Here is a 50558-nt window from a genome sequence, read left to right on the forward strand (position 1 = left end):
GCCGCGCGCGACTTGCTGAACGATCTCGGCGTTCTCGGTCTCGCGCACGGCCAGGTCGACGAGTGGGAACTCACGGGTGTACTCGCCCAGCTCTCGCGCCAGGAACGGAACGATGATCGATCGGGCCGAGACGATCGTCAGGTCCCCCTGCACGCCTTCGGTCAACGACGCTATCTCTGATCGCATCTCCTCGAGGCTGCCGAAGATCGAGCGCACATATCTTTCGAGGACCGCACCGGCGGGGCTGGGGACAACGCCCTTGGGGCCACGATCGAGAAGTTTGATCCCGGCAATGTCCTCCAAAACTTGGATGCGCTTGGTCGCCGTGGATGCGGCGATGTTTTCCCTGATCGCGGCCAGTCCGATCTGCTGCTCTTCGATCGCGGAAAGAAACAGTCGCAACGTGAACAGATCGACCTGTCGAATCAGATGAAGTCTGTTGAACATAGCCATGCCGCCCTCACGATCTCCGAAACGCGCAGTCGGCCACGCCAATCGAGCCGTGTCTGCGCGACCGAGACCGCGAGAGACAAGTACCGGAACAGGGTTGACGTGGCCTAGCTCACTCCCTAGTGTTCCAGATCATATCATCGTAGTTACGAATCCGATGTTCATATATATGAACATGACAGTCTTCGTCCGAAGCAAGAGAAGAGGCTCGACCCGTGACACAGCCACCGGCATCGCCCCACAGCTCCCCTAATCCGCCCCGACGGAAGCCGAAGAACGTCGGTCCCGCCGTAGTGGTCGGCACAGCGCTCGAGCTGTTCGACTTCTACCTCTACGCATCGATGGCCGCACTGGTGTTCGGCCCGCTCTTCTTTCCCTCGGAGAACTCCACGGTCAGCACTCTCGCCGCGTTCTCCACGTTCGCGGTCGGATTCCTCGCCCGCCCGCTCGGCGGAATCGTGTTCGGCATCCTCGGCGACAAGATCGGGCGCAAGGCGGTGCTGTCGTTCAACCTCCTACTGATGGGCCTGGCCAGTGGCTGTATCGGCCTGATCCCGTCGTACGAGACGATCGGGATTGCCGCACCCGTGCTGCTGGTTCTGTTCCGCATCGTCCAGGGACTCGGTGCCGGCGCAGAATTCGGCAGCGCCATCGCGATGTCCTACGAGCACGCCGACGAGAAGTCCCGCGGACGGCAGGGCGCGTGGCCCGCCATGGGAGTGAGCGTCGGCCTTCTGGCGTCGTCCCTGGCAGTGGCTGCCGTGACGAGCCTCGACAAAGCTGACCTCTACAGCTGGGGCTGGCGGATCCCATTCCTGGCCAGCTTCGTCCTCGTTGCTCTGGGCTACTGGATGCGGCGGAACCTGCCCGAGACCCCCGACTTCGAAAAGGTCGCCGCCCAGGCTCAAACCCGCAAGAAGGCGCAGCCGTTCCGGAACCTGCTGAAGAACCACTGGCGTGGTTTGACCGTCGTCGCCGTGTCCACCATCGGCGTCAACGGCATCAGCTACATCTTCAAGACGTTCTCGCTGTCCTATCTCTCCGAATTCCGCGACGTCGCCGCCAACGTCGGCGCGTTCGGCATCAGCCTGGCCAGTGCCGTCGCGCTCGTGACCATCCCCATAGCCGGACGGCTCTGCGACAGCGCCGGGACACGCCGCATCATGCTGACCGGCGCCGGGTGTGTGGCAGGGCTGGCCTTCCCCTTCTTCTGGCTCCTGAACACCGACAGACCGGTCTACATCTGGCTCGCACTCATCCTCACCGTCGGCATCGTCCAGCCCACCTTGCTCGCGGCTTCCGGGTCCTTCCTCGCCCGGCAGTTCCCACCCGAAGTCCGCGCCTCGGGCCTCGGCGCCGGGCGGGAAGTCAGCGGTGCCCTCGCGGGTGGCCTCGCTCCGCTCGCGGCACTGACCATGGTCACCCTCTCCCCGACCCACTCCACCTGGGGCGTCTCCCTGATCTTCATCGTCGGCGCGATACTCATCGCGGGCGCTGCACTCGGCGACCAGTGCCGCACCATCAGCATCAGCAATCACACCAGTGCTACCGAAAGCGCTCCGGCCGCGCGGTGACTCGGTTGGGGCACTGCCCGGCGTGGCAGTGCCCCAGCCACCTGTAGTCTGAGTCGATCGGTGATCGAGAAGAGGGAGAGCCACGTGCCGCCGGTCCCTGGTGAGGCGAAAGAGCATCGCACGGTCTCCCGTGTCATGACGATCCTCGAGCTCGTTTCCCGGAGTGCGAACGGGCTGTCGCTCGCCCAGCTCGCCGCGGCGCTGGACGCCCCCCGTTCGTCGGTGCACTACATCGTGAAGGGCTTGGTCGCCACCGGATACCTCACCGAGAACGGCGCCTACACTCTCGGCCCCGCCGTCGGCACACTCCTCTCGGCGCACACGCCTCAGGTGGACCGGGTAGCGCGGGAGAGCATGGAGTCCTTGCACAGTCGCTTCGACGAAACGGTCACGCTCTGCGTGCGAATCGGGGAATCCGTCGTGAACATCGACATCATCGAGTCGACGCAGCCGATTCGGTTCTCGCCCGCACTCCACGTCCGGCGCCCGCTCTTCCCATCGACCGCCGGCAAATGCTTCCTGGCCTACACGGATCAGCGGTTCCGCGACACCTATCTCGACACCCACATCGAGGAGCCCGAGAAGCGCCGACTGGCACACGAGGAACTCGAGCGCATCACACGTGACGGAATCGCGTTCGCGAGCAAAGAGGTGACCCCCGACCTCGGCGGCGTGGCTGCCCCGGTCTTCCACGGCGAGAAGCACGTTGCGGTCCTGACCGTCGCCGGGCCGCGAACACGGATCGACCTCCGCCTCGAGGAGATCGCCGACGCCGCGATCACCGAGGCACGCCACGTCGCAGAGCGCCTGACGGCACAGTAGCGGCGGAAGCTTAGGTCGCAGCACCCGATTTCGGCTGCCCCCGCGCGTCGTCACCGTGTCCGAACATCCGGAGGTCGACGGCGCGCCGTGCGTTACCGACCGCGGAGACGGTGACCGAACCGACCACACCCAGTCGGTCGAACACCAGCCCCGTGCCGACGGAGATGCCGTGCTGCTCTGAGCGGTCCAGTGCAGCCAGTCCAAGCTCTAGACCCTCCGGCAGACGCGCAAGCGCAAGAGTCACATCGGCGTTGATGTACTCGAGTCCCGCACTGCCCAAATTGCTTACGACATTCGCGGCATCCGCGACGCTAGCGGCCATCTGGAACGCAGTCAGTGCTTCGCCCTCGACCACCGGGATCGCAAACTGCCAGATCTGCTTGCGATCACCGTTCTGCGGTGCGTCCGCGGGCGGTGTCCAGCCCGCGCCGGCGCTGTAGTACAGCCTTTCGGCGCTGCCCGCGGACCGCCGGCAGTCGTCGTGGGGCGGCTGCGGACTATTACCCGAAGCCCACACAATCCCCTCCGGTGTCGTGGTGGGACTCAGATACAGCGCACTGGCCCGCGCGACCGCTTCCCCGTCCTGGGTCATCACCGCGTCGACGAGGCACAGGCGGTGTCCTTCGCGAACAACGGTCGTGGACGTGACGGACGGTTTCATCCCCGCGGGGCGGAAGAGGTCGAGCGTCCACCGGACCGGTTGGAGGTCCTGACGCCCGAGCGCCTCTACAGCCCTCTCGGCCGCACGCGCGAGAGCCCCGCTGACGGCCATGCCTCGCATGTGCTCACTGCCCCAACCGCTTCCGTCGGGAGCGTGGGGCAGAAGTTCCTCGGAGCGCACATCACGACCCGGGGCCAGACTGAAGAACGCGGACGTCATCTACGGATCTCCCTCGTCAAAGTTCGAATCGGACGATTCGAGTGGGTGCCTACTTCAGTGTGCACTCCAACTGCCGGCCGTCGACGGCCGCGGCTTCGACGCGAGTATCGACTCGAGTTCGCCACTGATCGCGGCATAGTCGATCATCCGAGTGCGATGCATTGCGAATTCGCTACTCATCCGGCCTGTCTCACAATCGCTTCAGGCTATCCATTCCGCAGACTCCGCGTCAATTTCACATTCTCGAATCGCTCATTTCCCAGAAATGAAGTCGTCTGATTCCCATTCTGCGAACAGAGAATTTCCTTCCAGGAAAGCACGCGGGGTGGTTGACGCTGCAGTACTCCCAGTGACGAGGTGCCGCTCTCCAGCGGCTTCGCTTCGGCCAGGGTCGCTCGTGCCACTCCGATACGGTCCTGCACCAGGATAATTCGCAAGGCTCGAATCATCACTTCATATCTTTTCAATTGGAAGCGGGTGTGACGAGAAATACGATCAAACGGCATCGCGCGATGCGCAACATCGACCGGCAGTAGCTGAAAAGCTCTCTCTGAACATCCGATTCAAGCACACCCAGGAGAACAATATGGCACCCTCTGTGCCGAACACACGCAGTGGCCTGTTCGTGGTCGCCCTGTGCTTCATGACCATCGTTGCGGACGGTTTCGACCTGATCGTCTACGGCGCGACCGTTCCCAGCCTGCTCGACGAGCCCGGATGGGAGATGTCGCACGGCAGTGCGGGTTTGATCGGCAGCTGGACGCTGGCCGGCCTGATGGTCGGTTTCCTCCTCGCGGGTCCGCTCACCGATCGAATCGGCCGCCGCAACGTCATGATGGTCGGCGTCCTCTCGTTCTCGGCCGGCTCGGCTGCGTGCGCGTTGGCGCAGTCTCCCGAGTTCTTCGGCTTCGCCAGATTTCTCACCGGGATCGGTCTCGGCGGGGTGGTGCCCTCGGCAGTCGCGCTGACCATCGAATTCGCGCCGAAGGGGCGCCGGCAACTCTACAACGGACTCATGCTGACGGGGTACTCCGTCGGAGGCATCATCTCCGCCCTCGCGGCGATCGCCCTTCTTCCCGAACACAGCTGGCGCCTGATGTACACCATCGCAGCCCTCTATGTGGTGGTGCTGCCCGTGATGTACCTCAGGCTTCCTGAATCGGTCAACTACCTCGTGGTCCAAGGCAGGACGTCGGAGGCGAGGGCGCTGGCGGACCAGTATCGCCTCGACTTCGACGCCATGGCGGCCGAGCATGCGGAACAGGCCGCCGCGGCGCGTGAGGAAACGCAGGGTCGGCGCGGCTACCTCCTGTTGCTCTCGCATCGCTTCCGGATGTCGGCAATCCTGTTCGTGCTCACAGGTTTCTGCGCACAGCTGATCGTCTACGGCCTCAATACCTGGCTGCCGCAGCTCATGCGGGAAGCCGGCTACCCGCTCGGTTCGTCGTTGCAGTTCCTACTCGTACTGCAGGTCGGTGCCATCATCGGCGCGGTCGGCGGTTCCTTGCTTGCTGATCGCTTCGGCTCCAAACGAGTGGTCATCCCGTTCTTCCTCGTGGGGGCACTCTCGCTCCTCGTGCTCAGCCAGAAGCTGGATATCGTATTCCTGATGGTCGCGGTCGCCGGCGCCGGACTCGGCACGATCGGGACTTCCACGCTGACGTACGGATATGTCGCAGAACATTTTCCGGCGTCGTGCCGAGGATCCGCCGTCGGTGCGGTCATGGGACTGGCCCGCTTCGGGGCGATTCTCGGCCCCTTGCTCGGCGGATGGATCCTCGGCTCGAACATCGGACACGAATGGAACTTCTACGCGTTCGCGCTCCCGGCACTGATCGCAGCAGTCTTCGTCGCTCTCGTTCCGAAGATCATGACGCCCGCAGGCCCGACACCGCCGTTCGCCGGGGCGGCGTCACCATCGCCTGCCCCTGCCGCGACCGGAGAAGACACACCCAATTGAGACGCATCGTGGGCACGAACCACTGGGAATCGTGAGGTCCCTGTGTGCTTCGTGCCCACCTCGTCTATCGTTCGTGCGCTCGGATCAGCCCACCGTCGGGTTCGCCCGCGCGTCCAGAACCTCCGCGCGCAGGGCTGCGGTGTGCTCGCCGAGAGCGGGGACGGTGCCGGCGCGGATGGCCCAGTCGAGCGCCATGGCGGGCGGTTTGAGCGCCGGTACCGGGCCCACGGGCGACCCGACGTCACGCCAGCGGCCACGTTCGGTGAGCTGTGGGTGAGTCGCGAGTTCGCTCACCGTGTTGAGGCGGGCGTTGCCGATCCCCACCCGGTCGGCCAGCGACTGGATGTCGGTGAGCGTGCGTTGCCGGCACCAGTCACCGAGCAGTTCGTCGAGCTCGGCCCGACGCGTGACCCGGTCGGCATTGCGGGCGTAACGCGGGTCGTCGGCGAGGTCAGGGCGGTCCAGCAAGTCGGTGGCAAGTCTGCGCCACTCGCGGTCGCTGGTGGTACCGAGGACCACTGTCTGCCCGTCCGCCGTGCCGAACGCCCCGTACGGGGCGATCATCGGCGATCCCATGCCGACCGGCTCCGGTTCGGTGCCGGCGTGGACGACCTGGTTGAGCGCGAAACCCATCATCTCGGCCACGACATCGAACATCGCAATGGGGATGACGGCGCCCCGTCCGGTGGATTTGCGGTCGTACAGTGCGGCGAGCACCGCCGAATATGCGTACAGGGCGGTGCCGACGTCGGCGCTCGGAATCCCGGACTTCACCGGCCGTCCCGGCCAGCCGGTGATCGAGCAGGACCCGCCCTCGGCCTGCACGAGCAGGTCGTACGCGCGCTTGTCGTCGAGGACACCTCCGGTGCCGTATCCGGAGATGTCGACCACGATGAGACGGGGGTAGGTGTCGGCGAGGGTGGCGGGTGCCAGCCCCAGCCGGCCCAGCGCACCGGGTGCGAGGTTGCTGACCAGGACGTCGGCGCGATCGAGGAGTCCGGTGAACACCTCGAGATCGGTGGGGTCGGTGAGGTCGAGCGCGGCCGATTCCTTGCCGTGGTTCAGCCAGACGAAGTGAGCGGCCATCCCGCGAACCACGCCGTCGTAGTGGCGGGTGCTGTCGCCTCCGTTGGGGTTTTCGATCTTGATCACCCGGGCACCGAGATCGGCGAGATGGCGGGTGCACAGCGGAGCGGAGATGGCCTGTTCGAGACTCACCACGGTCACACCCGCGAGTGGCGCGCTCATGCGAACCTCGGCGCGCGCTTCTCGCGGTGGGCGGCGACGCCCTCGACGACTTCCGGTCCGCCGAATCCGTAGAACTCGAGCCCGAGGGATGCGTCGAAGATCGGCATCGCCTGCCGGTACCAGTTGTTCAGGGCGTGCTTGGTCCACTGCAGCGCGCTCGGTGCGCCGGTGGCCAGGGTGGTGGCGATTTCCAGGGCGCGACTCTGCACCTGGTCGTCGTCGACACAGAGGGAGACGAGGCCGATACGCTCCGCTTCCTCACCGGTGAGGACTTCGTTCATCAGCAGGTGGTACTTGGCTTTCGCCATTCCGCACAGCATCGGCCAGCAGATGGCCGCGTGGTCGCCGGCGGCGACCCCGAGGCGGACGTGGCCGTCGACGATCTTCGCGCGCCGACCGGCAACGGACACATCCGCGAGGAGCGCGGCGACCAGTCCCGCTCCCACCGCGGGACCGTTGACGGCGGAGACCATCGGCTTCGAGCATTCGATGAGGTTGCGCACGAGGTCGCGGGCCTCCCGGAGGATGCGGGTGCGCACCTGCCAGTCCTCCACCATCGACTCCACCAGGTCGAAGCTTCCCCCTGCGGAGAAGGCGCGGTCGCCGGCGCCGCGGATGAGTACGGCGCGGACGGAGTCGTCGCGGTCGATCGCCGTCCACACGTCCGCCAGGTCGCGGTGCATGTCCGGGCCGACGGCGTGCAGGTCCGGCCCGTCGAGCACGATGCGCAGGACGTGGTCGGACGGGCGGTCGATTGCCAGGGTCGGAAACTCTTCGTAGGTCCTCATGAGTTCACTCGTTCGATCAGGGCCACCTTCACGTGGTCGGGGCGCTTCAGGGTTCCGTCGGGGACGAGGTCGACGACCGTTTTCACGTTGAGCGCCGAGCGGACTCGCTGCTCGATGGTGGTGCGCAGTTCGGACTGCTGCTCGGCGGTCAGGCCGTTGGCGTGCTCGACGACCAGGGGAAGTGGACGCTGGGTGGAGTGGCCCTCGAAGTCTGCGCGGATGCGCATCTCCCCGGTGGTGGCGGGCGTCAGCTCGGACACGAGCTGCTTGACCGCGGACGGGAAGAGATTGATCCCGCGGACGATGAGCATGTCGTCGGTTCGGCCGATGCAGCGAACCTTGTACCCGGTGCGGCCGCACGCGCAGTCGGTCCCTGTGACCACCACGTGGTCGCGGGTGCGGAAGCGAAGCAGCGGTGAGGCCTGGCGCCGGAGTGCCGTGTAGACGAGTTCTCCCTGCGCGCCGTCGACCGGTTCGATCAGCTCGTCCGTGTCGGGGTCGATCAGCTCGGCCACCATCAAGTCTGGCGAGAGGAAGTGCATGCCGTCGCCGGCCTCGCACTCACCCCAGTAGATGCACGCGATATCGGTGCCGCCCAGCATCTCCCGCGAGGTGGCACCCCACAGGGCCTCGAGCTTGTTCCGCACCGCGGGCAGTCCCCCGCCGGGCTCACCGCCGACGCTGATGGCGCGCACCCCGAGTTCGTGAGCGGGCAGGCCCACGATCGACGGTGCCTGTTCGGCGAGGTGAGCCAGGAAGTTCGGCGTTCCGATCAGGGCACTCGGCCGCTGATCGGCCTGCACCCGCAGGAGCCGGTCGGCGCCGGCCTCGGCACCGATCGGGATGTCGACGATGCCCATGTACTGGGCCATCTGCACCACCGGGATGCCGCCGACGAATCCCTTGCTCATTCCGAACCCGTGCAACAGCCGGTCGCCCGGGCGGAAGCCGTTGGCGTACAGCGCCCGCGCCCCCAGCTCGCACCACACATCGATGTCACTCCGAGTCAACCCGACGTAGGACGGGCTGCCGGTGGTGCCCGACGACGCCTGGATCTGCACGATGTCGGCCTGATCGGCCGCGACATGGTTTCCGAGCGGCGGCGCCGCGGTCAGGCTGTCCCGCAATTCCTGCTTCTCCGTGAACGGCAGACCCGCCAGGTCCTCTACCGTCCTGACCTTCGTGACGCCGACTCCGTGCTCGGCGAACTTCGTGCGGTAGAACGCGCTGTGGGCGGACAGGTAGGCGAGTTGCTCCTGTAGTCGCTCGTTCTGGACCGCTCGCGCGTCCTTGGGTGAAATAGCCTCGACCGCACTCCAGTAGTGCGCCGAGAAAGGAGCTGATGCCATGAGGGCTTCCTTGTCGTCCGGTATGAATGAGCGCCACATCGAAATTCCACACATTTGGCTTCGACCACCTAGAGCGTGACGATATGTCAGGAAAGGACTGAGCTGTCGCTTAAAGCATATTCGCTCACACCGAGAGTGACGCTAATCCGGAGTATAGCTTGTAATTCGTCGATGTCCATGCGTCGATGATGGGAGAATCGACAATCTCCGGAAGAGCACTTCGAGAGCAATTCGGCCTGGTCGAATTGCCGATTCGAAGGTTTTCAATTGGAACCTCCCGGAACGGGCGATAATATTGAAATCAATGAATTCTGCGCCGAACTGGTAGATACCGCGTGGGCGCTGCAAATGAGGTTGCCCGCTCGCTACGTGTTGAGACGACAACTCCGTTCGTTCCCCGGGAGGATTTGATGATCCGCGAGATCACCACTGTCAGTACGGGTTATTCCTTCCTGGAGGGACCGAGATGGTACCGCCTTCGACATCGCCACCGACGGTTCCCTGACGAACCGGAACACGTGGGCGAAGTTCGGGGAACCCACGAGTGAGCGGGACATCGCCACAGTCACCGCCATGATGAATGTGGCCGCCGACGGGTGCACCCTCGACGCGGAGGGAGCATTGTGGTTCGCCGACTTCGGTGGTGGACGGGTGGTGCGGGTACAGAACGGTCGAATCGTCGACGAGATCCAGACGTCCACAGGTGTCTTCGCCTGCGCTCTCGGTGGAAGTGACGGGCGGACTTTGTTCCTGTGCACCGCGCCGGACTTCGATCCCCAGGTCCGCGAAGTCGAGCATGCGGCCGAGCTGCTGGCGGTCCGCGTCGACGTCCCGCCTTCCGGAGGTCATTACGTTGGTGGTCAACGGATTCGACTGAAATTCCGGTCGCCGCTCTGCCATGTGTGATCGGTGGCGCGAGTGCAACACGCACCGGGCGCCGGTATACGTCCCGTGATTCACGGTCGACGTTTCGTTCAACAATTCAAGGTGTGCAATGAACAGTCTCGAAGACAAGGTCGCTATCGTCACCGGTGGCACCGGGGGTATCGGCAAAGGAGTCGCTCTGCGGCTTGCCGGGCGCGGAGCAACCGTGGTCCTCAACGGCAGGGACGAACGCAAGGCCGAGGCAGTACTGGCCGAGATTCGACGGCTGGGCGGAACCGGAGGTTTCATCGCCGGGGACGTGCGCTCGAAGTCCGACATGGACGAGGTCGCCGCGGAAGCCGCCCGCCGCTTCGGTGGTGTCGACATCGTGGTCCCCAACGCCGGAGGCAACGACGACGAAGCCCGCTCCCCCGCAGTTCGCGGCCCCTTCTCCGACATCGACCTCGATCGGGTGACGGCCTTCATCGGGCAGGCGGTGGCAGCGAAACTCCTTGTCGTGCAGGCCGCTGTTCCCTATATGCGGGAGCGCGGCGGCGGAAGCGTCGTCTTCGTGACATCCGAGGGCGGCCGGGTGCCGACGCCAGGACAGACCGCAATCGCCACCTTCTCCGGCGGAGTGATCATGGCGAGCAAGGTGCTGTCCAAGGAGTTGGCGAGACATCGGATCAGGGTGAATTGTGTGTGCGTGACCGTGGTGCGGGATTCGCCGTCGTGGGAAGCGGCGTTCCAGCGTGAAGGCGGGGTGTCCGACCATCACCGGAAACAGTACGAGAAGATCGTCGAGCGCAGTCCGCTGGGAGTCGCGGCTCCTCAGGACATCGGCGACGTGGTGACCTTCCTGGCATCCGACGATGCGCACTACCTCACCGGAACTGTTGTCAGCCCCACCGGCGGCTTGACCATTCACTGATACGAACCCGACGACAGCAGGCGGGGCGGAGCGGCGACGCGCTCCGCCCCGCCTGCTGTTGCGGGAACACTCGGATGATCAGGCGTCGTGGACGATGACGCCGCGCAGGTTTCGGCCGGCTTTCATGTCGTCGAATCCCGTGGTGATGTCGTCGAGGGAATAGCGGGTGGTGACGAGCTCGTCGAGCCGAAGCTGCCCGTGCTGGTACATCTCGAGCTGTGCCGGGATGTCGGCAGTGGGACAGCTGGCGCCGAACAGGGAACCCTGCAGACGCTTCTGGTACAGGACCAGCTCGTGCAGGTTGATGTCACCGTCACGCACGTGGGTGTCGCCGAGACCGACCACGACGCAGGTCCCGGCCTTGCGGACGGACTGCAGGCCCTGCCCCACGTGACGTCCGCTGGTGACGCCGACGGTGACAATGGTGGCGTCCGCGCCCTGACCGTTGGTCATCGACCGGGCGACCTCGGTGGCCTCCTCGATATCCGATACGGCGTGGGTGGCCCCGAGCTTCAACGCCGATTCGCGTTTGAAGGCGACCGGATCGACGGCGATGACCGCGCCTGCCCCGGCGTGTGCGGCACCCTGGACGGCGTTGATGCCGATCCCTCCGATGCCCATCACGATGACAACGTGCCCCGGCCTGATCTGTGCGGAGTTGACCGCCGCACCCCACCCGGTCCCCACGCTGCACCCGGTCAGACACGCGATGTCCAGCGGGATCGAGGGATCGATCTTGATCGCCGATGCCGTGGAGACGGTCACGTATTCGCAGAACGTACCGAGGCCGGCGAGCTGCCCGACCGGTGTGCCGTCGAGCGAAAGGCGGAACGAGGTGGGGTCGTCGAAGCGGGCGCCGGTGGCGAGAAAGCGGCCGAGGTCGCACAGATTTTGATGACCGGTGGCGCACCATCGGCAGCGACCGCAGACCGGCAGGAAGGAGAAGACCACGTGGTCGCCTTCGGCGAAGCCTGTGGTGCCCGGTCCGACTGCTTCGACGATGCCGGAACCTTCGTGGCCGCCTGCGATCGGCAGGATCCCGGGTTGCTGGTCTCCGGTCGCGAAGTGGTCGTCCGAGTGGCACAGGCCGCTGGCCACCATCTTGACGCGGATCTCACCGGGCCGGGGGTCGTCGACCTCCAACTCCACGACCTCGTACTCACCTGGCGACTGCCGAAGAACCCCTCCCCGCGTCAGCACGGTCGCATCTCCCCACAACCGTGGGTAACCGTGCGATATCTGCATTTCCTCATGACTGTTGCACTCCTCGGTGACGAAGCTTGGCTGGTGGACGGCAGCATTCGGGCGATCCGGGAACAGCGTCCAGTTTCGGAGCGCCGAACGCGGGGCACCGTAGCTGCACGTGGGGGGTCATCGCAGCGGTGACAATGTGCCGAAGACGACTCCGGTTATATTGCCTGTCTCCGGTCGAGGCCGTCAATAGCAAGAATGGATGCAGAAAATCGGCATCGATGCGATTCGGGCCGTTCGAATCGCCGCTTCGCGATTCTTCAATTGGCAGTGCCAATAGGGCCGGATACGCTCGGAAGTATTCGATTGGAGCCAGAAAGTCATGGAAAATTCCAGAGGCCCCCTCGCGGGCATCAAGATCGTCGAACTGGGTGGAGTCGGACCGGTTCCGTTCTGCTGCATGCTCCTATCCGACCTGGGGGCGGACATCATCCGGATCGACCGGCCGCCCGGCTACGACGGCGGCGCGCCGGTGGATCCACGCTTCAATCTTCTCAATCGCGGGCGTCGCAGTGCAGCAATGGATCTGAAGAACGAGGCGGCAGTCGGGGCGGTCTTCGACCTCGTGCGGCGGGCCGACGTGCTCGTGGAGGGATTTCGGCCCGGTGTGGCGGAGAAGTTGGGGATCGGCCCGGACGACTGTCTCGCAGTGAATCCCGCGCTGGTGTACGGGCGGATGACGGGGTGGGGTCAGGACGGACCGCTGGCGCAGGCCGCGGGGCACGACGCCAATTACATCTCGCTGACCGGCGTCCTCCATGCCATCGGCGCCAAGGATGGGCCACCGACGTTACCGCTGAATCTTGCCGGTGACTTCGGTGGCGGTTCGCTGTATCTGGCATTGGGAGTGGTCTCGGCGCTTCTCGAGAGTCGGCTGTCCGGTCGTGGCCAAGTGATCGATGCGGCGATGGTGGACGGGTCGGCGTCGTTGATGGCCCTGTTCTACGGCCTTCACGCCGCCGGGTACTGGCACGACGAGCGTGGAACCAATCGGCTCGATTCGGGCGCACCCTGGTACAACGTGTACGAGACCTCGGATGGACGTTGGTTGAGCGTGGCGTGCAACGAGTATCGGTTCTGGCGCAACACACTTCGCCTTCTCGGATTGAACGAGACCGAGATGCCGGATCAGCACGACCGGGCCCGCTGGCCGGAGATGCAGGAACGGCTCGCTGCGGTGTTCCGGACCCGCACCCGCGACGAATGGTGCGCCCTCGCCGAGGGCGAGGACGCGTGCTGGGCGCCGGTGCTGTCGTTGACCGAAGCGCCGCGGCACGAGCACCTCGTTGCGCGTGGCACGTTCACGGAGGTCGCCGGTGTAGTGCAGCCGGCTCCGGCGCCGCGGTTCAGCCGGACTCCGGGCGCGATCCAGGGCCCCCCGGCTGCGCCCGGACAGCACACCGACGACGTTCTCGGCGACTGGGGTTTCACCGCCGAGCAACTCGCTGCGCTCCGCGCGGCGGGGGCAATCACCTGATCTGTTGCGCTGCCGCGAACACGATTCGTATTCGTCGAATCGCGGATTCGAAAGGAATCACTAGGTTCGGCAGTCACGCAGTTCTAACATTTATTCAAGCGGTGCAACCGAAAACGCGGGCACCATTCCTTCCGATCTGGAGAGAATTATGAACTCGAATTTCCTCGACGAATCCCAGGCCGCGTGGCTCGACGTCGTCAACGACTTCATGGACAACGAAATCACCGTCGAGTACGTCCGGAATTGCGACGAGAATCGCCTGTACCCGTACGAGGCGTACGAGAAGATCGCCAAGCAGGGCTGGCTCGGCATCCTGTTCCCCGAGGAGGAGGGCGGTTCGGGCGGCGACATCTTCGACTACTCGCTGATGGCCGAGGGGCTCGGTAAGTTCGGTTTCGACTTCGCGTGTTCGGTGCTGGTGCCGACGTTCACGGCGATGAACATCATCAAGTACGGAACGCCCGAGCAGAAGCGGCAGTACGTCAAGCCGTTCATCGACGGGCAGATCCGCTTCTCGGTGTCGATCTCCGAGCCCGATGCCGGTTCGGACGCCGCCAACACCAAGACCCGCGCCCGCCGTGACGACAACGGAGACTGGATCGTCAGCGGACAGAAGCTGTGGTGCAGTGGCGCCGCCGCGAAGGACACCGTCATCGCGATGCTGGTGCGGACCGACACCAGCGACAAGCACAAGGGTTTGTCCGTGCTGCTGATTCCGAATGACACTCCGGGCCTGGACATCCGCAAGCTGCCGACTCTGTCGCGGCACGCGACCGGCACCACCGAGATCTTCCTCGACGAGGTGCGGGTGCCCGGTGACGCGCTGCTCGGCGCCGAGGGCGAGGGTTGGAAGGTCATCACCGAGCACCTCGAACTGGAGCGCTGCGCGGTCGCTGCGGCCTATATGGGCAACGCGCAGGAAGCGGTCAACAACGCCAACCGCTATGCGCACCAGCGCATCCAGTTCGGCAAGCCGATCTACGAGTTCCAGGTGCTCAAGCACATGCTGGCCGAGAATCAGACCCGTGTCGACGCCGCGCGGCTGCTCTGCTACCGCGCCGCCCAGTTGAAGGCGCAGGATCGTCCCGCCGCCCGTGAGACCTCGATGGCCAAGCTGTACGCGTCGGAGACCCTCAAGCAGTGTGCGCTCGACGGTATGCAGATTCTCGGTGGGTACGCCAACCTCCCCGAGGCCGACATGGAGCGCTACCTGCGCGAGAGCATCCAGTGCACGATCGGCGGCGGAACGTCGCAGATTCAGCGCACGATCATCGCCAAGTCGATGCGCCTGACCAACGCCTGAATCTGCCCCGATCACCATCACGTCCCAAGGAAGCAGCGATGACAACGACGAATCCCGCCACCATCAACAACCGCATCGACATGCCGCTCGACGAGATCGAGGTCGGCACGGTCTTTCGCAGCGGTGGTCGCACCATCACCGAGACCGACGTGGTCAACTACTGCGCGCTGACCGGCAACTGGATCGAGATCCACTCGAACATCCACTACGCGTCGCAGACCCGTTTCGGTGAGCGCCTGGTCCAGGGGTCGCTGACCTACTCCATCATGACCGGCCTGATCACCTTCGGTCCGCCGATCCAGGCGAACTACGGGATCAACAACCTCCGGTATCTCACTCCGGTGCACATCAACGACACCATCTACGTCACCGCCGAGGTCCTCGCCAAGAAGGACAAGGACGACAAGTACGGCGTCATCACCCTGCTGATGAAGGCGCTCAACCAGGACGGCGACGTGTGCCAGAAGAGCGAATGGAGCCTGCTGATGCTGCGCAAGCGCGAGGATCTCGAGGCCCTGGTCGGCGCGTCGCTGCCCACCGAGCGCGCGAAGGACTGAGTATGTCGTCGAAACCCGTCGCAGCGATCGTCGGCATGGGCGATGCGTATGCATCGCGTGAGAACCGAAAAGATCCGCTGCAACTCGCAGCGGAATCCACCGTCGCAGCACTTGCCGATGCCGGCATCCACAAGAACCAGGTGGATGCGATCTTCACCGGACGCTCCCCGTGGGCGGACAAGCGCTCGCAGTGGAACAACATCTTCGCCTCACACATGCAGATGCACGTGACGTTCTCGAGTGAGCTCACGATGCACGGTGCAGGGCTCACTTCGACGATCGCCGTCGCGTCGCAGATGATCGCCGCAGGCAAGGCCGAGTACGTGCTGTGCCTGCAGAGCGATGCGACGGAGTTGTTCGTCGACGCCGTGGCGATGGGCGCGGAGGCGGACGCGGATCCTCAGTTCGAGGCCCCCTACGGACCGACGATCCCGGCCCTCTACGCTCAGGCCGCTCACCGTTACTTCCACGAGTTCGGGATCACCGAAGAGGATCTCGCGGACGTCGCCGTCGCGAACCAGCGCTGGGGCGCACACCATCCGCATGCAGCGAAGGCGAAGTTCGGTGAGATCGACCGCGAGAAGGTGCTGTCGTCCCCGTACGTCGCGACGCCGCTGCGGCGGTGGATGTGCTCTACCTGGGGCGGCGGCACCGGGGGCGCCCTGATCGTCACCTCGCCCGACAACGTTCGAGAAGGCCAGGATCCGATCTACGTCCTCGGCTACGGTTCGGCATCGACGCACGAATATCTGACCGACCGCATGAACATGCGCAGTTGCAAGTTTCCGGACATGGGTGCGTTCCCCAACCTGACGCACACGGCGACGGTCGAGGCCGCACGGCAGGCGTACCTGATGTCGGGGCTCGGCCCGTCCGACATCGACATGGCACAGATCTCGATGAACTTCGCGCACATGGGCCCGATCATCATGGAGGACCTCGGCTTCGCCGAGAAGGGCCGCGGAATCGACCTCTACCGGGGTGGGCACACCGGAATCGACGGCGACCTGCCCACCGACACGAACGGTGGCTGGCTGTCGTTCGGTCAGCCCGGCATCTCCTGCAACATGGACAGCCTGGTCGAGGCAGTCCGGCAACTGCGCGGGAACCCGCTCGGGCTCGCGCCCGCACGCCGGCCGGATACCGCGCTGGTCCAGGGTGCCGGCGGAATGCTCGCAGCCGGCAGCGTCATGGTCCTGTCCTCCGCTGCATGAACCACGAAATGGAGCACAGCATGACCGACACGCACGTATCGAACGACTGGCCGCAGCCGTATCGACTCCTCGACGCCGAGCCGTACTGGGAGGCGCTCACCGACGAGCGACTGACATTCCAGCGTTGCGGAGACTGCGAGGAGGCGGTCTGGCCGGCGCACTCGTCCTGCCCGTACTGCGGATCCGCGGCATTGTCGTGGACACAGTCGACCGGGAGCGGGACGATTTACTCGTACAGCACGATCATGCGCGGACCGACACCCGTCTGGTCCACGATCGTGCCGTACACGGTCGGCTTCGTGCAGATGGACGACGGCTACACCCTGTTCGCACAGATCGACGGCGAACCGGACGCGATCGCGATCGGAAAACCGGTCACGATGCGCTTTGTACAGCGCGGGGAGCAGAAACTCCCCGTATTCACCATGACGGACCACCAGTAGGAGCAGTGACATGACCGGACCGTTGGAGGGTGTGCGCATCCTGGACCTGACATCGAACTTCATGGGCCCGTACGGGTCGCTCCTGCTCGCCGACATGGGCGCAGACGTCTGGAAGATCGAGTCACGCGATGGCGACACGACGCGCGGTGTCGGGCCGTATCGCAACCGCGGGATGAGCGCGATCTTTCTGCACCTCAACCGCAACAAGCGCAGCCTCGTCCTCGATCTCAAGACGGACGGGGGTGCCGCCGCACTCAAGCGCATGATCCGTTCCGCGGACGTGCTGCTGTACAGCCTGCGGCCGAAGGCCATGGCCAGGCTGGGGCTGAGCTACGAGGAGGCGCGCGCGATCAATCCACGGATCATCTACTGCGGCGCTTACGGTTTCGGTCAGAACGGCCCCTACGCCGACCGGCCGGCATACGACGACCTGATCCAGGCGGCGGTCGGTATGCCGGTACTCCAGAGCCGCAAGTCGGGTCCACCGGCGTACGTGGCCACCGCCATCGCGGACCGCGTCGTCGGCATGGCCGCGAGCACGGCCGTGTCGATGGCACTGTTCCGGCGCGAGAAGACCGGCGTCGGACAGGAAGTCCAGGTGCCGATGTTCGAGACGTTCACGCACTTCGTCATGGGTGATCACCTGTACGGGCACACCTTCGATCCGCCGATCGACGATTGGGGGTACGGGCGGATGATGAACCCGGACCGCCGCCCGTATCGGACGCTCGACGGCGGCTACCTCGGGGTGAACGTCTACATCGACAAGCACTGGCAGCGTTTCTTCGAAATCTCCGGACACCCGGAGATGGTCGAGGACCCGCGTTTCGCCGACATCAACGGACGGACCCAGAACATCGGAATCCTGTACGACTTCCTGGGGCAGGTGTTCGAGACGAAGACGACCGCGGAGTGGATGAAGCTTCTGACCGACGCGGATATTCCGGTCATCGAGATGAACACCCCAGAATCGTTGCTGGATGATCCGCACATGCGAGAGGTCGGCTTCTTCGTCGACCAGGACCACCCCTCCGAGGGACCGCTCAAGACGATGGCGATTCCGCAGCAGTGGAGTGAGAGCGCGCCGGACCTGCGGTACCCGGCGCCGCGTCTCGGCGAACATTCCGTGGAGTTGCTCACCGAGGCGGGTTTCGACCGAGATGAAATCGATGAGCTGTTGAGTTCCGGCGCCACGTACTCACCCGAAGTGCGCGCCGCACACACGGTCAACTGACCAAGAGGAGTAAGACGATGCTGCGTGATCTGCCGTTATCGGGAGTTGTCGTGGTCGAGCTGGGCGACAGTGCCTCGGCACCGTTCAGTGGGAAGATCCTCGCGGAACTCGGCGCCGAGGTGTGGAAGGTGGAGCGCCCGTCGGGCGACTCCGCCCGTGGCTGGGGACCCAGCACCTGGAAGGGCAGCGGCGCCGCCTTCCATGCGCTCAATCGCGGCAAGCGCTGCATCAGCATCGACATCAAGGATCGAGACCAGCTGAAGACGCTGCACACGCTGATCGCCGAACGCGCCGACGTCTTCATCCACAACCTCCGGCCGGGTTCCAGCGCGAAATACGGTCTGGACGCCGACAGCCTCCGGGTGACGAAGCCGGAGTTGATCTATTGCGAGATCGGCGCGTTCGGACACGTCGGCCCGCTGAACACGCTCCCCGGATACGACCCGCTGATGCAGGCGTTCTCCGGAATCATGAGCATCACGGGTGAGGAGGGACAGCCCCCGGTACGGGCAGGGGTGTCCATCATCGACTTCGGGTCCGCGATGTGGGCGGTGATCGGCATCCTGTCGGCGCTGCACCGCCGTCAGGTGAAGCACTCCGGTGCGACGGTCAACGCGTCGCTCCTCGAGACTGCCATGGCCTGGATGTCGATCGGCGTGGCGAACTACAACGCCGACGGCGAACCCGGTGGCCGCCACGGGTCGGGTGTCGCTTTCATCGTCCCGCACCGCGCGTACTCGACCAGCGACGGCGATCTGATCGTCAGTTGCGCCAACGATGCGCTGTTCGCGCGCCTCTGTGCGGCACTCGGACATCCGGAGTGGTCGACCGACGACCGCTTCGCCACCAACGCGGGACGGTTGCAGAACCGGGCCGAGATCGACCGGCTGATCGGTGAGCAACTGGGGAAGGAAACACGCGCCCACTGGCAGGAACTGCTGCAGGGTGCCGGCATCCCGTCGGCACCGATCCAGACCACCGCCGAAGTCCTCGCCCACGAGCACACCCACGCGCTGGGAATCATCGGCTCGCCGTCCGAGGACGAGATCGGTCTGGTCGGTCTGCCCCTGTCGTTCGACGGCCGCCGTCCGCCGCCCCTGCATGCGGCCCGCGACATCGGGGCGGACAACGACCAACTTCCCGAAGTGCTGAAGATCAGACCCTGAGAGAGGTGCCCGGCTGGTATTCCGATAGCTCGATGAGATTTCCGTCCGGATCGCGGATGTACACACTCGTCATCAGCCCTCGAGCGCCGTGGCGCTGGACAGGACCTACTTCCACCGGCACACCTCTGCCGGACAGCTCGCCGACAACCACGTCGATGGACTCTTCGACGATCAAGCAGACGTCGGCACTGCCTGGTTGCGCGTGCCGAGCGTTCGGTTCGACCTCGTTCCCGTGCTGGTGCAAATTGATCTTGCTGCGACCGAACAGCAATGCCCGGCGATCGTCGCCGTAGCGATGTTCGGACATCCCCAGAATCGTCGTATAGAACTCGACGGTGGTGTCGATGTCGGCAACAGTCAGCACGAAATGATCGACGTGCGCGATATGCATGTGAATCGTCCGTTTCCGTCTCGAGCAATCCATCGCTCAGTTCACCTGCGCCCGAGCACCCTCGGTGCCCGCACTGAGCATTTTCTGCAGAATTGTTCCGAAAGTCAAAGATGCGGAAGCTAACCCGAGGTAAGCCTCACCCTATGGATCGTAACTTTCACTCCCCCTTGCGTTTCTGTGTGCTTAAGCCCACTCTTGACACTTACGCCGCATTGCCGAATATTCACCTGTGGCTGAACTCTTCTCGTGCAGGCGAGAATCATTGTTCAGAAGGAGATAATTCCCAAAGGCCTAACGCACGCCGCGAAGCCAGGAAAGCACTGTGAACCATGAATCTCGCATCACACGTCGATCGTGACGATTGGCGACCACAGGCGCGTTGCCGTGGCATGGACATCGCCGTCTTCTATATGGATGGCGAAGACAATCGCACATGTTCACGCCGTCAGGAGCAGCAAGCGAAGGCGATCTGCCGCCAATGCCCGGTGATCAGCGAATGCCGAACAAGCGCGATTCATTTCGGAGAGCAACACGGAATCTGGGGTGGCCTGAACCCGAACGAGCTTCGCGCCGCGCGCAAGTGGAGTCGATGGCAAAGATAGCCGATCAATTGTCGCGGCCATGGGGGTGCTGGTGGCCCCTCCCACGTCGGCTTCGAGATACGTAAGATCAGGCCAGAGGGCACACTCGATCGGCTCGCCGAATTGAATTCGTCGGATCACTCGGCCCTCATCCGACATCGGCAGACGTCGCATTACCCGTGCCGACGTTCAGGTCGGGGCATCCATCATTTCTTGCCGCCATCACAATGCGGTGGGACCAGGAGGACACAAGAATGGTCACGAACCACGAATCCCATTACGTCGGCGGCGAGTACCGGGCCGCCCACTCCACCGAGACAATCTCCGTCGTCAATCCGTCGACGGAGGAAGTCTTTGCCTCCATCGTCGACGGTGACTCCTCCGATATCGACGCGGCCGTACAGGTCGCCGACACCGCCGGTGTCACGTGGGCCGCCACCCCTCCGTCCGAACGAGCCGCTTCCCTGCGCCGGCTGGCCGACACTTACGAAGGCCGTATCGATGAGATCGCTGCGCTGGTGACGCGGCAGAACGGCACTCCGATCAGCGTGTCCCGGGCGATGCAGCAGCAAGTTCCGCGGTACTACCGGTATTTCGCCTCGCTCGCCGACACCCTCGTCGAAGAGGAACCACTGGAAACGTCCATCGGTGACGCGCTCCTGCAGCGGCGGCCGGTCGGCGTGGTGGGGGCGATCACCCCGTGGAACGGCCCCCAGCCCCTGCTCGCGTGGAAGATCGGACCGGCACTCGCGGCAGGATGCACCGCCGTGATCAAGCCGGCACCAGAAACTTCGCTCGATGCTTTTCTCTTCGCGGAAATCGCCACCGAAGCGGGTATCCCCGCCGGCGTCGTCAACGTCGTCACGGGAGGCCGCGAGACCGGCACCGCCCTCGTCGAGCATCCGCTGGTCCGCAAGATCGCCTTCACCGGCTCCACCGTCGCCGGCAAGGCCATCGCCGAGACCTGCGGTAGGGACCTCAAGCGGGTAACGCTCGAACTGGGCGGCAAGTCGGCCGCCATCCTGCTCGAGGACGTCGATCTCGACGCCTTCAAGCCGTTCGTGGCAACCGCGTGCTCACCGAACACCGGCCAGATTTGCCGGTCCCTGACCCGGGTGCTCGCACCCCGATCGCGGTACGACGAAGTAGTCGACGCTGTCAGTGCCGCGATGAGCGAGATCCCGATCGGCGATCCCACCGATCCCGCCAACCTGTTCGGCCCCCTGGTGTCCGAACGGCAGCGGGATCGCGTCGAGTCGTACCTGGAGCTGGGACAACGCGAAGGAGCGAAGGTCGTCGTCGGCGGGGGCCGATCCACGGCGAACGACCGGGGTTTCTACATCGAGCCGACCGTCTTCCGTGACGTCACCAACGACATGCGCATCGCCCGTGAAGAGATCTTCGGCCCGGTCCTCGTCGTCATCGCCTACGAGAACGAGGACGAGGCCATCGCCATCGCCAACGACTCCGAGTACGGCCTCGGCGGCGGGGTCTTCTCTCCGGACCGCGAGCACGCCACCGCCGTCGCCCGACGCATCGTGACCGGCACGATCGGAGTCAACAGCGCGTCGTTCCCGACGGAGGCTCCATTCGGCGGCGTCAAGAACAGCGGCATGGGTAGAGAACTCGGGCCCAGCAGCCTCGAACCGTACCTGGAGCTCAAAACGATCTTCCGTAGTGCCTGACAGCTGCCCCTCCAGATCAGCGCGCACGCACTGGCCCCAGGATCCCACCGAGATCTTTCACCGGCCGGATCCCGGAGAAGAGGGCACGCCCGCGAAGGTCGAATAGTGCGAAAACACCTCATGACAGGCTCGGAGCGGCCGGCACACGCCACCGACAGGCGGCATGTGATGCACCGCGAGGCACTCGGCCGCGCTGCGCTGCGGGGGCTGAAGCCCGGACCGCCCCTCCAGGATCCTGCCCGTCTGCTGCGCGTGGCAGTCGGCATGATCGTCGCGGCGATCGGCGGCTACTTACTGCACGACTTCGGAGAGCAGGTCCTGATCTGTGTCGGTGCGTTCCTCGGGGGCATCGCATCCTTGATGCCACACAACCGCTCCGGTCTGGGAGCAGCCGTCCTCACCGGAACAGCCGAGATCTTCGCCGCGGCCACCGGGATCCTCTTACACGGACTGTGGTGGCTCATCCTCCCCATTCCCTTCATCGGCTTGTTGACCGCCGGGATCCTGCGTGGAGTGGCGCTGAGCATCAGCATGCGGCTCCTCGTCGTCACGATCATCTTCGTCGACTTCGCCGAGATCACCCCCTCCCTGCCAGTCGGTTGCTCCACTCTCGCGCCGCGAGGATGGTTCTCTCATCTCCCGAACTAAAACGGTTGTACGAGATGGCCGACGCTTTCGAGCGGTAGTCGGACGGCGCTAATTTCTCCCGCTCTCGCACGGCCTAATCGTGTGCCCGCTCCACGACCCAGGCCGCGACCTGGGTCCGGGAGGTGAAGCCCAGTTTGGCCAGGATGTGCTCCACATGTCCTTGTGCGGTGCGGGGTGAGATCACCAGTCGGTCGGCGATGGCCTGATTGGTCAGGCCTTCGGCGATCAGGTCGGCGACTTGGCGTTCCCGCTTGGTCAGTCGCGTCGACGCGGCGGTGGCGGGTGTGGAGGTGTCGGCCTGTTGCTCGTGGAGGGCGTAGGCGATCGCCGCGTCGAAGCCGAGTTGTTCGCCCTTGCGGTGGGCCGCGCCGAATGCTTTGTCCCCGAGCTCCTGCCGGGCCTTCTGTGCATATTCTTCTTGGTAGAGAATCAGATTGGTATGTATGACCGCCGTACTGCTGATCGACCGCGCCAGCCCGTCCGCGGCTCCCATCAGAACTGCGGCCCGGAGTGCCTCGCGACGTTCGAAGCTGATCCAGGCGAGCGCTTCGAGGCAGGCTGCAGCGACGCGGGGGCTGCGCACCTGCTTGGTCAGTTTCAGTGATTGTTCGATAAGCTGCACCGAACGACTTGCATCACCCTGCTTCCACACAGCAATTCCCAAGGCCCACAGCGAATGCGATCGGTACATCGTCTCACCGTGCGCTTCCGTGATCGCGAGCGCACGTTCGTGGCACTCGATCGCCTGGTCCGTCCGGCCGGACAGTCCATAGGCCAGACCTAACGGGTACAGGATGGCTACTTGGAGCAGTTGATCTCCGCGTTCGGTGAACTCGGCGAGCGCGATGTCCAGTTGCGAGCACGCTCGCGCGAGATCACCGCTGTAGAGGGCCAGCATGCCGTCGGCGCAGTCGACGTAGGCGCGCAGGAGGGGATCCCTCGTGTCGGCGGTGAGAGTCCGCGCCTCCTCGACGAGCGCTGTCGCGGCCTGAAGGTCGCCTTGAGCGAAAGCCATTACGCTGTGGCTGTAGAGCGCCTTGATCGAATCCAGGGTGGGCGGGCCGCTCTGGCGGACGAGCAGTTGTTCGTACCACCGTCGCCCCTCGCTGTAGAGGCCCTGGGAGCTCCAGAACAGGAACAGTGCCACGGCGATGCGTAGGCCGGCGGCGGGGTCGTCGTCGACGCTGAACTCGAGGGCCTCTCGCAGATTCGCGTGTTCCCGTTTCAGCCGGGCGATCCAGTCGAGTTGGCGGGCGCTGATCCACTCGGCCTCCGCATCGAGCGCCAATGCCTCGTACCAGTCCCGGTGCCGTCGACGCAACGCCACAGCCTCACCGGTCTGCTCGAGCTTCTCGTAGCCGTATTCGCGGAGGGTTTCGAGCATCCGGAACCGCACCACCGACCCGTGCTCCTCCCGGATCAGGATCGACTTCTCCACCAACGAGGTCAGCGTGTCCAACAGTTCGTCCGGGTCGAGGCCCTCGCCACAGACCTGCTCGGCGGCATCCGGCGGTGCACAACTCGAAACTCCAGTCGATGCACAACCGCAGGGTCTGTTGCCGCGTCGGCGCACCCCGGCTGCCCCGGGTCAGCAGGGTATAGCGGTCGGTCAGCCGCCCCAGGATCTGCTCCGGCGACATCGCCCGCAACCGCGCCGCCGCCAACTCGATCGGCAACGGCAACCCGTCGAGACGACGGCATATCCCCGCCACCGCCACCGCATTGTCGTCGGTGACCGCGAAACCCGGAACCGCGGCAGCGGCGCGTTCGACGAACAACGTCACCGCATCGTATTTCGGCAAACCCCGCAGCGAGGGCTTCCGGTCGGGATCCGGGACGGCCAGCGGGGGGACCCGCAGCACTGCCTCCCCGCCGATGCCGAGGGGTTCACGGCTGGTGGCCAGCATCCGCAACCGCGGACTCACCCGCAGCAGGTGGGCGGCGAGCTCGGCGACGGCATCCACCACCTGCTCACAATTGTCGAGAACCAACAGCATTTCCTGTACCGCCAGGTGCTCGAGAAGGACCTCACGCAACGGCCGTGCCGAATGGTCCCGCACCCCGACGGCGGAGGCCACTGCATCGACCAGCGACGACCCGTCGCGCAGTTCACCCAACTCGACCAGGCGAACACTGTCGGCGTACTCGCGCTGCACAGCAGACGCGACCCGCATCGCCAGCCGCGTCTTGCCGACACCCCCGATCCCGGTCAACGTCACCAGCCGCGACCCGGCCAGCAGATTCTTCGCCTCGGTCAACTCGTGCCGACGGCCGACGAAACTCGTCAGCTCCAAGGGAAGACTTCCCGTCGCGCCCCCTGTGGAGGGCGCCGGCGATCCTCGCCCGCCGCGCGACGTCGGATGCTCCCCGTCCCCCTGCGCATCGGCCTCCGCACGAAGTGCCATCTCGTCGACCGGGAAGCCGTGGTCGCGTTGCAGACCTCGCAGCTGTTCCCCGAAGTCGGCGGCAGTGGCCGGACGCGCACCGGACTCGCGGGACATCGCCCGGGCGATCACCGCGGACACATCCTCCGGGATCCCGTGCTCACGCAGATCCGGCACCGCCTGCGTGGTGATCCGCAGAAACTGCGCGACCACCTGCTCACCGCTGCGACGCTCGAACGCGGCATGACCGGTCAACGCACTGAACAACGTGGCACCGAGACCGTAGACATCGGCCGCCGGACTCGGCGGATCACCCCCGAGCACCTCCGGCGCGGTATATGCCGGCGACCCGGTCACCGCACCGGTGGCCGTCTCGAAACCACCGGAGATGTGCGCGATACCGAAATCGGCCAACTCCGGCTCGCCGTAATCGGTGAGCAGGATGTTCGCNNACCGGCCATCTTCACCCCCACCCGAAGCACCTGATCCAAGGCGAGCGGACCGTCCTCGCGGACCCGGGCCTCCAGCGAATCCTGCGGGTGATACGGCATCACGATGTAGGGACGGCCGCCGTCGGTGGCACCGACCTGCAGAATGTTGACGATGTTCGGGTGCCCGGTCAGCCGCCCCATCGCCCGCTGTTCCCGGAAGAATCGGGCCTTGTTCTCGTCGTCGAGTTCGACGGTGAGCACCTTCACCGCGACCGTGCGATCCAGGTCCGCCTGGGTGCAGCGGTAGACGACGCCGAAACCGCCGCGGCCGATCTCCTGAACATCAGCGAAACCAGCTCCACCGAGTTCGGCGGCTGGGGGCGGCGGCGGGTACCGCTGAGTGTCGAGCGGATCACCTTCACCCATCGGACGGTCTACTCACCCCGTCGGCTCATCGATCCCGCGCCCTGGCTCCGACGGCACGACCAGCGCGGATACAACCGTGGACTCACCTCTCGATGGCGTCCTTCTGAGGATATCGCTGACGGTGATCGGTGCGGGCGATCCTGGCCGCTGCCGGTGTGAGCCTCCCCATTTAGTCAATCAAATTGATCAATTTGGTTGTACGCTTTGCTCATGATCACCGAACAGGCCACCGCGCAGGTCCTGCGGGAAGCACTGCGCCCGATCTGGCGACAGCTCACCGCAGGCAGGTCGATCTCGGTCGGCAAGATCGGCGTGCTCGCCTACCTGTCGAAGCACGGACAAACGTCTGCCTCGACACTCGCGGCTGCCGAGAAGATCAGCCCACAGGCAATCGCCAATGCGGTGCGCGAACTCGAGAGTCTCGGCCTGGTTGTGCGCACACCCGACGAGCAGGATCGACGCCGAATCTGGATCGAACTCACCGATGCCGGTCGGGAGAGGCTGGCGCAGGAGCGGTCGCAAGGCCTGGACTGGCTGGAACACGCCATCGCGGAACGGTTGACGGACGAGGAGAAGAAGACTCTCGACTCCGTCGTCCCGATTCTGCGCAAGTTGGTGGACGATGCCCCAGTCGACTGATTCCACCACGCGTCCCCGATTACTGCCGGCCCTGGCGTATGCCGCCCTGACGACCGCGATCGTCAGTTCACTCGGCATGCTCCTGGTGCCCACGATCTCCCACGACATGCACGTCGAGGTGAGCACCGGCCAATGGATGCTCACTGTCAACCTCCTGGTCGGCGCGGTCGCAACACCGATCATGGGCCGGCTGAGCGACGGCCCCCACAAGAAGCGCCTGCTCCTGTTCTCCCTGACCACGATCCTCGTCGGTTCGATCGTCGCGGCCGCCGCTCCCAACTTCACCGTCTTCCTGATCGGACGCGCGTTGCAGGGACTCACCTACGGAATCGTTCCGGTGACGATCGCTCTGGCCCGCCGCTATCTCCCCGAGAACCAGGCCCGGCTCGGCATCTCCAGCCTGTCGGTGACGGTGACGACAGGCCTGGGACTCGGATACCCCCTGACCGGCATCCTCGCCGATCTGCTCGGGTTCCGTTTCGCCTTCTGGTTCGCGGCGCTGTTCCTGATCACCACCATCCTCGTCGTGTGGCGTGTCGTTCCCGCAGGCCCCGACGAGCAGGCACCACGCAACACCCTTGACGTACCGGGCGCCCTGCTGGTGGGTACCGGACTCGCGTCCCTCCTCGTCGCCGTCAGCGAAGGCTCCCGGTGGGGCTGGGGCTCGCCGTGGACCCTCGGATTCTTCGCCGGGGCGACGACACTGCTGACGGCGTGGTCCATCGTCGAACTGCGCACCCCCTACCCGCTGATCAACCTGCGGGTACTGCGCAACGGTGACGTGCTGGTCGCGAACAGCACCGCGATCGGCCTCGGCGCCGCGATGTACATCGGACTCTCGATCGGCAGCCTCATCGCCCAGGCGCCCGCCTCGACCGGATACGGGATCGCGCTGCCCCTGTTCTGGGCCGGATTCGTGATGCTTCCCCTGTCGGTGGCGAGTTTCGGCGCGAATCGACTCGTCCGCGCGGTCTCGCACCGGATCCGCATGAGGACTCTGCTGCTCGTCGGTGCAGGCCTCGTGACGGCCTCGAGCATGCTCCTCTGGGTCGCCCACAACGCGCTGTGGGAAATCCTGATCGGGATGTTGGGATTCGGGGCCGGGATGGGCATGACGTACGCGGCGATGCCGGCCCTGATCGCCCGCAGCGTCGCCGACACCGAACTCGGCAGCGCAGTGAGCTTCAACCAGGTACTGCGTACCGTCGGCGGCTCGTTCGGCAGCGCCCTCGCAGGTGCGGTGCTCGCCGCCAACCTGGCACCGGACCTACTTCCCACCGAAAACGGAATCAGGCTCGCTCTCGCCGTGGGTGCCATCGGGTGCGCGGTCGTCTTCGTCGCGCTCCTCGTCAATCACGTGATGTCGCGTCCGCCGACCCCGGTGTCGGAGCCGGCGGACGCGCGTATCAGTCGGCTATAGGGCGTGTTTCCCGATCCCTATCGGATGCACCTGGCGATTGGGCGCCAGGAGCGCCGAAATGGGGATCGGGAGACACGCCCTACGCACCCTCGACGATGGCGGCCATTCCCTGCCCGCCACCGATGCACATCGTGAGAAGCGCCTTGCCGCCGCCGCGTCGCCGCAATTCATGCAGCGCGGTGGTCGTCATTCGGGCGCCGGTCGCGCCGATGGGATGTCCGAGCGAGATCCCGGACCCGTTGACGTTCAGGCGGTCCCGGTCCTCGAATCCCCATTCCTTCAGGACGCCGAGCACCTGGCACGCGAATGCCTCGTTCAGCTCGATCAGCGTGAAGTCGTCGAAGCTCGCACCCGTCCTGCTGAACAGCTTGGACGTGGCCGCGACCGGTCCGAGCCCCATCAGCGCCGGCTCACACCCGGCGGCGGACCACCCGGTGAGGAACCCCATCGGCTCGAGCCCGAGTTCGTCGAGTTGATCCTCGGCGACGACGAGCATCGACGACGCGGCGTCGTTCTGCTGACTCGCGTTGCCCGCGGTGACGACACCGTCTTTGAGAGCACTCCGCAGGCGCGCCAGGGTCTCGGGCGTGGTTTCCGGACGGATACCCTCGTCCCGCGCTACGACGGTGACGTTGCCCTTCCGGTCGGTGATCTTGACCTCGATAACCTCGTCGTCGAACTTTCCTGCCTCCCAAGCGGCGTGGGCCTTGGCGTGGCTTTCGGCGGCGAACGTGTCCGACTCCTCACGGCCGATTCCGCATCGTGTCGCGACGTTCTCGGCGGTCTCGATCATTCCGCTGATCTTCCCGAACCGCCATTCCGGCTGGGAGCGTTCCCGCCCGCGGTCGAGGCGGTCGTACAGGTTCAGCGAACCGGCGCGGGTGCCCCAGCGGGCACCGGTGGTGTAGTGCTCGATGTTGCTCATCGATTCGACGCCGCCGGCGAGCACGACGTCGGCTGCACCGGTCTGCACCATCATCGACGCGGTCACCAGGGCCTGCAGGCCCGTGCCGCAGCGACGGTCGGTCTGCAGTCCGGCGACGCGGATCGGCAGTCCCGCCTCGAGGGCCGCCCACCGTCCGATGCACGGGGCCTCGGAGTTGGCGTACGACTGGCCCATCACGACGTCTTCGATGAGGATCGGGTCGATGCCGGACCGCGCCACGGTCTCCTTGATCACGGTGGCGGCCAACGTCTCTGCCGGGACGTCGCGCAGTGCTCCGCCGAAACGGCCGACCGCGGTGCGGACCGGGGCGACCAGTGCTGCTCTTCGCATGTGTTCTTTCCTTGTGTCTCAGGGAACCAGGACGCGGACGGTTTCGGCGACGCACGCCGGCTTGTCCGCACCCTCGATCTCGATGGTGAATTTGACGACCACTTGCGCGCCCTGCTTCGTGTGCTCGAACGACACGATCTCGCCACCGGCCCGCACCTTCGCCCCGACCTTCACCGGCTGGGGGAAGCGAACCTTGTTGAGACCGTAGTTGATCACCAGCTTCACGCCGTCGACGCGCATGAGGTCGGCGCCGAGCTTCGGCAGCAGTGACAGTGTGAGGTAGCCGTGGGCGATGGGGGCGCCGAACGGGCCCTGGGCGGCACGCTCGGGATCGACGTGGATCCACTGGTGGTCGCCGGTGGCATCGGCGAACACGTTCACGCGTTCCTGCGTGATCTCGAGCCAGTCGCTGTGGCCGAGATGTTCGCCGACTGCGGATTCGACGTCGTCGATTCCCTGGAATACGCGCATGACACTCTTTTCGGGTCGGCCCGGTACCGGGCGGAAGGGTAAACGGTTAGAGGTTGACGTTCTCGAACACGGCCGCGATGCCCTGCCCACCGCCGATGCACATCGTCTCGATGCCGTAGCGGGCCTGGCGCCGGTCCAGTTCACGGAGCAGATTGGCCAGGATGCGACCGCCGGTGGCGCCGACGGGGTGACCGAGGGATATTCCGGATCCGTTGACGTTGAACCGGTCTCGCATGTCGGACTCGTCGAACTTCCACTCCCGAGCGCACGCCAGCACCTGCGCTGCGAACGCCTCGTTGATCTCGAGGAGATCGATGTCGTCGAGGGTGAGCTTCGCCCGGGTGAGGGCCTTGTCGACGGCCGGCACCGGACCGATGCCCATCCGGTTCGGCTCCACTCCGGCGACGCCCCAGCTCACGAGCCGGGCGAACGGGCGCAGGCCCAGACGTTCCGCGTTCTCGGGGGTGGTCACGATCGCGGCGGCAGCCGCGTCGTTCTGGCCGCACGCGTTGCCCGCGGTCACGGTCGCCTCCGGGTCGACGCGCGACCGGATGGGACGCAACGCCGACAACGACTCCGCCGTGACATCACGGCGCGGGTGCTCGTCGGTGGTGACGACGACGTCGGACTTACCGCGCTTACCCGGCACCGTCACCGGGACCGTCTCGGCGTCGAACAGGCCGCCGTCCTGGGCGCGGATCGCACGCGCGTGGGACTCCGCGGCGTACGCGTCCTGCTCCTCGCGGCTGATCGAGTACTCGCGTCGGAGGTTCTCCGCGGTTTCGATCATGCCGCCCTCGACGGGGAAGTTGACGCCACCGGAGTTGGTGCGGGGCTTGGCCAAGCGGTCGTGGAATTCCACCGACGCACCCTTGACGCCCCAGCGCATTCCGGTGCTGTAGAACTCGGTCTGGCTCATCGACTCGGCACCGCCCGCGATCACCAGGTCGCTCATCCCGGTCTGCACCTGCATGGCCGCGTAGATCACCGCCTGCAGCCCGGAGCCGCAGCGGCGGTCGAGCTGGATGCCGGGCACGGTGACGTCGAGTCCGGCGTCGAGCGCAGCGATCCGGCCGATGGCCGCAGCCTCGCCGTTCGCGTAGCCCTGACCGAAGATGACATCGTCGATGTCGTCGGACGTGAGCGACGTCCGCTCGATCAGGCCTTTCAACACCGTCGAGGCGAGGGTGGTGACGGGGATATCGCGGTACATACCGCCGAATCCCCCGACGGGGGTGCGGACAGGTTCACAGATCACTGCGTCGAACATGGGCTCAGAGCGCTTTCTTCGCTTCGCGGACGAGGCCGCCGCCGATGATCAGGCGCTGAATCTCGCTGGTGCCCTCGTACAGGCGCAGCAACCGGACCTCACGGTAGATCCGTTCCACCGGAACGTCTCTCATGTAACCGGTGCCGCCGTGTACCTGCACCGCGAGGTCGGCGACCTTGCCGGCCATCTCCGTGCAGTACAGCTTCGCCACGGACGGAGAGATACGACGATCCTCACCGCTGACATACTTCTGCGCCGCGTCCCGCACCAGCGCGCGGCCCGCGGACACGCCCACCTGCTGGTCGGCGAGCATGGCCTGCACCAACTGGAAGTCACCGATCGGGGTGCCGCCCTGCTTCGTGACCGCCGCGAAGGCGACGGACTCGTCGAGCGCACGCTGAGCGCTACCGACGGCGAGGGCGGCGATGTGCACGCGACCCCGGGCGAGCGACGTCATGGCGGCGCGGTAGCCGGCCTCCTCACTGCCGCCGACCAGGGCGGTTTCAGGGACGCTGACGTCGTCGAACGCGACCTCCGCGGTCCAGGCACCCTCCTGGCCCATCTTCTTGTCCTTCGGCCCGACCACGACACCGGCGGTGTCGGCGGGGACGAGGAACACCGCGATGCCGGTGCCGGTCTCGTCGGCGGGACGGGTGCGGGCGAAGACCACGAACAGATCGGCCAACGGCGCGTTGGTGATGAACCGCTTGGTGCCGTTGATCGTCCACTTGCCGTCCTTCAGGACGGCGCGGGTGGTCAGGCCCGCCGGGTTCGACCCGGCCTCCGGCTCGGTCAGCGCGAACGACGCGACCACGTCACCGGACGCGATGCGCTCGAGCCATTCCGACTTCTGTTCGTCCGTACCGAAATTCACCAGCACCTGGCCCGCGATCCCGTTGTTGGTGCCGAACATCGACCGCAACGCCAGGCTCGTGTACCCGAACTCCATGGCCAGTTCCACGTCCTGCGTGAGGTCGAGTCCGAGCCCGCCCCACTGCTGCGGGATGGCGTACCCGAACAGACCCATCTCCGCCGCCTTGCGGCGAATGTCGTCCGGAATCAGGTCCTTTTCCGCGATTTCATTTTCCCTGGGAATTACTTCCTTCTGAATAAAGGTTCTCGTCTGCGCGAGAATGTCCTTGAAGTCTTCGTCACTCACTTCGCGTTCAGCCATGAAGGTGAATATCCAGCAACCCGGCCTCGCTGTCAAGCAAGTGCCACGAACGAGAACGCGCAGCGCAGACGGCATTTACGACCCATAGGAAGAGGGAAACTGTCGGTTTCCTACAGCGTCTTTGACCACGGCGGTCCGAGGCACTTCAATAGGTGTCAGTGTCCGGAGGAATTGTCCGGGCATATTCACGAACAATGAAATTTCCCGGCGAGATGGAACTCGATATTCGACATGGTTGGCAGACCCGAGGACGCACTCCTCTACAAGGGCTACACCGTCGATCCGCACGAATTGGAACAGCTGTTGCTGTCACGACGAGGCATTCTCGACGTCGTGGTAGTCGGCCGCTCCGTTCCCGGGGTCGGGGAGATGCCCGTCGCATTCGTGGTGGCAGAAACCACGGCGCACATCACCGCCGAGGAACTGATCGAGTTCGTGGCGGCCACGGTGCCGCCGTACAAGAAGGTGCGCGAGGTGGTCTTCGTCGACGAGTTGCCCCTGTCCCCACGGGGTGCGGTCCTGCGGTCCGCGTTGCGCGACCGTCTGAACGACGTGCACGCCGAGCAGAGTACGGAGAAATGATGAATACGGGACAGGTGGAACGATGACACGACTGGCGCAGACCGCCGGGCTCACGGATACCCAGGGCGAGATCGTCTCGGCGGTACGTGAGTTCGTGGACAAGGCGATCATTCCGCAGGCGCAGGAGCTCGAACATTCCGACACGTACCCGACGGCCATCGTCGAGCAGATGAAGGAGATGGGCCTGTTCGGGCTCACCATCCCCGAGGAGTACGGCGGCATCGGGGAATCCCTCCTCACCTACGCACTGTGCGTCGAGGAGATCGCGCGGGGATGGATGAGCGTGTCCGGGGTGATCAACACCCATTTCATCGTGGCGCACATGATCGCGAATCACGGCACACCCGAACAGAAGGCCCACTACCTGCCGCGCATGGCGACGGGTGAACTGCGCGGCGCGTTCTCGATGTCCGAGCCCGAACTGGGTTCCGACGTCGCCGCCATCCGGACCAAGGCGGCCCGGGCAGCGGACGGCAACTACGTGATCGACGGCCAGAAGATGTGGCTGACCAACGGCGGGTCGTCGACGCTGGTGGCGGTGCTGGTCCGCACCGAGGAGGGTGCGGCGAAGCCCCACGACAACCTCACCGCGTTCCTGATCGAGAAGCCCGCCGGGTTCGGCGAGGTGCTTCCCGGGCTCACGATCCCCGGGAAGATCGACAAGATGGGCTACAAGGGCATCGACACCACCGAGATGGTGTTCAGCGGTTACCAGGCCGCGGCGGACACGATCCTCGGCGGCGACCCGGGCCGCGGCTTTCGGCAGATGATGGACGGCGTCGAGGTCGGCCGCGTCAACGTCGCCGCCCGCGCGTGCGGGATCGCACAGCGCGCATTCGAACTCGGCGTGAAATATGCGAAGACTCGGGAGACGTTCGGTTCGCCGATCGCCGAACACCAGGCGATCGCCTTCCGGATCGCGGAGATGGCGACCAAGGTCGAGGCAGCACACCTGATGATGGTGAATGCGGCGCGGCTCAAGGACTCCGGGGAACGCAACGACGTCGCGGCCGGGATGGCCAAGTACCTCGCGAGCGAGTTCTGCTCGGAGGTGACGCAGGACAGCTTCCGGATCCACGGCGGCTACGGCTATTCCAAGGAATACGAGATCGAACGCCTCATGCGGGAGGCACCGTTCCTCCTCATCGGCGAGGGCACCAGCGACATTCAGAAGCAGATCATCAGCCGCGGGCTGCTGCGTTCGTACAACTGAGGAAGGAAGAATCAATGACACTTCTCGAGGGACGGGTCGCCGTCGTCACGGGCGCGGCCCAGGGCATCGGTTTCGAGATGGCCCGGAAGTTCGCGAGTGAGGGCGCGTCGGTCGTCCTCGGCGACATGCACGCCGAGAACGTCAAGGCCGCCGCCGGAAAGCTGGAGGCCGACGGCTTCCAGGCCGTCGCCGTCGCCTGTGACGTGACCGATCCGGATCAGATGCAGAACCTGGGAAAGACGGCGCTCGACGCGTTCGGCTCGATGGACGTGTGGGTCAACAACGCCGGCATCACACGCGACGCGACGCTGCGCAAGATGTCGCTCGCCGATTTCCGCTCCGTCATCGACGTGCACTTGCAGGGCGCGTGGCTGGGCACCCAGATCGCGTCGATCGCGATGCGGGAGGCCGGCAAGGGTTCGATCGTGAACATCTCGTCGATCTCGGGCAAGGTCGGCATGGTCGGGCAGACGAACTACAGCGCCGCGAAGGCCGGCATGGTGGGCCTGACCAAGGCGGCCGCGAAGGAGGTCGCCCACCTCGGGGTCCGGGTCAACGCGATCCAGCCCGGCGTGGTGAACACCGACATGATCCGCGCCCTGCGCGCCGACATCATCGAGGCGAAGCTCAAGGAGGTCCCGATGGGCCGCGGTGCCGAGCCGGAGGAGATCGCGAACGTCGCACTGTTCCTCGCGTCCGATCTGTCCAGCTACATGACGGGCACCGTTCTCGAAGTCACCGGCGGACGTCACATCTGACGTCCGGCGGATCGACGACTCGTACGCAGTAGTCTGCACTGGTGGAGTCGCGTCACGTCGAGTACTTTCTTGCCACCGTCGACAACGACGGCCTTGCGCTCGCGGCCGAGGCCCTGGGCGTCACCAAGCCGTCGTTGTCGAAGGGGCTGCGCAATCTCGAGCGCGATCTCGGTGTCGAACTGTTCCATCGCGTGGGACGCGGCCTGGTGCTCAGCGCCGCAGGCAAGGCATTCGTCGGACCGGCCCGGCAGATCGTGCGAGACCTCGTGGCCGCCGAGGGCTCGTTCGTCGACATCTCCGGGCTGCCGCGCGGACGTCTCGACATCTGCGCGTCCGCGCAGGTCGCGGAAGGCCAGGTCACCGAGCTCATCGGCGCGTTTCGCAAACAGAATCCCGGCGTGATCGTGCGCATCGCCGACCTGCGTACGTCCGACGTCGTCACATCCCTCATCCGGGACGGGCACTGCGAGATCGTTTTCAGCCATTTCCCGGTCGTCGCACCCGGATTGACGACACGGGCAGTCGGTCGCCACGAATACTGGCTGGCCGTTCCGCCGGATGCCGACGTCACCTGGCGGAATCCGTTCCCGCTGAACGACCTTCCTGACCTGCCCGTGGTGGGTCTGCCCAAGGAGTCGTCGTCGCGTACGGTCATCGAGAAGGCCCTGCAGGCGTCCGGGAGCCGCACCGTCATCTCCGCCGTCGTCGAGCAGCGGGAAGCGGTGGGCTCGTTCGTGGTCGAGGGTGTCGGCATGTCGTTCCTCGAGCGCACCCTCGCCGAGCGGGCCGCGGGCGGCGGGGCGCGGATCTCACCGCTCGATCCACCGATCACCGTGGAGTACGGCGTGATCTACGACGACGCCCGATTGTCGCCGGCGGGGCGAGCATTCCTCGAGACACTCACCGCAACTCGGTGACGACTAATCGATGTGCGAGTCGAACCATTCCAGCATGAGGTCCGGATGTTCGCCGAAGTAGTTGTATCCGCGGAACCGTTCCGTCGTTCCCTCGATCCAGAAGAGTTTCTTGTCCTCGGCAGCGATGTTGTCGTAGATCGTCTGCACGTCCGACGGCTTCGTCAGCGAGTCGTCGTGCACCTGCACCACGAGAGTGGGTAGTTGCACGGATTTGGCGTGCTCGATCGGCGACAGTTCGTCGATATGAAACCCTGTCCGCTTGTGGATCGCCGCGTCGAACAGGTTCGGCCCGTCTTCGATTCCGGCGTCCTCGGACGCCCGCTCGATGAACGGCCGAGCAGATACCGGCTGCAGCGCGATCAGCGACTTGACGTGACCGAACTCCTCGGGGTGCTTGTCGATCGCGACAATCGTGGAGTCGCATCCGAGACACACGCTGAGTAGCGACGTCTTCATCTTCGCGGTGTCTTCCCGAGACTTGGCATATCGCAGCGAGCCTATGACGTCGCGATATTCCAGCAGACCGATCCCGACGGTCCCACCGTTGCCCGAGCCGCTCAGTCCGTGATTGCGCAGATCGTACGCAAGTACGTTGTACCCGGCGTCGTGCAAAGCCTTGTACTGGGGCAGGAAGCTGACCTCGAATCCGCCGAAGCTCTTCCAGGGCTCCAGGTGTCCGGGGTAGCCGTAACGATTTCCCGGCATGAAGTGGTTGCAGATCACCAGGCGGTCGGAGTCGGCTGCGATGAACCAGCCCTCGAGCGGAACACCGTCCAGTGACGGGAAGTAGACGTCCTCGTAGGCGAGTCCCACCTCATCGGGACGTCGGAATACCGGTGTTCGGTACGACGTGGCGAAAAAGTCGGCCAAGCCGTCGATCACTTCGTTCGTCTTCGCATCCTCGGTCATGGGATGTTCACTCCTAACATGTTGCCGGACGGTCGCTGTCGCGTTCCGAAACGGCCTCGGGTCCAATTTCATTTCTTCATTTCTGCATCGATCCCGCGTCGACGGGCAATGCGGCGCCGGTGATGTATCGCGCCTCGTCCGATGCCAGGAAGAGCAGCGCGTTCGATACGTCTTCGAGTTCCACCCACGAAACGGGTATCAGATTCTGGTCCGCACATCCTGCCCGGGCATCCTCCACTGACGGCCTACCTCGCTGCCCAGCTACGCCGTCCATGATTCTGCATCGGTCAACGAGTGTCCAGAGCTCTGGACGCAGTCACGCTCAGTCCGGCACCAGCGCCGAATCCACCCGTTCCGCGACGTCTGGACAGTCGGCACGAGACGAGGATCCGACCGAAATCATCAGGATCGCCGCCATCCCGACGACTGCGAAGACCGCGAACGCGTAGAAGTTCCATTGGTAGCCGAGCGTGGACGCCGCGATCCACCCGCCGATGATGGGTCCGATCACGGCTCCCGCGCGGCCGATCCCGACGGTCAATCCCACCGCGGGGGCCCTCATCGTTCCTCCGAATACTGTGCCGACGTACCCCATGATCAGGATCTGGGTGCCGATGGTGCCCAGACCGGCGACCGCCACGAAGATGTACAGCATCGGTAGAGGCATCCGGAGGCTGAGCATCAGGATCGACACCGCGGCCAGGAGCAACACAGTTGCGGTGACTTTCCGCGAGCCCAGTCGATCGGCCAGTGTCGAGGCGATGAGCACCCCAACCATGGCGCCCGCGTTGAGTACGAGAAGGAACGTCAGCGAACTCCCGAGGGAGTACCCGGCCTGCCTCATGATGTGGGGCAGCCATGTGCTGATCCCGTAGGTCATGAGCAGCCCGCAGAAAGCCGCGACTGTGAACAGTGCAGTTGTGCGCCGGTGCGCCGGTTTCAGGAGTTCGCGCATCGACGAGGGAGCGGCCCCTGACGATTCGCTCGACGCCGGGCCGGTCCGCTCGACACCGAAGTCGCGGGCGATCGCATCGGCGGCGCCCTCCCTCCCGCGGCTCGCGAGGTACGACGGCGATTCCGGCAGGTACCGCAGTGCCAGCGGGAACACCGTGAAGAGCGGCACGAGGCAGAGGGCATACATCCATCGGAACCCGAGGTCGGGCAGTAGGACGATCCCCGCGACCGCAGCGGCGATGCCGCCGATGCAGTACCCGCAACAGGACAGCGCATTGTTGAGCTGGCGCCGACCGCCGGGTGAGAACTCGATGATCAGTGCAACGGACACCGGGACGAATCCGCCCAGACCGAGACCCCCGACAAATCGGAGCATGCCGAAGACCTCGGCGTTCGGCGCCACCGCGCACAATCCCATCGCGGTCGCAAACCAGACCATCGACCCGAGAAAGAGCCGTCTCGGCCCGAATCGCCCCGAGACCGCACCCGACGCGAGCGCCCCGACGAGCATCCCCACGAGGGTGAAGCTGCCGATGGCACCGGCCTCCATCGCGGTCAGACCCCACGGTTCGTACGCCAGCAACGACGGCACCGTGGCGCCGTAGACGACCAGGTCGTATCCGTCACAAATCAGCGCGGCAAAGCAGAGCGCCACGATGACACCCGGACTCCGGCGAGTGCCGCTCACACTGCCGCCAACAGCGCCGATCCCACTCTCGCCGTCATGGAATGTCGTCATGGTCTTCCCTTTTGTCGTGTCGATGTTTGGTGTCACGGGTGCCGGCGGCGGATATCAATCGCGAGTCGCGGGAATCATGGTGGCGACGAACGTGGCGGAACGGTCGCTTCGGTTGCTCCACGTGTGCTTGGTGCCGCGCTGGACGAAAGTGTCGCCGGGTCGCAGCAGTGTCTCGGAATCCTCGAGGACGGCGTACAGCTCGCCGGACACGATGGTGACGATGTCGATGGTCTCGGTGACGTGCAGTCCGCTGATGGCGTCGTCTGCGGTGTAGGCGTCCCCGGCTTGCAGGTCGCCGAGGGCGCTTTCGTAGCCCGCGGCCGCATCCCATTCGCTGTCCGGCGGGAACGTCGCGAACCGCACGACGACACCCTCGGCCGGAGGTGCGAGAGCGACGGTGCCGTCCAGAGTGTCCTTCGCATCTACCGACGCCGGAATGGTGTCGGCCTGCCAGACGTCGGCGACGGTGAATCCGTCGGTGACGGCACGGGTGGTGGTGTTCTCGTCGAGGACGATCGTGGACTTTCCTTCGCCGTTGACACCGGACACGACGCGACGCGCCTGGAATTGCTTGTGATCAGAAGGCATGGGGGGTTCCTTTTCTCGAAATGTGGTTGGAGATCTTTTCGGTCGTTCGTCGAAAGCTATTGGTCGTGGAGTATCACGCCGCGAATCAGCTTGCCGTCCTTCAGGTCCCGGAATCCTTGGTTGATGTCTTCGAGGCGATAGGTCTTGGTGGCGAGTTCGTCGAGTTTCAGGTCGCCCTTGTCGTAGAGGCGGAGCAGCCGAACGATGTCGTAGTGCGGGTTTCCGGACCCGAACATCGTTCCCTTGATGGTCTTTTCGAACTTGGTCAGCACGGCACCCGACACGTGAACGGTGAGCTTCTCCGGTGCCGCCAGACCGGTGACGACGACGACGCCGCCCCTGCCGACGGCGTCGAACGCGTTCTGCACGACCTCTTCGTCGACGACACCCACGGTGACCAGAGCCTGATCGGCGCCGTGTCCCCAGGTGATCTCGTTGATCTTCTCGGCGGCGTCGGCCGCCGACGCGAACGCGTGGGTGGCGCCGAACTTCAGGGCTGTCTCGCGCTTGAACGCCACCGGGTCGACTGCGACGACGTACTTCGCACCGGCACTGACCGCGCCCTGGACGGCGTTGATGCCGATTCCGCCGATTCCGTAGATGACCGTGGTGTCGCCGACGCGCACGCCGCCCGCGTATACGGCGGTGCCCCAACCGGTCGGCACACCGCACCCCACCAAAACTGCTGTCTCGAGCGGCAGCCAGTCGTCGACTTTGACGACGGAGTGCTGTGACAGCGTCGCACGTTCGGAGAAAGTTCCGAGCATGCAGAGGCTGCCGAAGTCGAGGCCGTCTCCGTGGTACCGGGTGCCACCGTCGGGGAAAGTGCCGAGGACGGCGTTGGCGCCCAGGTCGCACAGGCTCTGTCGGCCGGTGGAGCAGTAGCGACAGGTTCCGCAGGACGGGATGAAGCTACAGACGACGTGGTCGCCGGGCGCGACCTTGGTCACCCCGGGGCCGACCTTTTCGATGATGCCCGAACCTTCATGACCTGCAACGATCGGATATCTGGGCGTGAGGTCGCCGTCGAGCAGATGTAGGTCGGAGTGGCAGAGTCCGGAGGCGACGAATTTGATCTGCACCTCTCCGACTCCGGGTTCGTCGATGTCGAGTTCGCGGATCTCGAACTCGGTGCTGTTTTCCAGTAGCACTGCGGCTTTGGTCTTCATGGATATCTCCGTATCGAAAGGTCGAGTGGAAGGAGGGTTTCAGAGCTTCATCAGGACAGTTCGTTCTTCGGTGTGTTCGGCAACAGCCTGGAATCCGTACTTGGCGCCGTACCCGCTCTGCTTCTGCCCCGCGTGTGGGAGTGAGGTGGCCCATGCGCCGTAGCAGTTGACCCACAACATTCCGGAACGGATACGGCGGGTGAAACGGTGTGCACGGCTGAGGTTCTGCGTCCACAACCCACCGGCCAGGCCGAAGTCGGTGCCGTTGGCGAGCGCGAGCGCCTCCCCTTCGTCCCGGAAACGCACGACATTCACCACGGGTCCGAAGACCTCCTCGCGTGCGATGCGCATGTCCTGCGTGACGTCGGCGATGATCGTCGGCTGGTAGAAGTTGCGGTTGACGTTCCAGGCAGCGTCGACCGACGCGCCGCCGAGCACGACGGTGGCGCCATCCTCGACGGCTCCGTCGACATGTCCCTGGACCCGCAGGCGTTGACTGGTCGAGATCAGGGGGCCGATGTCACTGGTCGGCTCGAACCCGGGTCCGACGGTGAGGCGGCGCGCCTCCTGCTGCAGCCCTGCTACCACCTCGTCATAGCATCCGGCCTGGACGAACAAGCGCGAGCCGGCGACGCACACCTGCCCGGCGTTGGTGAAGATGCCGGCCGCCGCACCCGGAATCGCGGCCGACAGGTCCGCGTCGTCGAAGATGATGTCGGGGGACTTGCCTCCCAGTTCCAGCGTCATCCGTTTCATGTTCGTGGCCGAGGCCTCGACGATGCGGCGCCCGGTGCCAGTGGAACCGGTGAAGTTGATGCGGGCGATGCCGTGATGGCGGGCGAGATGCTCGCCGGCCACGGAGCCGACACCGGGAACGATGTTGAGGACGCCCCGTGGGATGCCGGCCTCTGCGGCGAGTTCCGCGACGCGCAGGGCCGTGAAGGGGGTCAGTTCGGAGGGTTTCCCGACAACCGTGCAGCCGGCGGTGAGGGCGGGAGCGATCTGGCGCAGGAAACTGGCGGCGGGCGCGTTCCACGGGCAGATGGCGCCGACCACACCCACAGGGACCCGTAGCGTATGCGCGAAGAGGCCCGGCCCTTGATCACTGGTCAGACCGGTGAGTTTGGAAGCCCAACCGGATGTTTCACGAATCGTGTCGGCGGCCCAGAGAACGTAGGCGAGCGATTGTCGCGCCGGCATTCCGTTCTCGAGCACGTCGAGTGCCGCGAGTTCGTAGGCGTGGCGCTCGATCAGGTCGGCCCACGCCCACAGCAGGCGGGTACGTTCACGACCGGCGGTCTCGCTCCAGGTGTCGAACGCACGGTTCGCGGCGTCGACGGCGGCGTCTACGTCTTCCTCGTCCGCGAGATGAACCGTTCCGAGCTCACGGTCTGTCGCCGGATCCAGCACCGGGAGGAGTTTTCGCCCCTCCCTGCCGCTTGCGATGCCGTCAATCCACGGCAGCCATTCACCGCGGGCCAGCATGGAGTCGGCGTCGCCTGGGTGCACCGGGCGTGATGTTTTTGATGTCAATGGAGGTGCCTCCGACCTCGATAGCGGCTCGACGAGTGATTCTCGGAGCAATACCGCATCATGGATCAAATATGATGTGTCGACGCTAACAAGTAGCGAGTGGTGTGTCAACCGTCACAGAGTTGTCCCGTTCACGCCCTGTTCGTCGGCCGACTGAACACCGCGACTACTCGCGACATGTCAACTGCAACAATGGGATTAACCAAAAATTGAGTGGAAAGGCCCGAAGACGACATAGACCACCACGTCGTGTTCCGCGAGCGGGAGGCGCTCACGCGAGGCCGACGGTACGGGTCCGATCACTCCCCGGCGCCGAAGGGGGACTCCGCGCTCGCCTCCTCGGCCGCAGCACGCCTTCCGTCGGCGATCGCCACCCCGAGCACCACCGCCAACGCGGCGCATCCCGCGACGTAGAGCGGAGCCGGAAGCGTCGCGACCGCCAGCGCGACCAACACCACAAGGGCTACCGGTCGCGAGAGCGGCACGTCGCCCATCACCACCCGCATGTACCAGGACTGCGCGGCGAAGAAGAGGAACGGGCCACCGAACAGCAGCGCATTCGTCGTGGCGTCGGCATGTCCGGTGGGATGTGCGATCACCAACTCGTCCCCGACCGCGATCGCGAGCAGGCCGGCGACCATCACCAACAGGGTGTTGGTGGCGTAGCGACTGATTTTGACCGGATCGCGGTCGGCAACCGCCTGGCGCACCGCGACACGTTCGGAACGACGGAAGTACACCCACCACAGCGCGATGGTGCCGATCAACGCCACAACCCCCGTGAACAGCGTCATCGGGACCAGCGGCGCACCCGCGACGGCAGCGCCCGTCGTCAGCACAGTTTCCCCCAGCGCGATCATGAAGAACAGCCGAGACCGTTCGAAATGGTGCTCGGCCGCGAAGTCGAGCCGCTCGGAATGAAATCGTTTGCCGGGGAATGGATGTGCGGACAGCAGACCCGCCAGGTCGACCACTGTCGCCACACCCCACAGCACCAGGCGCAACGGACCCTCGACCACCGCACCCGCGACCCACAAGGGGGCGGTCGCCACCAGCCACACCAACGCACGTTGAAAGTGCCGACGCATGACCTCGTCCAGGCCGGTGGTCAGCAGCCAGAGCGTCCGCCCTATCTGGATGGTGAGGTATGCCGCGACGAACAGCCACCCGGCCTCGCCGAACGCCTCCGGGATCGCGACGTTCATGAACAACCCGAGCAACATGATCACCAGCAGCATCATCCGGACGGACGACGTGTCGGGGTCGGTGAGAGTTCCCGCCCACGACGTGTATGCCCACGCCAGGAATACCGCGAAGTACAGCACCAGGGTTTCCACCAGGCCCGTCCAGGTGAGATGGGCGAGGAGGTGGTGCGTCAACTGTCCGATTGCGAAGACGTAGACCAGGTCGAAGAAGAGTTCGAGAGGTCTGACGTTCCGGTCGTTCGGATCTCGCTGCAGGGATCGCTTCCCGGGTGTGCTCATCTTTACCCTCCCGCTGTGCCGGTCGCGCATGTCGGGTCTTCCTGCAGCATATTCGAGGGCGACAGCCCGGCGGACCAGGACGGCCGCCGACGGGAAGCGGGTGCGGCTCTCCAGGAGACCTCCCCGCTCACCAACCGCCGAAGGAGAGCCCCCCGTTCACGCTCAGCGTCTGACCCGTGATCTGTCCGGCCGCATCGGAGGCAAGGAACGTCACCGCATCGGCCACTTCCTCGACCGCGGGAGGACGGCCGGCGGGGAACCGCTGCAGCGCCTTGTCGAAGAGCTTCTGCTGGAAGCTTTCGGTGGCGAAGATTCGATCCCAGGACGGGGTACCCGACGTGATGGTCATAGCAACACCATTGACACGAATGCGCCAGCGTGACAACTCTTTCGCGAGTGTCTTCGTCATGAGAATGACACCCGCACCGGCGGCGCCCATGACGGATTCGCCGGAGGTGGGGGTCCGGGCGGCATCCGTTGTCAACATGACGGCCGCGCCGCCGCGCACCCGCAGGCCGGGCAGTGCTGCATGAACGGGATAGATTCGCGGGAAGAATCGCGACACGAAGGCACGCTGGATCTGTTCGCCCGTCATCTCCGCGAAGGGCGTGGGCCCGAACTCTCCTTGCGCCCCGGCGCTGATCACGATGTCGATGGCATCGAACTCGCGCACGACACGGCCTGCCACTGCGGCGATGCTGTCGTAGTCGCAACAATCACCTGCTTCGAACCGCACGTTGTCCGAAACCTCACGCAACCGGTCCATCGCATCCTTGCCGCGCTCGGCGGACCGGCCGTTCACCACGACCGTCGCCCCGCGTGTGGCCAGTCGCACGGCGGTCTCCAGCCCGACCCCGCTCGTGGCTCCGGTGATCAGCGCGATCTTTCCACTCATGTCGGATTCTGAACCGGCACTCATCCCACTACCTCTCGCTCGTCCTGTGCATCGCAGCCTGCGAAACTCACTCGACCCTAACACGAATAATATATGATGCGAAGAAATTCGTGACACGATCATATATGATGCGAACCCTGAGGAAGGCGCCTTCGAATCCCCCGAGCCTCCGATCCCCGACTATCGTGAAGAAACGTCCAGACAAGGATGAGCAGAAACATGCCCGAATTCTCGATCTCCGAGCACCTCCGACCCGGCGACCTCGTCGCCATCGGAGAGGCGACCGCGGAACCACGCACCCTCGTCGGACACTTCCTCGACGCCGCCCGCGGCATCGACGGCGTCACGGCCCTGTGCGGATACACCCTCGACGACATTTGGCACACCGTGCCCGAAGGCCACCCCACGGTGATGTCCTACGCCGCGCACGGATCCCTGCGGAAGTTGGCGGCCACCGGACAACTCCAGATCGTGCCGTGCCATCTGTCCAGCTTGGTCCGGTACCTCCGAGACGGAACACTCACCGTAGATGTCATTCTCATCCAGCTGCCGCCGGCGGACGCCGACGGCTTCCACAGTCTTGGCGGGACTGTCGGCTACCTCACCGATGCTCTGGACTCGGCGCGAGTGGTACTCGCAGAGATCAACCCGAATATGCCACGAACCAACAGTTCTCGTCGTATCCATCAATCACGGATCACCGCGACCGTCTCGTCGGAGAACCCGATGCCCGGGTCGCCGACCAGGCCGGCCACCGACTTCGACCGAACCATCGCTACGAACGTGGCGGCCCTGATTCCCGACGGCGCGGCACTGCAACTCGGTGTCGGCGCAATTCCCGCCGAGATCGCCAACGTGATCCGGGACCGTTCGAACCTGCGGGTTCGCTCCAACTTGATCGGCGACTGGGTTCTCGATCTCGTCGCCTCCGGTGCGCTCGACCTCGACGCCGACGGATCGTGTGTCACAGGCATGGCGCTGGGCAGCCCACGGCTGTACGACTTCGTCGATCGCAACACCGGGATCGACTTCGTGCACCTGGACGAACTGCTGGCACCGGCCGCACTCGCGTCGTGCGACCCGTTCGTTGTCGTCAACTCTGCCCTGCAGGTCGATCTTCTCGGTCAGGTGAATGCCGAGTCTCTCGGCGGGCTCTACGTCGGCGCGGTCGGCGGACAGGTCGACTCCTTCCGCGCCACCCGGATGGCAAAGTCCGGCCTGTCCGTCATCGCTCTACCGGCCACCAATCCGGCGGGGGACAAGAGTTCCCTCGTCGCACGACTCGACGGTCCGACGACATCGCTCCAGAGCGATGTCGACATCATCGCGACGGAGTACGGCGTCGCGGATCTGCGCGCGACCACGGCAGCCCAGCGGGCCGAGCGGCTCATCGCTGTCGCGGCTCCGGCGCATCGTGCCGGGCTGCGGGCCGCACTGGATCGCGGACACCGAACCGAACGGTGACCCCACCCGGACGTGAACCGCAAGCACAGCCACGTTCGCGCCGGCGGCGAGTGCTCGCCGGGTTGATGCTCGGTAACACGCTCGTCGCCCTGGACACGACGATTGTCGCGACCGCAGTGACCGTGATCGTCGAGGACCTCGGAGAATTCGACCAGTTTCCCTGGCTGTTCTCCGCATACCTGCTCGCCCACGCCGTCACGACGCCGATCTTCGGAAAACTGTCCGACGTCGTCGGCCGCAAGCCGATCATGCTGGTCGGGATCGGCGTCTTCTTCCTCGGTTCGATCGGGTGCGGATTCGCTCAGTCGATGACCGCGCTGATCGCGTTCCGCGCACTGCAGGGCCTCGGCGCGGGCGCGGTGCAACCCACCGTCCTCACGATCGCCGGCGACATCTACACCCTGCGCGAGCGACCACGGGCACAGGGCTACATCACCAGTGTGTGGGCCGCCGCATCCGTACTCGGGCCCGCGGTCGGGGGACTGTTCTCCGAGTACGGCTCCTGGCGAGGGATCTTCTTCGTCAACGTGCCGATCTGCGCCACGGCGGCGCTGCTGCTGATCCGCAACTTCTCCGAGGCGAATGTGGAGCAGAGGTCACGGCCCGGGCGTCCCGACGTGGTCGGGGCAGCACTGCTGACCCTCGGTGCCGGGCTCCTGGTTCTGGGGCTTCTGGAGGGCGGTCACACCTGGGCGTGGGGTTCGAGGGCCTGGGTTCTGATCGTCACGGCCGGAGCCGTCTCCATCCTGCTGTTCGGAGTCGTCGAATGGCGGGTACGCGACCCGATCGTGCCGCTCTGGATCCTCCGCCGGCGGACCCTCCTGGGAACGATCCTCACCTCGGCGATCATCGGCGCCATCGTCACCGCCCTCGTCTCCTACGTGCCGTTGGTCTCGCAGAACGTCCTCGGCATGACGGCTCTCGCCGGTGGGTTCGTCCTCGCACCGCTGACGTTGGCGTGGCCGTTGGCATCGAGCCAGTCCGGACGGCTGTACCTGCGGTTCGGTTTCCGCCGCACGGCGTTCGCGGGGACGGCGATCACCATCGTGGGAGTCGGTCTCACCGTTCTGATCGGTGTGAACACTGCTGGATGGCAGATTTCGGGAGCATGTTTCGTCGTCGGTGCGGGACTCGGTTTCATCACCAGTCCCACCATCATCGCCGCACAGGCGAGTGTCGGATGGGAAGAGCGCGGCGTCGTCACGTCGTGTACGGCCTTCGCCCGCTCGATCGGGGGAGCCCTGGGGGCGGCCGCATTCGGCGCTCTCGCCGCGGCACCCGGCGGGGATCCGGCATCGCCCGCCCAGCTCGCCGCTGCGCTGCACCCGGTCTTCGTCGGTGTCTTCCTCGCCGCGATCGGGTTGATCCTCACCGTGTCGATACTGCCCCGAGACATGCATGTCACACCGCAACGGCAAGGAACGAAACAACCGGGTGTATCGCGTGTGGACTGAGCGCACCGATCCGCAGGTGTCGACCTACCACCTCACACCCCGGTCCCGATCGGGTCCAGGGTGTGAGGTGGAATCCGTTGGCGCAGTCCTCGTTCGCGGTGTAACCGCCGAACGGCAACGTCACTGGCCCCGAACGGTCGCTTCCTGTCGTGCCTGAAGATCATCGATACCGACGCGGAGGGTGCCATCACGGTACTGGTCACCGAGCGCGGAGCCCGCGATGAAAAGTGCTCCGGCAATGAAGATCACGGATACCCCCCAGGTGGAGTGAGTAGGCGAAAGGGTGACCATGGTCAGCGCCGCGAGGGGGGCAAGTCCGCCGGCGAAGGCTCCACTGACCTCCCTCCCGGCGCCCAGACCCGACACACGCACCTCGGGTGGGAACTGCTGGGCCAGAAAAGATCCGGAGGCGGCCAGTAGCGTAGGTTGGACGATACCGACGGTCAGGATCAGTGCCGCCCAGATGTAGATCGGCCGGTCGGCGTCCAGGAGCCAGAAGAACGGGAACGCCAGGACTGCGATACCCCCGGCACCTATCAACATGACCCGGCGAGTCCCAGCGGTATCGCAGAGCCGCCCGGCCAAGGGAACTACTACGATCGCAACGGCACTGGCCAGGCTGATGCCGAACGCTCCGACGTTCGCGGCGACGTCGCGGAATTCCGCGAGATAGGACAGCGAGAAGGTCTTGAAGATGTAGCTGATGCTGTTGAGTCCGATAGTGGAAACTGCGACGACGGTCAGCCCGCGCCAATGGTTCTTCAGCAGATTGCGGAGCGGCTGCGCCTTCTTCCGGGTCTGGGCCGCAGCGGCCATCTGCTCGAACTCGGGGGTCTCGGGCAGGCTCCGGCGCATCCAGTAGCCCAGGCCGACGAGGACGAAGCTGACCAGGAACGGGACCCGCCATCCCCAGCTGTGGAGGGCGTCGTCGCTGAGGCTCGTCACGGCCGTCACCGCCAGAGATGAAGCCAGCAAACCGATGTTGACTCCCAGGGCCGGCCATGCACCCTGCCGGCCGCGCGACTTGCTGGCAGCGTGCTCGTAGGACATGGCGACCGCACTACCGAACTCGGCACCCGCACCGAATCCTTGGAGAAGGCGGAACACCACCAGCAGGATCGGTGCGGCGATCCCGATCTTCTCGTACGACGGGATCAGCCCGATGCAGCCGGTTGCCACACCCATCAGCAGAAGGGTGCATGTCAGCACCGCCTTGCGCCCGATCCTGTCGCCGAGGATCCCGAAGACGATACCGCCGAGAGGACGTACCAGGAATCCCACCGCGAACGTGGAAAATGCGGCCAGCGTGCTCACCGCCGAGTTCTCCGACGGGAAGAAGATCGGGCCGAACACCAAGGCGGCCATTGATGCGTACAGATAGAAATCGAAGAATTCCAGTGCGGTACCTACCACGACGGCTGGGCCGACGGACTTCGACTTCCGACTTGGCGGAGCACCGGCGGTGGGGGTTTTCGATGGAGGGGTCACGTCGAGCCTCTTCTCTTCCAGACAACGTGTGATTTGGCACACTATGCGTCATATATGATGCTGTCAACTGCAGGCCGGAGCACCCGGTGCACATGACCTCGATCCGCACATATGGGTTGAAAGATGTTTCACGAAACAGTAATTGGGCGACGCCGGGTCGCCGGCTCGAGTCACCGTGCCGACCTCGAGCGGGGAGACGATCCAGATAGTCGCCACGAAACGGGGGAGCGGAGATCGTCCGCTCGAATACCGCCGAACCTACTGTCGACTTGTCCCGGTGACGGCTTGTAGGGCCCCCGCAGCAACAATGCGGAGGCCCTGTGAAGCCCGATACGGTCAGTCGGCGGTCGCGACCAGCCGAGAGGTCGAGCGCCCTCGAGTCAGGCGGGGCGACGATCCGCTGGTGTCAGCGATGCCCTGCATCGGGGGTGCGGGTTCGGATCAGTCGGCCACCCGGCTCAGACTTTTGGCGTAGGCGAGGATCTCGCGGGCGGTTTTGATGTGGGCGTAGTCGACGTGCATGTCCTCGTACCGGACGGCGGCCAGTCCCTTGGCTTCGGCTTCCTCGAAGGCGTCGATCATGCCTGCGTAGAAAGCAATTTCGGCGTCGGACGGGCTGAACACCTCGTTGGCGAGCGCGATGTGCGAGGGATGGATCAACACCTGGCCGCGGAATCCGAGTTCGCGGTTGCGTTCGGAGAAATTCCGTGCCCCGTCATGGTCGGTGAGGTCCTGCCACACCCCGACCAACGGAAACTCGAGGCCGTTGGCACGTGCGGCGAGCAGCGCCCGGCTGCGCAGATACAGCGTCTCCTGACCGGACGGGGTGAACTGGAACCCGACAGATCGGGACACGTCCGCGTCGCGCGCCGTCCCGGCGAACAGGGTCGCCACCCGAGGGGACGCGACGGCGATCTTCTCGCAGTTCGCATACGCCTCGGCGGTTTCCAGGCAGCAGATGAATTCGAGCTTCCCGGCGTCGACACGGTTGGCCCGCTCGAAATGGGTGACCAGCGCATCGAACCGGACGATGTCATCGGGGCCATAGGTTTTCGGCAGGACGAAGCCGTCGAGTCCCGGCACGGCGACGGCGGCGATGTCGTCGCCGGTGATCCCGGTGTCCAGTGCGTTGAGCCGCACGTAGAGTGCGACATCCGCGTCGGCCGCCCGCAGGTTTCCGATCGTGCGCGCGACAGTCAGTCGTCCCTGTTCCTTCAGGTGCTCGGGTACGGAGTCCTCGAGGTCGAGGATCAGGCCGTCGGCGCCGGCGGCAATCGCCTTCTCGGCCCACCCTTCCCGATGCCCGGGCACGAACAACAACGAACGAAGCGGTCTCATGGGTTTCTCCCAACGGGTGTGAAATCATTTGTCATAACTGGGTTCTGCGGCCGCACAGTTGTCAGCTGTGTGGGGTGCTGTGTTCGGCGAATTCGGCGCGAATGGCGTCGGTATCGGCGCCCAACGCCGGGACGCTGCCCGATACCGTGGCCCACCCCTGTGCGAGGCCGGGCGGCAACAGGGCGGGCACCGGACCGGCCGGGGTGTCGACGTCGCGCCACCGGCCGCGGGCGGCCAGCTGCGGGTGCTCGGCGAGACCGCGTACCCCGTTGAGCCGGGCATTGCCGATCCCGGCCGCGTCGGCGGCCCGCTGGATCTCCGCCAGAGTCCTCTCCCGGCACCAGAACCCGACGATCGCGTCGAGCTCGCCCCGCAACCGCACCCGATCGGCGTTGCCGGCGTACCGGGGGTCCTCGGCCAGATCCGGACGGTGCAGGAGGTCCGCAGCCAGGCGCCGCCACTCCCGGTCGCTGGTGGTGCCGAGCACCACGGTCCGGCCGTCGACGGTCGGGTAGGCGCCGTAGGGCGCTACCATCGGCGAGCCCATCCCGACCGGGGCGGGTTCGACACCGCCGTGGATCACCTGATTGAGCGCGAAACCCATCATCTCCGCGACCACGTCCAGCATCGCGATCGGGATCACCGCCCCACGCCCGGTCCGCTCCCGCTCGTACAGGGCGGCCAGCACCGCCGAATACGCATACAGTGCGGTTCCGATGTCGGCGATCGGGATCCCCGGTTTGGCCGGCTGCCCGGGCAGCCCGGT

The 50558-nt window shown here is 65.2% G+C and carries 44 protein-coding genes and 2 pseudogenes; 23 read left to right on the forward strand and 23 right to left on the reverse strand.

Annotation, left to right across the window (positions count from 1 at the left end):
* Positions 1–453, reverse strand: a 453-nt coding sequence (locus AZG88_RS16255; protein ID WP_156517508.1) for a LysR family transcriptional regulator, incomplete at its 3' end; no start/stop codon positions are given.
* A gap of 212 nt (positions 454–665) precedes the next feature.
* Here AZG88_RS16255 and AZG88_RS16260 point away from each other — a divergent pair.
* On the forward strand, positions 666–2024 hold the full coding sequence (locus AZG88_RS16260) for an MFS transporter (RefSeq protein WP_061042126.1): 1359 nt from the start codon (positions 666–668) through the stop codon (positions 2022–2024).
* A gap of 84 nt (positions 2025–2108) precedes the next feature.
* The gene (locus AZG88_RS16265; RefSeq protein ID WP_061042140.1) at positions 2109–2846 is read left to right on the forward strand and encodes an IclR family transcriptional regulator; all 738 of its coding nucleotides are present in this window, start codon (positions 2109–2111) and stop codon (positions 2844–2846) included.
* Positions 2847–2856: 10 nt separating this feature from the next.
* Here the strand turns inward: AZG88_RS16265 and AZG88_RS16270 are convergent, their stop codons facing one another.
* The gene (locus AZG88_RS16270; protein WP_061698282.1) at positions 2857–3726 is read right to left on the reverse strand and encodes an acyl-CoA thioesterase domain-containing protein; all 870 of its coding nucleotides are present in this window, start codon (positions 3724–3726) and stop codon (positions 2857–2859) included.
* 586 nt (positions 3727–4312) lie between these two features.
* Between AZG88_RS16270 and AZG88_RS16275 the strand changes: the two genes are divergently transcribed.
* On the forward strand, positions 4313–5686 hold the full coding sequence (locus AZG88_RS16275; protein WP_061042128.1) for an MFS transporter: 1374 nt from the start codon (positions 4313–4315) through the stop codon (positions 5684–5686).
* An 84-nt stretch (positions 5687–5770) separates the two neighbouring features.
* On the opposite strand, the gene AZG88_RS16280 is transcribed toward AZG88_RS16275, so the two are convergent.
* Genes AZG88_RS16280 through AZG88_RS16290 form a run of 3 tightly spaced genes read right to left on the reverse strand, consistent with a single transcriptional unit; the run spans position 5771 to position 9071 of the window.
* Complete coding sequence (locus AZG88_RS16280) at positions 5771–6934, reverse strand: CaiB/BaiF CoA transferase family protein (RefSeq protein WP_005250429.1); 1164 nt, start codon at positions 6932–6934, stop codon at positions 5771–5773.
* The gene (locus AZG88_RS16285; RefSeq protein WP_061042129.1) at positions 6931–7722 is read right to left on the reverse strand and encodes an enoyl-CoA hydratase/isomerase family protein; all 792 of its coding nucleotides are present in this window, start codon (positions 7720–7722) and stop codon (positions 6931–6933) included. Before AZG88_RS16285 ends, AZG88_RS16280 begins: the two co-directional genes overlap by 4 nt.
* On the reverse strand, positions 7719–9071 hold the full coding sequence (locus tag AZG88_RS16290; protein WP_061042141.1) for a phenylacetate--CoA ligase family protein: 1353 nt from the start codon (positions 9069–9071) through the stop codon (positions 7719–7721). The genes AZG88_RS16285 and AZG88_RS16290 overlap by 4 nt, the downstream gene beginning before the upstream one ends.
* 483 nt (positions 9072–9554) lie before the next feature.
* Here AZG88_RS16290 and AZG88_RS16295 point away from each other — a divergent pair, with 483 nt between their 5' ends.
* Both AZG88_RS16295 and AZG88_RS16300 read left to right on the forward strand, forming a co-directional pair.
* Positions 9555–9977 carry an SMP-30/gluconolactonase/LRE family protein gene (locus AZG88_RS16295; RefSeq protein ID WP_269455041.1) on the forward strand — a complete coding sequence of 141 codons (423 nt, stop codon included), beginning with the start codon at positions 9555–9557 and terminating at the stop codon, positions 9975–9977.
* Between the two features lie 88 nt (positions 9978–10065).
* Positions 10066–10866 carry an SDR family NAD(P)-dependent oxidoreductase gene (locus AZG88_RS16300; protein WP_061042131.1) on the forward strand — a complete coding sequence of 267 codons (801 nt, stop codon included), beginning with the start codon at positions 10066–10068 and terminating at the stop codon, positions 10864–10866.
* A gap of 78 nt (positions 10867–10944) precedes the next feature.
* On the opposite strand, the gene AZG88_RS16305 is transcribed toward AZG88_RS16300, so the two are convergent.
* The gene (locus AZG88_RS16305) at positions 10945–12066 is read right to left on the reverse strand and encodes an NDMA-dependent alcohol dehydrogenase (protein ID WP_061042142.1); all 1122 of its coding nucleotides are present in this window, start codon (positions 12064–12066) and stop codon (positions 10945–10947) included.
* Positions 12067–12439: 373 nt separating this feature from the next.
* Here AZG88_RS16305 and AZG88_RS16310 point away from each other — a divergent pair, with 373 nt between their 5' ends.
* The 7 genes from AZG88_RS16310 (at position 12440) to AZG88_RS16340 (ending at position 19511) form a co-directional block, all read left to right on the forward strand.
* Positions 12440–13594, forward strand: a complete 1155-nt coding sequence (locus AZG88_RS16310; protein WP_061042132.1) for a CaiB/BaiF CoA transferase family protein — start codon at positions 12440–12442, stop codon at positions 13592–13594.
* Between the two features lie 148 nt (positions 13595–13742).
* Positions 13743–14897, forward strand: coding sequence for an acyl-CoA dehydrogenase family protein (locus tag AZG88_RS16315; protein WP_005250421.1), 1155 nt, complete (start codon positions 13743–13745; stop codon positions 14895–14897).
* Between the two features lie 38 nt (positions 14898–14935).
* On the forward strand, positions 14936–15454 hold the full coding sequence (locus AZG88_RS16320; protein WP_005250419.1) for a MaoC/PaaZ C-terminal domain-containing protein: 519 nt from the start codon (positions 14936–14938) through the stop codon (positions 15452–15454).
* Positions 15455–15456: 2 nt separating this feature from the next.
* Complete coding sequence (locus AZG88_RS16325) at positions 15457–16668, forward strand: thiolase family protein (RefSeq protein ID WP_063819547.1); 1212 nt, start codon at positions 15457–15459, stop codon at positions 16666–16668.
* 20 nt (positions 16669–16688) lie between these two features.
* Complete coding sequence (locus tag AZG88_RS16330) at positions 16689–17111, forward strand: Zn-ribbon domain-containing OB-fold protein (RefSeq protein ID WP_082764524.1); 423 nt, start codon at positions 16689–16691, stop codon at positions 17109–17111.
* Between the two features lie 10 nt (positions 17112–17121).
* Positions 17122–18345 carry a CaiB/BaiF CoA transferase family protein gene (locus tag AZG88_RS16335; RefSeq protein WP_061042134.1) on the forward strand — a complete coding sequence of 408 codons (1224 nt, stop codon included), beginning with the start codon at positions 17122–17124 and terminating at the stop codon, positions 18343–18345.
* A gap of 17 nt (positions 18346–18362) precedes the next feature.
* Entirely contained in the window at positions 18363–19511 is a 1149-nt protein-coding gene (locus AZG88_RS16340; RefSeq protein WP_025433419.1) for a CaiB/BaiF CoA transferase family protein, read from the forward strand.
* Here the strand turns inward: AZG88_RS16340 and AZG88_RS16345 are convergent.
* Positions 19501–19902, reverse strand: a complete 402-nt coding sequence (locus tag AZG88_RS16345) for a VOC family protein (protein ID WP_005250410.1) — start codon at positions 19900–19902, stop codon at positions 19501–19503. The genes AZG88_RS16340 and AZG88_RS16345 overlap by 11 nt on opposite strands.
* A 329-nt stretch (positions 19903–20231) precedes the next feature.
* Here AZG88_RS16345 and AZG88_RS49905 point away from each other — a divergent pair, with 329 nt between their 5' ends.
* The 3 genes from AZG88_RS49905 (at position 20232) to AZG88_RS16355 (ending at position 22816) form a co-directional block, all read left to right on the forward strand.
* On the forward strand, positions 20232–20504 hold the full coding sequence (locus AZG88_RS49905) for a WhiB family transcriptional regulator (RefSeq protein WP_005250408.1): 273 nt from the start codon (positions 20232–20234) through the stop codon (positions 20502–20504).
* A gap of 233 nt (positions 20505–20737) precedes the next feature.
* A complete protein-coding gene (locus AZG88_RS16350; RefSeq protein ID WP_061042135.1) occupies positions 20738–22168 on the forward strand; it encodes an aldehyde dehydrogenase in 1431 nt (476 codons plus the stop codon).
* A 168-nt stretch (positions 22169–22336) separates the two neighbouring features.
* Positions 22337–22816: a hypothetical protein gene (locus AZG88_RS16355; RefSeq protein WP_143548683.1), complete on the forward strand. Its 480-nt coding sequence runs from the start codon at positions 22337–22339 to the stop codon at positions 22814–22816.
* 73 nt (positions 22817–22889) lie between these two features.
* On the opposite strand, the pseudogene AZG88_RS55010 reads toward AZG88_RS16355, so the two are convergent.
* Positions 22890–26057: pseudogene (locus AZG88_RS55010) on the reverse strand (protein kinase domain-containing protein).
* Positions 26058–26267: 210 nt separating this feature from the next.
* Between AZG88_RS55010 and AZG88_RS16365 the strand changes: the two are divergent.
* Together AZG88_RS16365 and AZG88_RS16370 are read left to right on the forward strand one after the other, a co-directional pair.
* Positions 26268–26696: a MarR family winged helix-turn-helix transcriptional regulator gene (locus AZG88_RS16365; RefSeq protein ID WP_005250400.1), complete on the forward strand. Its 429-nt coding sequence runs from the start codon at positions 26268–26270 to the stop codon at positions 26694–26696.
* Positions 26680–28116 carry an MFS transporter gene (locus AZG88_RS16370; protein WP_061045697.1) on the forward strand — a complete coding sequence of 479 codons (1437 nt, stop codon included), beginning with the start codon at positions 26680–26682 and terminating at the stop codon, positions 28114–28116. The genes AZG88_RS16365 and AZG88_RS16370 overlap by 17 nt, the downstream gene beginning before the upstream one ends.
* A 79-nt stretch (positions 28117–28195) precedes the next feature.
* On the opposite strand, the gene AZG88_RS16375 is transcribed toward AZG88_RS16370, so the two are convergent.
* From AZG88_RS16375 to AZG88_RS16390, 4 genes are read right to left on the reverse strand one after another with little or no spacing between them, the layout of a single operon-like run.
* Positions 28196–29392, reverse strand: a complete 1197-nt coding sequence (locus AZG88_RS16375) for an acetyl-CoA C-acetyltransferase (protein WP_061045696.1) — start codon at positions 29390–29392, stop codon at positions 28196–28198.
* Between the two features lie 18 nt (positions 29393–29410).
* A complete protein-coding gene (locus AZG88_RS16380) occupies positions 29411–29863 on the reverse strand; it encodes a MaoC family dehydratase (RefSeq protein WP_061045695.1) in 453 nt (150 codons plus the stop codon).
* Between the two features lie 46 nt (positions 29864–29909).
* Positions 29910–31133, reverse strand: a complete 1224-nt coding sequence (locus AZG88_RS16385; RefSeq protein ID WP_061045694.1) for an acetyl-CoA C-acetyltransferase — start codon at positions 31131–31133, stop codon at positions 29910–29912.
* A 4-nt stretch (positions 31134–31137) separates the two neighbouring features.
* Positions 31138–32307, reverse strand: coding sequence for an acyl-CoA dehydrogenase family protein (locus tag AZG88_RS16390; RefSeq protein ID WP_025433422.1), 1170 nt, complete (start codon positions 32305–32307; stop codon positions 31138–31140).
* A 231-nt stretch (positions 32308–32538) separates the two neighbouring features.
* On the opposite strand from AZG88_RS16390, the gene AZG88_RS16395 reads away from it, so the two are divergent.
* The 4 genes from AZG88_RS16395 to AZG88_RS16410 are packed head-to-tail and all read left to right on the forward strand — an operon-like array spanning position 32539 to position 35777.
* Entirely contained in the window at positions 32539–32889 is a 351-nt protein-coding gene (locus AZG88_RS16395) for an AMP-binding enzyme (RefSeq protein ID WP_005250389.1), read from the forward strand.
* A gap of 22 nt (positions 32890–32911) precedes the next feature.
* Positions 32912–34102, forward strand: a complete 1191-nt coding sequence (locus AZG88_RS16400; RefSeq protein WP_005568547.1) for an acyl-CoA dehydrogenase family protein — start codon at positions 32912–32914, stop codon at positions 34100–34102.
* A 14-nt stretch (positions 34103–34116) separates the two neighbouring features.
* Positions 34117–34860, forward strand: a complete 744-nt coding sequence (fabG, locus tag AZG88_RS16405) for a 3-oxoacyl-ACP reductase FabG (RefSeq protein ID WP_005250385.1) — start codon at positions 34117–34119, stop codon at positions 34858–34860.
* 41 nt (positions 34861–34901) lie between these two features.
* Positions 34902–35777 carry a LysR family transcriptional regulator gene (locus AZG88_RS16410; protein ID WP_061045693.1) on the forward strand — a complete coding sequence of 292 codons (876 nt, stop codon included), beginning with the start codon at positions 34902–34904 and terminating at the stop codon, positions 35775–35777.
* 3 nt (positions 35778–35780) lie between these two features.
* Here AZG88_RS16410 and AZG88_RS16415 read toward each other — a convergent pair whose 3' ends face one another.
* From AZG88_RS16415 to AZG88_RS16445, 8 genes and pseudogenes are all read right to left on the reverse strand, one after another.
* Positions 35781–36686: an alpha/beta hydrolase gene (locus AZG88_RS16415; protein WP_061698283.1), complete on the reverse strand. Its 906-nt coding sequence runs from the start codon at positions 36684–36686 to the stop codon at positions 35781–35783.
* Between the two features lie 76 nt (positions 36687–36762).
* Positions 36763–36930 (reverse strand): annotated as a pseudogene (locus AZG88_RS49910) (SDR family oxidoreductase); the annotation flags it as partial.
* A gap of 78 nt (positions 36931–37008) precedes the next feature.
* Positions 37009–38379 (reverse strand): MFS transporter, encoded by a 1371-nt coding sequence (locus AZG88_RS16420; RefSeq protein WP_061045691.1) that lies wholly within the window; start codon positions 38377–38379, stop codon positions 37009–37011.
* Between the two features lie 54 nt (positions 38380–38433).
* Positions 38434–38967 carry a cupin domain-containing protein gene (locus AZG88_RS16425; RefSeq protein ID WP_061045690.1) on the reverse strand — a complete coding sequence of 178 codons (534 nt, stop codon included), beginning with the start codon at positions 38965–38967 and terminating at the stop codon, positions 38434–38436.
* A gap of 56 nt (positions 38968–39023) precedes the next feature.
* Positions 39024–40136 carry an NDMA-dependent alcohol dehydrogenase gene (locus tag AZG88_RS16430; RefSeq protein WP_061045689.1) on the reverse strand — a complete coding sequence of 371 codons (1113 nt, stop codon included), beginning with the start codon at positions 40134–40136 and terminating at the stop codon, positions 39024–39026.
* 39 nt (positions 40137–40175) lie between these two features.
* On the reverse strand, positions 40176–41645 hold the full coding sequence (locus AZG88_RS16435; RefSeq protein WP_231914034.1) for an aldehyde dehydrogenase family protein: 1470 nt from the start codon (positions 41643–41645) through the stop codon (positions 40176–40178).
* 323 nt (positions 41646–41968) lie between these two features.
* Positions 41969–43153, reverse strand: a complete 1185-nt coding sequence (locus AZG88_RS16440; protein WP_061045700.1) for a low temperature requirement protein A — start codon at positions 43151–43153, stop codon at positions 41969–41971.
* 127 nt (positions 43154–43280) lie between these two features.
* Complete coding sequence (locus tag AZG88_RS16445) at positions 43281–44072, reverse strand: SDR family NAD(P)-dependent oxidoreductase (protein WP_061045688.1); 792 nt, start codon at positions 44070–44072, stop codon at positions 43281–43283.
* 195 nt (positions 44073–44267) lie between these two features.
* Between AZG88_RS16445 and AZG88_RS16450 the strand changes: the two genes are divergently transcribed.
* Both AZG88_RS16450 and AZG88_RS16455 read left to right on the forward strand, forming a co-directional pair.
* Positions 44268–45512, forward strand: a complete 1245-nt coding sequence (locus tag AZG88_RS16450) for an acetyl-CoA hydrolase/transferase family protein (RefSeq protein WP_061698284.1) — start codon at positions 44268–44270, stop codon at positions 45510–45512.
* The gene (locus AZG88_RS16455; RefSeq protein ID WP_231914035.1) at positions 45509–46966 is read left to right on the forward strand and encodes an MDR family MFS transporter; all 1458 of its coding nucleotides are present in this window, start codon (positions 45509–45511) and stop codon (positions 46964–46966) included. Before AZG88_RS16450 ends, AZG88_RS16455 begins: the two co-directional genes overlap by 4 nt.
* A 120-nt stretch (positions 46967–47086) precedes the next feature.
* Here AZG88_RS16455 and AZG88_RS16460 read toward each other — a convergent pair whose 3' ends face one another.
* The 3 genes from AZG88_RS16460 to AZG88_RS16470 form a co-directional block, all read right to left on the reverse strand.
* Positions 47087–48454 carry an MFS transporter gene (locus tag AZG88_RS16460; RefSeq protein ID WP_061045686.1) on the reverse strand — a complete coding sequence of 456 codons (1368 nt, stop codon included), beginning with the start codon at positions 48452–48454 and terminating at the stop codon, positions 47087–47089.
* Between the two features lie 441 nt (positions 48455–48895).
* Positions 48896–49792 carry an HpcH/HpaI aldolase/citrate lyase family protein gene (locus AZG88_RS16465; protein WP_061045685.1) on the reverse strand — a complete coding sequence of 299 codons (897 nt, stop codon included), beginning with the start codon at positions 49790–49792 and terminating at the stop codon, positions 48896–48898.
* A 61-nt stretch (positions 49793–49853) separates the two neighbouring features.
* On the reverse strand, positions 49854–50558 hold a 705-nt coding region (locus AZG88_RS16470; RefSeq protein ID WP_197487839.1), incomplete at its 5' end, for a CoA transferase.

It is taken from the genome of Rhodococcus sp. LB1 (assembly GCF_001583455.1).
GTDB classification, from domain to species: domain Bacteria; phylum Actinomycetota; class Actinomycetes; order Mycobacteriales; family Mycobacteriaceae; genus Rhodococcus_F; species Rhodococcus_F opacus.

What these genes read in the sequence shown, in the direction of transcription:
- AZG88_RS16270 (WP_061698282.1), bottom strand. Translation starts at nt 3,726, where the DNA reads ATGACGTCCGCGTTCTTCAGTCTGGCCCCGGGTCGTGATGTGCGCTCC.
- AZG88_RS16275 (WP_061042128.1), top strand. Translation starts at nt 4,313, where the DNA reads ATGGCACCCTCTGTGCCGAACACACGCAGTGGCCTGTTCGTGGTCGCC.
- AZG88_RS16280 (WP_005250429.1), bottom strand. Translation starts at nt 6,934, where the DNA reads ATGAGCGCGCCACTCGCGGGTGTGACCGTGGTGAGTCTCGAACAGGCC.
- AZG88_RS16285 (WP_061042129.1), bottom strand. Translation starts at nt 7,722, where the DNA reads ATGAGGACCTACGAAGAGTTTCCGACCCTGGCAATCGACCGCCCGTCC.
- AZG88_RS16290 (WP_061042141.1), bottom strand. Translation starts at nt 9,071, where the DNA reads ATGGCATCAGCTCCTTTCTCGGCGCACTACTGGAGTGCGGTCGAGGCT.
- AZG88_RS16300 (WP_061042131.1), top strand. Translation starts at nt 10,066, where the DNA reads ATGAACAGTCTCGAAGACAAGGTCGCTATCGTCACCGGTGGCACCGGG.
- AZG88_RS16310 (WP_061042132.1), top strand. Translation starts at nt 12,440, where the DNA reads ATGGAAAATTCCAGAGGCCCCCTCGCGGGCATCAAGATCGTCGAACTG.
- AZG88_RS16315 (WP_005250421.1), top strand. Translation starts at nt 13,743, where the DNA reads ATGAACTCGAATTTCCTCGACGAATCCCAGGCCGCGTGGCTCGACGTC.
- AZG88_RS16320 (WP_005250419.1), top strand. Translation starts at nt 14,936, where the DNA reads ATGACAACGACGAATCCCGCCACCATCAACAACCGCATCGACATGCCG.
- AZG88_RS16325 (WP_063819547.1), top strand. Translation starts at nt 15,457, where the DNA reads ATGTCGTCGAAACCCGTCGCAGCGATCGTCGGCATGGGCGATGCGTAT.
- AZG88_RS16330 (WP_082764524.1), top strand. Translation starts at nt 16,689, where the DNA reads ATGACCGACACGCACGTATCGAACGACTGGCCGCAGCCGTATCGACTC.
- AZG88_RS16335 (WP_061042134.1), top strand. Translation starts at nt 17,122, where the DNA reads ATGACCGGACCGTTGGAGGGTGTGCGCATCCTGGACCTGACATCGAAC.
- AZG88_RS16340 (WP_025433419.1), top strand. Translation starts at nt 18,363, where the DNA reads ATGCTGCGTGATCTGCCGTTATCGGGAGTTGTCGTGGTCGAGCTGGGC.
- AZG88_RS16345 (WP_005250410.1), bottom strand. Translation starts at nt 19,902, where the DNA reads ATGCATATCGCGCACGTCGATCATTTCGTGCTGACTGTTGCCGACATC.
- AZG88_RS49905 (WP_005250408.1), top strand. Translation starts at nt 20,232, where the DNA reads ATGAATCTCGCATCACACGTCGATCGTGACGATTGGCGACCACAGGCG.
- AZG88_RS16350 (WP_061042135.1), top strand. Translation starts at nt 20,738, where the DNA reads ATGGTCACGAACCACGAATCCCATTACGTCGGCGGCGAGTACCGGGCC.
- AZG88_RS16355 (WP_143548683.1), top strand. Translation starts at nt 22,337, where the DNA reads ATGCACCGCGAGGCACTCGGCCGCGCTGCGCTGCGGGGGCTGAAGCCC.
- AZG88_RS16365 (WP_005250400.1), top strand. Translation starts at nt 26,268, where the DNA reads ATGATCACCGAACAGGCCACCGCGCAGGTCCTGCGGGAAGCACTGCGC.
- AZG88_RS16370 (WP_061045697.1), top strand. Translation starts at nt 26,680, where the DNA reads ATGCCCCAGTCGACTGATTCCACCACGCGTCCCCGATTACTGCCGGCC.
- AZG88_RS16375 (WP_061045696.1), bottom strand. Translation starts at nt 29,392, where the DNA reads ATGCGAAGAGCAGCACTGGTCGCCCCGGTCCGCACCGCGGTCGGCCGT.
- AZG88_RS16380 (WP_061045695.1), bottom strand. Translation starts at nt 29,863, where the DNA reads ATGCGCGTATTCCAGGGAATCGACGACGTCGAATCCGCAGTCGGCGAA.
- AZG88_RS16385 (WP_061045694.1), bottom strand. Translation starts at nt 31,133, where the DNA reads ATGTTCGACGCAGTGATCTGTGAACCTGTCCGCACCCCCGTCGGGGGA.
- AZG88_RS16390 (WP_025433422.1), bottom strand. Translation starts at nt 32,307, where the DNA reads ATGGCTGAACGCGAAGTGAGTGACGAAGACTTCAAGGACATTCTCGCG.
- AZG88_RS16395 (WP_005250389.1), top strand. Translation starts at nt 32,539, where the DNA reads ATGGTTGGCAGACCCGAGGACGCACTCCTCTACAAGGGCTACACCGTC.
- AZG88_RS16400 (WP_005568547.1), top strand. Translation starts at nt 32,912, where the DNA reads ATGACACGACTGGCGCAGACCGCCGGGCTCACGGATACCCAGGGCGAG.
- fabG (WP_005250385.1), top strand. Translation starts at nt 34,117, where the DNA reads ATGACACTTCTCGAGGGACGGGTCGCCGTCGTCACGGGCGCGGCCCAG.
- AZG88_RS16415 (WP_061698283.1), bottom strand. Translation starts at nt 36,686, where the DNA reads ATGACCGAGGATGCGAAGACGAACGAAGTGATCGACGGCTTGGCCGAC.
- AZG88_RS16420 (WP_061045691.1), bottom strand. Translation starts at nt 38,379, where the DNA reads ATGACGACATTCCATGACGGCGAGAGTGGGATCGGCGCTGTTGGCGGC.
- AZG88_RS16425 (WP_061045690.1), bottom strand. Translation starts at nt 38,967, where the DNA reads ATGCCTTCTGATCACAAGCAATTCCAGGCGCGTCGCGTCGTGTCCGGT.
- AZG88_RS16430 (WP_061045689.1), bottom strand. Translation starts at nt 40,136, where the DNA reads ATGAAGACCAAAGCCGCAGTGCTACTGGAAAACAGCACCGAGTTCGAG.
- AZG88_RS16440 (WP_061045700.1), bottom strand. Translation starts at nt 43,153, where the DNA reads ATGAGCACACCCGGGAAGCGATCCCTGCAGCGAGATCCGAACGACCGG.
- AZG88_RS16445 (WP_061045688.1), bottom strand. Translation starts at nt 44,072, where the DNA reads ATGAGTGCCGGTTCAGAATCCGACATGAGTGGAAAGATCGCGCTGATC.
- AZG88_RS16450 (WP_061698284.1), top strand. Translation starts at nt 44,268, where the DNA reads ATGCCCGAATTCTCGATCTCCGAGCACCTCCGACCCGGCGACCTCGTC.
- AZG88_RS16465 (WP_061045685.1), bottom strand. Translation starts at nt 49,792, where the DNA reads ATGAGACCGCTTCGTTCGTTGTTGTTCGTGCCCGGGCATCGGGAAGGG.